At 68.0% G+C, this 55,104-nt stretch carries 63 protein-coding genes and 1 pseudogene (1 of these 64 only partly in view); 23 read left to right on the top strand and 41 right to left on the bottom strand.

Features of this window, described 5'->3' with window-relative positions:
• The 7 genes in view from derK to eltD are tightly spaced (at most 14 nt apart) and all read right to left on the bottom strand, a layout consistent with a single transcriptional unit that may run on beyond the window.
• Positions 1-1,230 carry the 5' portion of a D-erythrulose 4-kinase gene (derK, locus tag MVA01S_RS00850; protein ID WP_003932537.1) on the bottom strand. The gene continues 510 nt to the left of window position 1, outside the view, so 1,230 of the gene's 1,740 nt are visible here — the first part of the coding sequence; the start codon lies at positions 1,228-1,230; the stop codon falls past the left edge of the window.
• The gene (locus MVA01S_RS00845) at positions 1,227-2,357 is read right to left on the bottom strand and encodes an ABC transporter ATP-binding protein (protein ID WP_003932538.1); all 1,131 of its coding nucleotides are present in this window, start codon (positions 2,355-2,357) and stop codon (positions 1,227-1,229) included. The genes derK and MVA01S_RS00845 overlap by 4 nt, the downstream gene beginning before the upstream one ends.
• Positions 2,354-3,469 carry an ABC transporter ATP-binding protein gene (locus MVA01S_RS00840; protein WP_003932539.1) on the bottom strand — a complete coding sequence of 372 codons (1,116 nt, stop codon included), beginning with the start codon at positions 3,467-3,469 and terminating at the stop codon, positions 2,354-2,356. Before MVA01S_RS00840 ends, MVA01S_RS00845 begins: the two co-directional genes overlap by 4 nt.
• On the bottom strand, positions 3,469-4,350 hold the full coding sequence (locus tag MVA01S_RS00835) for a carbohydrate ABC transporter permease (RefSeq protein WP_003932540.1): 882 nt from the start codon (positions 4,348-4,350) through the stop codon (positions 3,469-3,471). The genes MVA01S_RS00840 and MVA01S_RS00835 overlap by 1 nt, the downstream gene beginning before the upstream one ends.
• 3 nt (positions 4,351-4,353) lie before the next feature.
• Complete coding sequence (locus MVA01S_RS00830; protein ID WP_040542599.1) at positions 4,354-5,310, bottom strand: carbohydrate ABC transporter permease; 957 nt, start codon at positions 5,308-5,310, stop codon at positions 4,354-4,356.
• Between the two features lie 14 nt (positions 5,311-5,324).
• A complete protein-coding gene (locus tag MVA01S_RS00825) occupies positions 5,325-6,752 on the bottom strand; it encodes an extracellular solute-binding protein (RefSeq protein WP_051015352.1) in 1,428 nt (475 codons plus the stop codon).
• Between the two features lie 14 nt (positions 6,753-6,766).
• Positions 6,767-7,855 carry an erythritol/L-threitol dehyrogenase gene (eltD, locus tag MVA01S_RS00820; protein ID WP_040542455.1) on the bottom strand — a complete coding sequence of 363 codons (1,089 nt, stop codon included), beginning with the start codon at positions 7,853-7,855 and terminating at the stop codon, positions 6,767-6,769.
• A 115-nt stretch (positions 7,856-7,970) separates the two neighbouring features.
• Between eltD and MVA01S_RS00815 the strand changes: the two genes are divergently transcribed.
• Both MVA01S_RS00815 and MVA01S_RS00810 read left to right on the top strand, forming a co-directional pair.
• On the top strand, positions 7,971-9,005 hold the full coding sequence (locus MVA01S_RS00815; RefSeq protein ID WP_003932544.1) for a sugar-binding transcriptional regulator: 1,035 nt from the start codon (positions 7,971-7,973) through the stop codon (positions 9,003-9,005).
• Positions 9,002-9,793, top strand: coding sequence for an SDR family NAD(P)-dependent oxidoreductase (locus MVA01S_RS00810; protein ID WP_003932545.1), 792 nt, complete (start codon positions 9,002-9,004; stop codon positions 9,791-9,793). Before MVA01S_RS00815 ends, MVA01S_RS00810 begins: the two co-directional genes overlap by 4 nt.
• Before the next feature lie 4 nt (positions 9,794-9,797).
• On the opposite strand, the gene MVA01S_RS00805 is transcribed toward MVA01S_RS00810, so the two are convergent.
• Positions 9,798-11,279, bottom strand: coding sequence for an FGGY-family carbohydrate kinase (locus MVA01S_RS00805; RefSeq protein WP_003932546.1), 1,482 nt, complete (start codon positions 11,277-11,279; stop codon positions 9,798-9,800).
• A 113-nt stretch (positions 11,280-11,392) separates the two neighbouring features.
• On the opposite strand from MVA01S_RS00805, the gene MVA01S_RS00800 reads away from it, so the two are divergent.
• The gene (locus MVA01S_RS00800; protein ID WP_051015349.1) at positions 11,393-12,169 is read left to right on the top strand and encodes an SDR family NAD(P)-dependent oxidoreductase; all 777 of its coding nucleotides are present in this window, start codon (positions 11,393-11,395) and stop codon (positions 12,167-12,169) included.
• Between the two features lie 79 nt (positions 12,170-12,248).
• On the opposite strand, the gene MVA01S_RS00795 is transcribed toward MVA01S_RS00800, so the two are convergent.
• Entirely contained in the window at positions 12,249-12,929 is a 681-nt protein-coding gene (locus MVA01S_RS00795; protein WP_003932548.1) for a VOC family protein, read from the bottom strand.
• Positions 12,930-13,067: 138 nt separating this feature from the next.
• On the opposite strand from MVA01S_RS00795, the gene MVA01S_RS00790 reads away from it, so the two are divergent.
• The gene (locus tag MVA01S_RS00790; RefSeq protein ID WP_003932549.1) at positions 13,068-13,823 is read left to right on the top strand and encodes a cysteine hydrolase family protein; all 756 of its coding nucleotides are present in this window, start codon (positions 13,068-13,070) and stop codon (positions 13,821-13,823) included.
• Here the strand turns inward: MVA01S_RS00790 and MVA01S_RS00785 are convergent.
• The 17 genes from MVA01S_RS00785 to MVA01S_RS00700 all read right to left on the bottom strand — a co-directional run bounded on the left by MVA01S_RS00785 (position 13,786) and on the right by MVA01S_RS00700 (position 30,690).
• Positions 13,786-14,613 (bottom strand): urease accessory protein UreD, encoded by an 828-nt coding sequence (locus MVA01S_RS00785; RefSeq protein WP_003932550.1) that lies wholly within the window; start codon positions 14,611-14,613, stop codon positions 13,786-13,788. The two genes, MVA01S_RS00790 and MVA01S_RS00785, sit on opposite strands and share 38 nt — an antisense overlap.
• Entirely contained in the window at positions 14,610-15,215 is a 606-nt protein-coding gene (gene ureG, locus MVA01S_RS00780) for an urease accessory protein UreG (RefSeq protein ID WP_003932551.1), read from the bottom strand. The genes MVA01S_RS00785 and ureG overlap by 4 nt, the downstream gene beginning before the upstream one ends.
• Entirely contained in the window at positions 15,212-16,918 is a 1,707-nt protein-coding gene (gene ureC, locus MVA01S_RS00775; protein ID WP_003932552.1) for an urease subunit alpha, read from the bottom strand. Before ureC ends, ureG begins: the two co-directional genes overlap by 4 nt.
• Positions 16,915-17,577, bottom strand: coding sequence for an urease subunit beta (gene ureB, locus MVA01S_RS00770; RefSeq protein WP_003932553.1), 663 nt, complete (start codon positions 17,575-17,577; stop codon positions 16,915-16,917). The genes ureC and ureB overlap by 4 nt, the downstream gene beginning before the upstream one ends.
• A gap of 10 nt (positions 17,578-17,587) precedes the next feature.
• Positions 17,588-18,253: an urease accessory protein UreF gene (locus MVA01S_RS00765; protein ID WP_003932554.1), complete on the bottom strand. Its 666-nt coding sequence runs from the start codon at positions 18,251-18,253 to the stop codon at positions 17,588-17,590.
• Positions 18,246-18,692, bottom strand: a complete 447-nt coding sequence (locus MVA01S_RS00760; RefSeq protein WP_003932555.1) for an urease accessory protein UreE — start codon at positions 18,690-18,692, stop codon at positions 18,246-18,248. Before MVA01S_RS00760 ends, MVA01S_RS00765 begins: the two co-directional genes overlap by 8 nt.
• 1 nt (position 18,693) lies before the next feature.
• Positions 18,694-20,100, bottom strand: a complete 1,407-nt coding sequence (locus MVA01S_RS00755) for an amidase (protein WP_003932556.1) — start codon at positions 20,098-20,100, stop codon at positions 18,694-18,696.
• 38 nt (positions 20,101-20,138) lie between these two features.
• On the bottom strand, positions 20,139-20,336 hold the full coding sequence (locus MVA01S_RS00750) for a hypothetical protein (protein WP_003932557.1): 198 nt from the start codon (positions 20,334-20,336) through the stop codon (positions 20,139-20,141).
• Between the two features lie 42 nt (positions 20,337-20,378).
• Positions 20,379-21,734 carry an amidase gene (locus MVA01S_RS00745; RefSeq protein ID WP_003932558.1) on the bottom strand — a complete coding sequence of 452 codons (1,356 nt, stop codon included), beginning with the start codon at positions 21,732-21,734 and terminating at the stop codon, positions 20,379-20,381.
• A 9-nt stretch (positions 21,735-21,743) separates the two neighbouring features.
• A complete protein-coding gene (locus MVA01S_RS00740; protein WP_003932559.1) occupies positions 21,744-22,556 on the bottom strand; it encodes an ATP-binding cassette domain-containing protein in 813 nt (270 codons plus the stop codon).
• On the bottom strand, positions 22,546-23,427 hold the full coding sequence (locus tag MVA01S_RS00735; RefSeq protein ID WP_003932560.1) for an ABC transporter ATP-binding protein: 882 nt from the start codon (positions 23,425-23,427) through the stop codon (positions 22,546-22,548). The genes MVA01S_RS00740 and MVA01S_RS00735 overlap by 11 nt, the downstream gene beginning before the upstream one ends.
• On the bottom strand, positions 23,427-24,368 hold the full coding sequence (locus tag MVA01S_RS00730) for an ABC transporter permease (RefSeq protein ID WP_040542604.1): 942 nt from the start codon (positions 24,366-24,368) through the stop codon (positions 23,427-23,429). Before MVA01S_RS00730 ends, MVA01S_RS00735 begins: the two co-directional genes overlap by 1 nt.
• A gap of 5 nt (positions 24,369-24,373) precedes the next feature.
• Positions 24,374-25,333 (bottom strand): ABC transporter permease, encoded by a 960-nt coding sequence (locus MVA01S_RS00725; protein WP_003932562.1) that lies wholly within the window; start codon positions 25,331-25,333, stop codon positions 24,374-24,376.
• Complete coding sequence (locus MVA01S_RS00720) at positions 25,330-26,922, bottom strand: ABC transporter substrate-binding protein (protein WP_003932563.1); 1,593 nt, start codon at positions 26,920-26,922, stop codon at positions 25,330-25,332. Before MVA01S_RS00720 ends, MVA01S_RS00725 begins: the two co-directional genes overlap by 4 nt.
• 195 nt (positions 26,923-27,117) lie before the next feature.
• Complete coding sequence (locus MVA01S_RS00715) at positions 27,118-27,825, bottom strand: response regulator transcription factor (protein WP_003932564.1); 708 nt, start codon at positions 27,823-27,825, stop codon at positions 27,118-27,120.
• A 143-nt stretch (positions 27,826-27,968) separates the two neighbouring features.
• Positions 27,969-28,559, bottom strand: a complete 591-nt coding sequence (locus tag MVA01S_RS31180) for a hypothetical protein (RefSeq protein ID WP_157895620.1) — start codon at positions 28,557-28,559, stop codon at positions 27,969-27,971.
• Positions 28,560-28,641: 82 nt separating this feature from the next.
• Positions 28,642-30,690, bottom strand: a complete 2,049-nt coding sequence (locus tag MVA01S_RS00700) for a hypothetical protein (protein WP_144033075.1) — start codon at positions 30,688-30,690, stop codon at positions 28,642-28,644.
• Between the two features lie 194 nt (positions 30,691-30,884).
• On the opposite strand from MVA01S_RS00700, the gene MVA01S_RS00695 reads away from it, so the two are divergent.
• Positions 30,885-31,172 carry a DUF732 domain-containing protein gene (locus tag MVA01S_RS00695; RefSeq protein WP_081529152.1) on the top strand — a complete coding sequence of 96 codons (288 nt, stop codon included), beginning with the start codon at positions 30,885-30,887 and terminating at the stop codon, positions 31,170-31,172.
• Positions 31,173-31,208: 36 nt separating this feature from the next.
• Positions 31,209-31,379 (top strand): hypothetical protein, encoded by a 171-nt coding sequence (locus MVA01S_RS31175; protein WP_157895621.1) that lies wholly within the window; start codon positions 31,209-31,211, stop codon positions 31,377-31,379.
• A 67-nt stretch (positions 31,380-31,446) separates the two neighbouring features.
• On the opposite strand, the gene MVA01S_RS00690 is transcribed toward MVA01S_RS31175, so the two are convergent.
• Together MVA01S_RS00690 and MVA01S_RS00685 are read right to left on the bottom strand one after the other, a co-directional pair.
• On the bottom strand, positions 31,447-31,839 hold the full coding sequence (locus MVA01S_RS00690; RefSeq protein ID WP_003932569.1) for an ester cyclase: 393 nt from the start codon (positions 31,837-31,839) through the stop codon (positions 31,447-31,449).
• Complete coding sequence (locus MVA01S_RS00685; protein ID WP_003932570.1) at positions 31,836-32,102, bottom strand: LLM class oxidoreductase; 267 nt, start codon at positions 32,100-32,102, stop codon at positions 31,836-31,838. The genes MVA01S_RS00690 and MVA01S_RS00685 overlap by 4 nt, the downstream gene beginning before the upstream one ends.
• A gap of 23 nt (positions 32,103-32,125) precedes the next feature.
• Between MVA01S_RS00685 and MVA01S_RS00680 the strand changes: the two genes are divergently transcribed.
• The 8 genes from MVA01S_RS00680 to MVA01S_RS00645 all read left to right on the top strand — a co-directional run bounded on the left by MVA01S_RS00680 (position 32,126) and on the right by MVA01S_RS00645 (position 37,881).
• Positions 32,126-32,512: a winged helix-turn-helix transcriptional regulator gene (locus MVA01S_RS00680; protein WP_003932571.1), complete on the top strand. Its 387-nt coding sequence runs from the start codon at positions 32,126-32,128 to the stop codon at positions 32,510-32,512.
• An 89-nt stretch (positions 32,513-32,601) separates the two neighbouring features.
• A complete protein-coding gene (locus MVA01S_RS00675) occupies positions 32,602-33,561 on the top strand; it encodes an ABC transporter substrate-binding protein (RefSeq protein ID WP_003932572.1) in 960 nt (319 codons plus the stop codon).
• Positions 33,558-34,427, top strand: a complete 870-nt coding sequence (locus MVA01S_RS00670; RefSeq protein ID WP_003932573.1) for an ABC transporter permease — start codon at positions 33,558-33,560, stop codon at positions 34,425-34,427. Before MVA01S_RS00675 ends, MVA01S_RS00670 begins: the two co-directional genes overlap by 4 nt.
• Positions 34,424-35,161 (top strand): ABC transporter ATP-binding protein, encoded by a 738-nt coding sequence (locus MVA01S_RS00665; RefSeq protein WP_003932574.1) that lies wholly within the window; start codon positions 34,424-34,426, stop codon positions 35,159-35,161. Before MVA01S_RS00670 ends, MVA01S_RS00665 begins: the two co-directional genes overlap by 4 nt.
• Positions 35,145-36,743 carry an FAD-dependent oxidoreductase gene (locus tag MVA01S_RS00660; protein ID WP_003932575.1) on the top strand — a complete coding sequence of 533 codons (1,599 nt, stop codon included), beginning with the start codon at positions 35,145-35,147 and terminating at the stop codon, positions 36,741-36,743. Before MVA01S_RS00665 ends, MVA01S_RS00660 begins: the two co-directional genes overlap by 17 nt.
• A complete protein-coding gene (locus tag MVA01S_RS00655) occupies positions 36,740-37,147 on the top strand; it encodes a 4Fe-4S dicluster domain-containing protein (RefSeq protein ID WP_003932576.1) in 408 nt (135 codons plus the stop codon). Before MVA01S_RS00660 ends, MVA01S_RS00655 begins: the two co-directional genes overlap by 4 nt.
• Before the next feature lie 54 nt (positions 37,148-37,201).
• Complete coding sequence (locus tag MVA01S_RS00650) at positions 37,202-37,495, top strand: ArsR/SmtB family transcription factor (RefSeq protein WP_003932577.1); 294 nt, start codon at positions 37,202-37,204, stop codon at positions 37,493-37,495.
• Positions 37,492-37,881, top strand: coding sequence for a VOC family protein (locus tag MVA01S_RS00645; protein ID WP_003932578.1), 390 nt, complete (start codon positions 37,492-37,494; stop codon positions 37,879-37,881). Before MVA01S_RS00650 ends, MVA01S_RS00645 begins: the two co-directional genes overlap by 4 nt.
• Positions 37,882-37,897: 16 nt before the next feature.
• Here the strand turns inward: MVA01S_RS00645 and MVA01S_RS00640 are convergent, their stop codons facing one another.
• The gene (locus MVA01S_RS00640; protein WP_003932579.1) at positions 37,898-39,892 is read right to left on the bottom strand and encodes a DUF7064 domain-containing protein; all 1,995 of its coding nucleotides are present in this window, start codon (positions 39,890-39,892) and stop codon (positions 37,898-37,900) included.
• A 67-nt stretch (positions 39,893-39,959) separates the two neighbouring features.
• Positions 39,960-40,424, bottom strand: a complete 465-nt coding sequence (locus tag MVA01S_RS00635; RefSeq protein ID WP_003932580.1) for a hypothetical protein — start codon at positions 40,422-40,424, stop codon at positions 39,960-39,962.
• Between the two features lie 117 nt (positions 40,425-40,541).
• Here MVA01S_RS00635 and MVA01S_RS00630 point away from each other — a divergent pair, with 117 nt between their 5' ends.
• Complete coding sequence (locus tag MVA01S_RS00630; protein WP_060941526.1) at positions 40,542-41,531, top strand: SDR family NAD(P)-dependent oxidoreductase; 990 nt, start codon at positions 40,542-40,544, stop codon at positions 41,529-41,531.
• Positions 41,532-41,555: 24 nt separating this feature from the next.
• Here MVA01S_RS00630 and MVA01S_RS00625 read toward each other — a convergent pair whose 3' ends face one another.
• Entirely contained in the window at positions 41,556-42,392 is an 837-nt protein-coding gene (locus MVA01S_RS00625) for a peptidoglycan recognition protein family protein (RefSeq protein ID WP_003932583.1), read from the bottom strand.
• 151 nt (positions 42,393-42,543) lie between these two features.
• On the opposite strand from MVA01S_RS00625, the gene MVA01S_RS00620 reads away from it, so the two are divergent.
• On the top strand, positions 42,544-43,032 hold the full coding sequence (locus MVA01S_RS00620) for an SRPBCC family protein (protein WP_003932584.1): 489 nt from the start codon (positions 42,544-42,546) through the stop codon (positions 43,030-43,032).
• Between the two features lie 16 nt (positions 43,033-43,048).
• On the opposite strand, the gene MVA01S_RS00615 is transcribed toward MVA01S_RS00620, so the two are convergent.
• Both MVA01S_RS00615 and MVA01S_RS00610 read right to left on the bottom strand, forming a co-directional pair.
• Complete coding sequence (locus MVA01S_RS00615) at positions 43,049-43,384, bottom strand: DUF8129 domain-containing protein (protein WP_003932585.1); 336 nt, start codon at positions 43,382-43,384, stop codon at positions 43,049-43,051.
• Positions 43,385-43,423: 39 nt separating this feature from the next.
• A complete protein-coding gene (locus tag MVA01S_RS00610) occupies positions 43,424-43,687 on the bottom strand; it encodes a hypothetical protein (protein ID WP_237024412.1) in 264 nt (87 codons plus the stop codon).
• 134 nt (positions 43,688-43,821) lie between these two features.
• On the opposite strand from MVA01S_RS00610, the gene MVA01S_RS31170 reads away from it, so the two are divergent.
• Positions 43,822-43,977 carry a hypothetical protein gene (locus MVA01S_RS31170; RefSeq protein WP_157895622.1) on the top strand — a complete coding sequence of 52 codons (156 nt, stop codon included), beginning with the start codon at positions 43,822-43,824 and terminating at the stop codon, positions 43,975-43,977.
• 5 nt (positions 43,978-43,982) lie between these two features.
• Here the strand turns inward: MVA01S_RS31170 and MVA01S_RS00605 are convergent, their stop codons facing one another.
• From MVA01S_RS00605 to MVA01S_RS00595, 3 genes are all read right to left on the bottom strand, one after another.
• Positions 43,983-44,576 carry a hypothetical protein gene (locus MVA01S_RS00605; RefSeq protein ID WP_040542466.1) on the bottom strand — a complete coding sequence of 198 codons (594 nt, stop codon included), beginning with the start codon at positions 44,574-44,576 and terminating at the stop codon, positions 43,983-43,985.
• Between the two features lie 18 nt (positions 44,577-44,594).
• Positions 44,595-45,743, bottom strand: a complete 1,149-nt coding sequence (locus tag MVA01S_RS00600) for a zinc-dependent alcohol dehydrogenase (protein ID WP_003932588.1) — start codon at positions 45,741-45,743, stop codon at positions 44,595-44,597.
• A gap of 94 nt (positions 45,744-45,837) precedes the next feature.
• Positions 45,838-46,749: a manganese catalase gene (locus MVA01S_RS00595; RefSeq protein WP_040542468.1), complete on the bottom strand. Its 912-nt coding sequence runs from the start codon at positions 46,747-46,749 to the stop codon at positions 45,838-45,840.
• Positions 46,750-46,969: 220 nt separating this feature from the next.
• Here MVA01S_RS00595 and MVA01S_RS00590 point away from each other — a divergent pair, with 220 nt between their 5' ends.
• Together MVA01S_RS00590 and MVA01S_RS00585 are read left to right on the top strand one after the other, a co-directional pair.
• Entirely contained in the window at positions 46,970-47,200 is a 231-nt protein-coding gene (locus MVA01S_RS00590) for a hypothetical protein (RefSeq protein WP_144033076.1), read from the top strand.
• Positions 47,201-47,317: 117 nt separating this feature from the next.
• Positions 47,318-47,713: a nuclear transport factor 2 family protein gene (locus MVA01S_RS00585; RefSeq protein ID WP_003932591.1), complete on the top strand. Its 396-nt coding sequence runs from the start codon at positions 47,318-47,320 to the stop codon at positions 47,711-47,713.
• Positions 47,714-47,737: 24 nt separating this feature from the next.
• Here MVA01S_RS00585 and MVA01S_RS00580 read toward each other — a convergent pair.
• Both MVA01S_RS00580 and MVA01S_RS00575 read right to left on the bottom strand, forming a co-directional pair.
• Positions 47,738-48,609: pseudogene (locus tag MVA01S_RS00580) on the bottom strand (IS481 family transposase); the annotation flags it as partial.
• 69 nt (positions 48,610-48,678) lie between these two features.
• Positions 48,679-49,875 (bottom strand): MFS transporter, encoded by a 1,197-nt coding sequence (locus MVA01S_RS00575; protein WP_003932594.1) that lies wholly within the window; start codon positions 49,873-49,875, stop codon positions 48,679-48,681.
• A 103-nt stretch (positions 49,876-49,978) separates the two neighbouring features.
• Between MVA01S_RS00575 and MVA01S_RS00570 the strand changes: the two genes are divergently transcribed.
• The 4 genes from MVA01S_RS00570 to MVA01S_RS00555 all read left to right on the top strand — a co-directional run bounded on the left by MVA01S_RS00570 (position 49,979) and on the right by MVA01S_RS00555 (position 53,481).
• The gene (locus tag MVA01S_RS00570) at positions 49,979-50,437 is read left to right on the top strand and encodes a winged helix-turn-helix transcriptional regulator (protein WP_040542470.1); all 459 of its coding nucleotides are present in this window, start codon (positions 49,979-49,981) and stop codon (positions 50,435-50,437) included.
• 157 nt (positions 50,438-50,594) lie between these two features.
• On the top strand, positions 50,595-51,923 hold the full coding sequence (locus MVA01S_RS00565; RefSeq protein ID WP_003932596.1) for an HNH endonuclease signature motif containing protein: 1,329 nt from the start codon (positions 50,595-50,597) through the stop codon (positions 51,921-51,923).
• A 422-nt stretch (positions 51,924-52,345) separates the two neighbouring features.
• Entirely contained in the window at positions 52,346-52,651 is a 306-nt protein-coding gene (locus tag MVA01S_RS30125; protein ID WP_003932597.1) for a hypothetical protein, read from the top strand.
• Positions 52,652-52,665: 14 nt separating this feature from the next.
• Positions 52,666-53,481: a siderophore-interacting protein gene (locus MVA01S_RS00555; protein WP_003932598.1), complete on the top strand. Its 816-nt coding sequence runs from the start codon at positions 52,666-52,668 to the stop codon at positions 53,479-53,481.
• 74 nt (positions 53,482-53,555) lie between these two features.
• Here MVA01S_RS00555 and MVA01S_RS00550 read toward each other — a convergent pair whose 3' ends face one another.
• The 3 genes from MVA01S_RS00550 to MVA01S_RS00540 all read right to left on the bottom strand — a co-directional run.
• Entirely contained in the window at positions 53,556-54,392 is an 837-nt protein-coding gene (locus MVA01S_RS00550; RefSeq protein ID WP_003932599.1) for an acyl-CoA thioesterase domain-containing protein, read from the bottom strand.
• A gap of 55 nt (positions 54,393-54,447) precedes the next feature.
• Complete coding sequence (locus MVA01S_RS00545; protein ID WP_003932600.1) at positions 54,448-54,969, bottom strand: phosphate-starvation-inducible PsiE family protein; 522 nt, start codon at positions 54,967-54,969, stop codon at positions 54,448-54,450.
• 13 nt (positions 54,970-54,982) lie between these two features.
• Positions 54,983-55,104, bottom strand: a 122-nt coding sequence (locus tag MVA01S_RS00540; RefSeq protein WP_169801738.1) for a tryptophan-rich sensory protein, incomplete at its 5' end; no start/stop codon positions are given.

Here is a 55,104-nt window from a genome sequence, read left to right as displayed (position 1 = left end):
GCCCTTCACCATCCCTCTGCCGTGGTCGCCGTCGCCGGCGACCGCGTCGATCCGCCCCAGCTCCTCCTCGACGTCGGCGAGCATGGCCGCCATCGCCACCAGCACACGGGCGACCAGCCGACCGCCGTTGCGGCCGTCGTCGTCCGCGCGCTCCGCCAGTGCCGCCGCGTCGGCTCCAACAGCCAGCTCGGCGGCGGTGCGCAGTTCGGCAGAGCCCTCACCGACGGCCGGTGCCGCGGCCCCCTTGCGGTAGGCCGGGGTGTCGGCGGGCGAGGTCCAGTACCGCTCGAGTTCGTCGTCGAGCCACATCAGCGTCAGCGAGCAGCCCGCCATGTCGAGGCTGGTGACCAGCTCACCGACCTCCGGTTCGACGATCTCGTAGCCGCGCTCGCGCAGCAGTGCGGCCACGGTGCCCCACACCACGAACAGCTCTTCGTACTTGGTGCGGCCCAGGCCGTTGAGGATCACCGCGATCCGCTTCGACTCCGTCGCCGGCTGGTCGGCGAGCACGCCGTCGACCAGCTTCTGCGCCAGCGCCGACGCCGACGGCATCGGCTCGTCGGCCACCCCGGGTTCCCCGTGGATGCCGAGGCCGACACCCATCATGCCCTCCGGGACAGTGAACAGCGGGTGGTCGGCCCCCGGCATGGTGCATCCGTCGAACGCCACCCCCAGCGTGCGCGTCGCGGCATTCGCCGATTCGGCGACCCGGACCACCCCGGCGAGGTCGAGACCGTCCTCGGCCGCCGCGCTGGCGCACTTGAACACCGTGAAATCGCCTGCGATACCGCGCCTTTTCGCTTCCTCGCCGCGGGGCGCGCTGGCGATGTCGTCCGTGACCGCGAAGTAGTGGGCCTCGATACCCTCGCTGCGCAGCTGTGTCACCGCGAGCCCGAAGTTCATCACGTCACCGGCGTAGTTGCCGGTGGTCAACAGCACACCGGCGTCGCCGTGGGCAGCCCTGGCGACCGAGGCCGCCTCCTCGGCCGAGGGCGAGGTGAAGATGTTGCCGACCACCGCGCCGTCGGCGAAACCGAAGCCGACCGTGCCACAGAACGCGGGATAGTGACCCGAGCCACCGCCGATGACGACCGCGACCTTGCCCGGCCTGGTCCGGTGGGCGCGGACCACACCGCCGGGCACCCCTACGACATAGCGCGCGTTGGCGTCCAGGAAGCCGGTCAGCATGTCCTCGGTGAATCGGGCAGGGTCGTTGTAAAGCTTGGTCATCGCAGCCGTTCTCCGGTGTCGGTGTCGAAAAGGTACACCCGCTCGGCCGGTGCGGTCACCGTCACCTGCTGCTCGGGTTGGTAGTCCTCCTCGGCGGGGGTTTGCACCACCACACCCTCCTCGATACCCGGCACGGTGCTGGTCGCCAAACCGAACTCCAGCAGATGCTCGAAGTATGCCACCGTGGCGGCGACGCCCTGGCCGTCGCCTCCGGCCGACAGTGCGCAGTCCTGTGGCCGGATGCCCACGGTGACCCTGGTCGCGTCCGGCACATCGGTCACCGTGGTGTCCAGGAGCCCTGCCCCGGAACCGATCTCGACGCGCACCCGACCGCCGTGGACCCGGGTTGTGCCCGGGATCACGTTGATCGCCGGCTCTCCGACGAACTCCGCGACGAACAGGTTGGCGGGATCGTCGAAAACCTCATCGGGAGTGCCGAATTGCTGTACCACACCGCCGTCCATGACGGCGAGCCGGTCGGCCAGCGACAGCGCCTCGACCTGGTCGTGGGTGACCACAATGGTGGTGTATCCGAACTCCCGCTGCAGCACCTTCAGTTCGCGGCGCACGCGGTTGCGCGCGGAGGCGTCCAGATGGCTGAGCGGCTCGTCGAGCAGCAGCACCGGAGGATTGCGCACCAGTGCCCGAGCCAGCGCGACCCGCTGCTTCTGACCGCTCGACAGTCCCGCCGGGCGCAGATCGAGCAGGTCTTTCATCTCCAGCCGCTCGCAGATCGAGTCGACCATTTTCTCGGCGCCTTTGACCTTGCGCGCCTTCAGGCCGTACAGCAGGTTGTCGCGGACCGACATCGGCGGGTACAGCGCATAACTCTCGAAGCCGACCCCGATGCCGCGTTTGGCCGCGGGCAGTTGGGAGACTTCACGATCACCGATCTTGATCGATCCGCTGGTCACCGTCTCCAGCCCGGCGATCATGCGCAAGGTGGTCGTCTTGCCGCAGCCCGACGGCCCGAGCAACGCCACCAGTTCGCCCGCCTGGATCGCCAGGTTGATGCCCTTGACCGCCGTCACGCTATCCCGGCTCCGCGACGCATAGGTCTTGACCAGATCCGAGAGGGTCAGGCTCTGGGCTGTCTGCTGCGTGGTCTTGTCGATCGTGACGCTCACTGCACTGCCTCCAGGGTCGAGTCGCCGAGTCGCGCGGTGTCACCGTCGCCCGGCGTGAACACGTGCACATCGGATTCCGCGATGCGCATCGTCACGTTGTCGCCCTCCCCGACGCCGTGCCGGCCCGAGGTGAGGGCGATCAGCTGCGCGCCTCCCACGTCGACGGTCAGCTCGATGTTGCGGCCTAGCCGTTCGGCGAGCACGACACGTCCGCGTAGTGAACCCTCCCGGCTCGTGACATGGATATCGCTGGGGCGCAGCCCTACTCGCACCCGATCCCCCCGTGCGCACTGCACGCCGGCCGGCACCGGAACATCCAGCGAGCCGTCACCGAGCCGGATCCGGCCATCGTCGACGACGCCGTCGAGCAGGTTGATCTCGGGTTGACCGAGCGATCGCGCGACGAAGGTGTCGGCCGGTCGGCGCCAGATCTCGTCCGGCGTGCCGATCTGCATCACCCGGCCCTCCCGCATCACCGCGATACGGTCGCCCAGCGCCAGCGCCTCCTGGTAGTCGTGCGTCACGTAGACGGTCGTGGTGTTCGACATCGCGCCGAGCTGCTTGAGTTCGGCGCGCATCGACGCGCGCAGCTTGGCGTCGAGGTGGCTCAGCGGCTCGTCGAGCAGATAGGCATCGGCCGGCCGGACCAGGACACGACCGAGCGCCACCCGCTGACGCTGCCCGTTGGACAGCTCGCGGGGCAGCCGGTTCTTGAGCGCGTTGATGCCCAGGGTCGTGGTGACCTGGTCGATCCGCTCAGCCTGCTCAGCCGCCGAATATTTGCCGGTACGACCGGATTTGAGCGGCGAGGCGAGGTTCTCGGCCACCGTCTTCTGCGGGTAGAGCGCGTAACTCTCGAAGGCCATCGCTACGTTGCGGTGGTAGGGCTCCACCGCGGTCATGTCGACACCGCCGATGGATACCGTGCCCGAATCGACGTCGACCAGCCCGGCGATGGACTTCAACGTGGTCGTCTTCCCGGCTCCGCTGGGACCCAGGATGACGAAGAACTCGCCGTCGGCGATGTCCAGCGACAGGTCATCGACCGCGGTGACCTTCTTCGAGGTCGCACCGTAGCTCTTGGTGACATTGGCAATCGTTACCGTGGCCATCAGGCCTTCACCGCCCCGAATGACAGGCCCCGCACCAGATACCGCTGGATGGTCAGCGCGAGGATGAGTGGTGGCAACGCCGCGATCAGCGCCGCGGCGGCCGTGAGGTTGTAGTACGCCTGGCCGCCGCCGCCGAGGAACTTGGTGATGGCGACGGTCACCGTGCCGGCATTGCTGTCGGCCAGGATCAGCGGGAAGACGTAGTTGTTCCAGGCGAAGATGAACGCCAGCAGCGCCGCGGCGGCGATGCCGGGCCGCACGATCGGCAGCGCGACCATCAGGAACGCCCGGCGACGGGTGTACCCGTCGAGCAACGCCGCCTGCTCGAGATCCTCCGGCAGATCCTGGAAGTAGGACCGCAGGATCCACACCACCAGCGGCATGGTGACCAGTTGCAGCACCCAGATCATGCCGACCTTGGTGTCGAACAGGCCGATCTGGTTGTAGATCACGAACAACGGCACGATGACCATGAGCTCGGGTGCGAAGCGGAAGGACAGCATGGTGAACATCAGGTCGTTGGAACCCTTGTACTGCCAACGGCCGGCGGCGTAGGCGGCGGGGATACCGATGATCAGCGACACCAGCACCGCGCCGCCGCAGTTGAGCAGGCTGGTCAGCAGCGAGGCCTTGAAATCCACGCTGGTCATCTGGGTGCCCCGATCGGACAGGACCGTGGCGAAGTTCGACCAGGTGGGACTGAACGAGAAAAAGGTGGTGGTCTGCTCCTCGGCGTTCTTCAGGGCCAGCATCAGCATCCAGAAGATCGGAAAGAGCGAGAAGACGAACCAGAAGACCAGCCCGACATCGGCGGCGACGGCGCCGATGGACCACCGCTTCTGGCCCGGTTGAAGCTCAGTGCGGGACATCTTGAGTGCCATGGTCTATGACTCCGCTCCGGCAGCGCGGCGCTGCGCTTTTCCGAGCACGCTCACCAGGTAGCGCGCGGTGATGAACACGATGACCCACAGCAGCAGCATGTAGGTGCTGCCGCGCGAGTAGTCCAGGTTGATGATCGAGTCCTCGAAGGCGCCGATCTGCAGTGTCCGGGTGGCCACGCCGGGTCCGCCGGCGGTCAGCACGTAGATGTGGTCGAAGACCTTCAGGTTGTCCATGAACCGGAAGATCACGGCAACCAGGATGTAGGGCCACAGCATCGGCAGCATCAGCTTGCGGAACATGTAGAACCACGAGGCGCCGTCGACTTCGGACGCCTCGAACGGCTCGCGTGGCAGCGATCGGATACCGGCGAGCACCAGGATGGCGACGAACGGCGTGAAGATCCAGATATCGACCAGGATCACCGAGAACAGCGCGTTGCGCGCCGACAGCCAGTCAAACGTGTTGCCCAGTCCCAGAACATGATTGAGCACGCCGAACTGCGGGTTGAACATCAGTTTCCAGATCACACCGGCGATGACCGGAGCGATCATCAACGGCAGGATGAGCACCTTCTCGAAGATCTTGCCGATGATCGAGGAGCGATTGAGCAGCAAGGCCAGCCCGACGCCCAATACCGTCTCGATGAACGTCGCCGCGACCGCGAAGGTGGCGGTGACCTGGACGCTCTTCCAGAAGACCTGATCGCCGAGCACCGAGGCGAAGTTGTCGAACCAGACGAAATGCGGATCAGGGTTCACCGCAGCGTAGTTCAGGAAGGCGTAGTAGGCGCCGACCGCGAACGGATACAGGATGCCGACCACGATCACCACGGCCGGGACGGACAGCAGGTAGGGACGCAGCCTGCGCCGCCAGGCCGGAACCTCGGGCAGGTCGCCCCGGCGCACTGCGGGCGGCCGGTCCGGCGACGTCGACGGGGCCTTGGAGGTCTGAGTTGTCATGATTTCCACGGCTCCTAGAGATTGACCTTGGACGTGTTGGTCTTGGCGAGGCTGCGCAGGCGCGTCGCAGCGTCATCTCCGCCGTAGATGTCCTGCAGCGCGACCGCCCAGTTCTGGGTGGTGTCGAAGAACTTCTTCTGCGGGGTGAACTGAATCTTCGACTCTCCGATGACGGTCTCGAAGGCTTCGAGGTAGCCGTACTGGTCGGCGGCGACCCGCTTGAAGGTGGTGTCGAACACCGACTGGCGCACCGGATCGGCGTAGCTGCCGCCCTCGACGGCTTTGTTCATCGACTCTTTACCGGTCACCCACTGGATGAACAGCCACGCCGGCAGCTTGTTGCGCGAGTTGGCGCTCATCGCCCAACTCCACGTCCACAGGTTGGTCTTGTAGTTGCCGTCCGGACCGGCCGGGCCGGCGTACCACGCCAGATTGCCGGCCTCTTTGCTCGCACCCGGCTTGTTCTTCGGGTAGGTGGCACTGTCGGCGTCGAACACCATCATCGCCGTTCCGTCACCGAGATCACCTGTGGCATTGGGATAGTCATAGGTCGTCCACGACGTGGGGCCGGCCTTGTGCTGCATCTCGATCCACTTCTTGGTGAAGTCGATCGCCTTGTCGCTGTCCATCTCGGCCACCAGTTCAGAGCCGTTCCAGGTGTAGTCGACCGCGCCCGCGCGGGTGTATTGCGTCATGAAGCCGGGATGGATGGTCGCCCAGGACTTCGACCCTCGGGTGGAGATGCCGTAGCGGTTCGCCGAGCGGTCGGTCAGATCCACCGCCAGCTGGATGAAGTCGTCGAAGTTGTCGGGCAACCTGGTGATGCCCTTCTCGTCGAAGATCCGCTTGTTGTAGGCGACCACGTTGTTCTCGAAACCCCACGGGATGGCCCACTGTCCACCCGTCCCGAGCGGATTGCCGAGCGTGAAGTCCCACCGGGTGGATGTGCGCAGTCCTTCGAAGATGTCCTCGAAGTCGTACTCCGCACTGGTGGCCGAGCTGTTGCGCAGCCACGGGTCGAGATCCTCGATCCAGCCCGGTGGACCGTACTGCCAGATGAAGTACGCGCCGAGCATGAACGCGTCGTGTTTACCCGAACCTCCGGCCAACTCGGTGTTGAGTTTGGTGAAGTAGTCGGCCTCGGGCACCAGGTCGATGTTGACGTTGATGCCGGTGAGCTCGGTGAACTCCTGGAGCAACGGCTGGTACGAGAGCTGATAGGGATGCGGGGTCTGCAGGATGTTGACCGTCGATCCCGCGGCCTTGCGCCAGTCGAAGCCACCGGTGACGGCGCCGGCGCCGTTGGGTGCGCTCTTGCCGCCGCCGACCCCGCAGGAGCTCAGCGCCGGCACGCTGGCCGCGGCCGCTCCCGCGACACCCATCGCCGCAAGCATCTGCCGGCGCGAGAAGTGCCGTCCGCGAGGCATATTCGAGAATGTCATGTGCCGCCCTTCGTTCACGCGGGGATCAGCGAGACCTTGACCGATTCCTTGCCGCTGGCCACCAGGTCCAGCCCCTTCTGGAATTCGGCGAGCGGAAGCTGATGGGTGCAGATCTGATCCATGGGCAGGACGCCGGATTCGATCATCTTGATCGCGGCCGGCCAGCAGTACGGCCCCAGGTGTGCACCGAGGACGTCGAGCTCTTTGTCGTCGCTGATGATGCTCCAGTCCACCGACACGTCACTGCCGAACACGCCGTACTCGACGTAGCGACCGAGCTTGCGTAACAGGTTGAGCCCCTGCGGGACTGCCGAGGGATGCCCGGTCCCCTCCAGGTACACGTCGGCGCCGTAACCGTCGGTGAGCTCTTTGACGATGGCGACGGCGTCCTCCTCGGCGATGTTGATCGTGAGGTCGGCACCGCAGCGCTTGGCGAGTTCCAGCTTCTCCGGTGCCATGTCGAGCGCGATGACGCGCATGGGGTTCTTGGCGCGGGCACCGGCGACCATGCCCAGACCGATCGGCCCGCAGCCGGCCACGACGACGGTGTCCTCGAAGGTGATCTGGGCCCGCTCCACGGCGTGCAGCGAACACGAAAGGGGTTCGGCGAAGGCGGCGTGGTGTGGCGCCACAGCGTCGGAGACTTTGTGCACCAGGGCTTCCGCCGGATACACCATGTAGCTGGCCATCGCCCCCGGCGTACGGCGCTTGAAGCCGTAGAGGTCGTGCGGCTGACACATGTGGTACTGGCCGCGCTTGCAGAATCGGCACTCCCAGCACGGCACGATCTGCTCGGAGACCACCCGGTCACCGACGTCGATCCCCCAGCGCGTCGCCGCCTGCTCGTCGAGTTCGACCACCCTGCCGACGAATTCGTGCCCGGGAATGACCATCGTCTCGGCCCATGCGGGCCGGTTCTCGTCACCCCAGAACTTCGCGGCCCCGTGGTAGCACTTGAGGTCGCTCGCGCAGATCCCGACCGCCTCTACTTTGATCAGCGCTTCGCCGGGACCGCGCCGCGGGACGGCCACCTCCTCGAGCCGATAGTCATGGGGACCGTGGCAGACAACGGCCTGCATTTTCTCGGGAATACCAGCGGACATGCGTATACCTCCATCTGTGTGCGCAGTCACAGTAGCGAGCGATGTGCACATCTGTCCAGAACGAATGTTCAGCAAAATTCTTTTCAGAGCAGATGTTCAATGCCATACTCTCTGCATGCCCCGGTCGGCCCAGCCCACCCCCACCGCTGCCAGCGCCGACAGTGCGGCCGATGCCGAAGGCAGCCATTTCCCGCCGTCGTTGCTCTACACGGCTTCTCGGCTCTACTACGAGGACGACGCCACCCAGGCCGAGGTGGCCGAGCAGTTGGGAACCAGCCGGGCCACGGTAAGCAGGTTGCTGGCCGAGGCCAAGCGCCTGGGCATCGTCCGCATCCAAGTGATCCCGCCCGCCGAGGCGCGGCCCACCGAGCTGGCCGACCGGCTGGCCCGCGCTCTGAACCTGCACACGGTTTACCTGTCCGCACCGCTGCCTGCGCCGGGGCCCGGACGAACGGTCATCGACGTGATGGGCCGCGCGTTGGCACCCGTCACGGGGCGTGCACTCAGCGAGGCGGGTCTGCTGCCAGGTGATGTCCTGCTGGTGTCGTCGGGTCGCACCGTCTACGAGGTGGCCCAACACGAGCTCACCCCGCTGCCCGGCGTGGTGGTGGCCCCGACGGTCGGCGGCAACGACCAGCCATACGAGTGGTACCAGACCAACGAGATCACCCGGCTGGTCGCGAATCGCGTTGGGGGCCGGGCCAACTACCTGTTCGCTCCGGCACTGCCGGGTCCGGGTCTGTATGGGTCGCTGCTCGAAGATCCGAGCATTCAGCGTGTCGTTCACCAGTGGCCGCAGGCCAGGTGTGTGCTCATGGGGGTCGGCGCCCCACCTCTGACCCGCTCGGACGTGCCGCAGTTCGTGCCGGCCGCATCGTCCTCGCTGCGCCCCGCCGTCGGCGACGTGTGCTCACGCTTCTACGACCGCAACGGCGAGCCCGTCGACTTCGACGGCGCGGACCGGCTGATCGCGCTGGAGCTCGACCTCCTTCGGCACATCCCGGTGACGATCGCCGTCGCCATCGGACGGGAGAAGATCGACTCGATCACCGCCGGCGCGCGCGGCGGTTACTTCAACCGGCTGGTGACCGATCCGGCCACCGCGGAGGCACTGCTCAACGAGATCGACTCGACCAAGGAGGGTTCGTGACGACTGCCGTCGCTGCCAGGTATGCCGGCGCGCAACGACTGGATGGCAAGCGCGCGTTGGTAACCGGCGCGAGTAAGGGCATCGGCGCCGACATCGCCCGCGCGTTCGCCTCGGCCGGTGCACACCTGGTGCTCGGCGGTCGCGATCAGGACGAACTCGACCGCGCGGGTCAGGCTCTGCACGACGAGTTCGGCGTCCGAACGTTCCCCGCCGCTGTCGATCTGGCCGATCGGGACGGTCCGGATACGCTCGCCCGGATGGCCGCCGACGCGTTCGGCGGCCTGGACATCCTGGTCAACAACGCCGGCATCTCGCATCCCGAAGCGGTCGTCGACACCCACGCGGATCTCTTCGACGCCACGATCGCTGTCAACTTGCGGGCACCGGCACTGCTCGCGGCGCGGGTGGGAGCGCACATGGTCGAGCAGGGCACCGGTGGCGCGATCGTCACCGTGGCGTCGGCGGCTGCGCTGGCCCCGCTCCCCGACCACTACGCCTACTGCGCATCCAAGGCGGGTCTGGTGATGGCGACCAAGGTCCTGGCGCGCGAGCTGGGCCCGCACGGGATCCGCGCCAACTCGGTGTGCCCCACGGTGGTGCTCACCGAGATGGGGCAGCGGGTGTGGGGCGAACCCGCCAAGGCGGCCCCGATGCTCAACCGGATCCCCCTGGGCCGCTTCGCGGTTCCCCACGAGGTTTCGGACGCGGTGGTGTTCCTGTCGTCGGACGCCGCCAGCATGATCAACGGCGTCGAGATCGCCATCGACGGCGGCTACACGATGGGCTGACCGCTCAGGCCGACTCGGCCTCGGCAAGGCGGTGCATCTGATCGCGGGTGTTCGGATACAACTGCGCCCACGTCCGGTACAGCTCGTCGTACATCGCCTGGTTGCGCGGATCGGGTGTGATCTCCCGGGCGATACTGGCCCAGTCCGTGTCGGGCGGTACCAGGCCGACGCCGACGGCGGCCAGCAGCGCACCGCCGTAGCTCGCCCCGATCGCCTGTTCGGGCACCAATTGTGAGCGCCCGGTCACGTCGCTGACCGCCTGCGCCCAGACCGGACTCTTCAGTCCGCCGCCGACGGCGACGGTGCGGGTGCCCGAATGCGCGTCGTCGAAGCGTTCCAGGATCTGTCGGATCCCGAACGCGATCCCTTCGTAGGCTGCGCGGAACAGATGTCCCCTGCCGTGCCGCAGGGTCAGGCCGGCCAGTAGGCCGCGAGCCTGCGGATCGAACACCGGGGTCCGCTCGCCGGCCAGGTAGGGAAGCATCAGCAGGCCTTCACTGCCCGGCGGCACATTCAGCGCCTCGGCGGTCAGCTCGTCGAAGGAGACCCCACCGGTCAGGGTTTGAAGCCAACTGATCAGGCTTCCTGCCGTGGAGGTGCCTGCGGCCAGCGCCAGGCTGCGCGGCTCCACGCCCGTGGTCGTCCACAGCGTCGGGTCGCTGTGGTACTCGTCGATCACCTGCACCAGGAACATGGTGGAGCCGTACATCAGCATCTGGTCACCTGGCCGGCGGACACCGACCGAATAGGCCTCGGAGTAGGCGTCCACGCTGCCCGCGACCACCGGCAGCCCGGCAGGCAACCCGGTCTCGCGTGCGGCGGCCGCCGACACCGCGCCGACGATCTCGCTGGGCCAGACCAGCCGCGGAAGCGGCAGATGTCCGCAGATGCGTGCGGCCCACTCGTGGTTCCAGTCGAAATCGCGGGTGGCGTAGAGCGGGTCGCACTGGCTGGCGGTGTGGTGGTCCATCACGTACTCGCCGGTCAGCTTGGCGGCGATGTAGGAATTGGAGCCATACCAGCCCGTCGCCGACTCGAACACCTGCGGCTCGTGTCTGCGCACCCATTCGATCTTGGGGCCGACCGCCTGGCTCGACAGCAGGGTTCCCGCCCGATCGAGGATCGCCTGTTCGCCCAGTTCCCGTGTCAGCGCCGTGATCTCGGCGTGGGCCCGGGTGTCGATGCCGTACAGGATGGCCGGCCGCAGCGGACGTAGGTCCGCGTCGCACAGCAGCAGGCAGGGGCCCACACCGCTGACACACATCGCGGCCAGCCTCGCACCGACGGGCACCTGCGCCGCCAGCGCGGCGCTGATGGCGCACACTTCCCGCCACCACACCGCTTCGGCATCCACCTCGGCCCAGCCCGGGCGGGGCAGATCCATCCCGTGCGGGACGGACTTGGACGCGATGACCGTGCCCTTCGTGTCGACCAGGACGCCCTTCGTGCTTCCCGTCCCCATGTCGATTCCGAGCAGCAAGTCCACTACTGCACCCTACGGTGCGACCGTGGCGAGTCCCCGGGAAGTGATGGACCGGTGGCGGAGGTTCCCGGGTTCGGCCTTGGTCGGGCGGATCACCGCTGATCTACACTCACGCCGTGGACGTCAAAGGAACTAGTGCAATTGTCACCGGCGGAGCATCTGGCATCGGCGCCGCGACTTCCCGGCTGCTGGCATCCAAGGGAGCCCGCGTCGTCGTGGCCGATCTGCAGGCAGACCGCGGGCAGGAGCTGGCACACGAGATCGGCGGCGTGTTCGTCAGCGTCGACGTCACCGACACCGCGCAGATCGAGGACGCGGTGAACACCGCGGTCGACCTCGGTCCGTTACGTGTGCTCGTCAACTCCGCGGGGATCGGCTGGGCGCAGCGGACCATCGGCAAGGATGGCGAGTTCGCGTCGGCGCACAACCTCGACGCCTACAAGAAGGTGCTGGCCATCAACCTGGTCGGCACGTTCGACTGCATTCGACTCGCGGCGACGGCGATGAGCCGACTTGATCTCACCGACTCCGGCGAACGCGGTGCCATCGTCAACATGACCAGCGTGGCGGCGTTCGACGGGCAGATCGGTCAAGCTGCCTACTCGTCGTCCAAGGGCGGCGTCGTCGGTCTGACCCTGCCGGTGGCGCGCGACCTCGCGGCTGTCGGAATCCGGGTGAACACCGTGGCCCCGGGCCTGATCGACACGCCGATCTACGGCGAAGGGCCGGACTCGGAGGCCTTCAAGGCGAAGCTCGGCGAATCGGTTCTCTACCCGCGCCGGCTGGGCAAACCCGAGGAGCTCGCGTCCATGGTTGTCGAGCTGCTCACCAACTCGTACATGAACGCCGAAGTGGTCCGGGTCGACGGCGGAATCCGTATGCCACCCAAGTGATCCACTGACCGATGGTGGCAGCTGGGGAACTCGACAGCGTCCTCGCTGATCGCTCCTCCACGGTCTCCGGTGCGGACGGTCAGCCGTCCGCACCGGTGGCTGTCGGCGGCCGGGAGACACAGAAGCGGTTTCCTTCGGGATCGGTCGCCGGAACACACCCGCGCCCACAGATCGGGCAGTCCTGCCCTGCCCCGCTGAGCACACCCCCGGGGTCCCCCTCCAATCGCAGATGCACGCGCCCCTGCGTCGGTGGCGTGTCCCGGTTGCGGACGAACTCCACGGCGGCCCCCGTGCCGGGGCGCAACGTCGCGTATTCGGGATGTGTCCGCACGACGGGGTGTCCCATGACCGTCGACCAGTAGCGGGACACCTCGACCGGGTCGGCCACATCGGTCACCACGGCGGCGATCCGTCCTGCGTCGCGGTACTCGTCACGCGGCTCCAGGATGCAGAATTCGTTTCCCTCCGGGTCGGCCAGCACCACCCACGGCACTCCGCTCTGACCGATGTCGATGGGCCGTCCGCCCAGGTCGCACGCTCGCTGCACCAAGGTCTTCTGGTGCGCTTCGGATACCGAGGCCAGGTCGAGGTGCACCCGGTTCTTACCGTCCTTGCCATCGGACCCACGTACGAAGTCCAGCAGGAGACCGTGCCCCGGTTCGACCTGATCCGCGGGGCGCTCGAGGAGCTCAGACCAGTACCGGCGCAGCCGCGCCGGATCTTGCGCTTCGATTACCACCGCGCGGAGAACGACGGACACCCGACCAACGTATCCGACGTCGCCCCCACTGAACCGGGCAAAGAGATTCGCGCTGATTTTTTGCCTCCCCGTCGCGCTCCCGCCGTGCCACCGTCAGCGGCGGATGTTTGACGATGTCGGCTCGACGAAAGGCGCGAAATGACAGCCACACTCGGGACCAGCTCACGACTGACCCCGCTGGAGCCGGTACAACTCGACGCTGCGAGGTTGAACTATCCGGCCACCAACACCGCATCCATCCCGCCGCTGGCCGAGCACTGGCAGAAGCTCGACTTCCGCGAGATCCTCAGCAGGCCTGCGGCGTTCCTGTCGGTCAGCCAGTCGAACTCGCTGTACAAACCGGGGGGTGTGCAGTACGCCGAAGGTCACGCGCTGCGCGGCAGCCTTGAGGCGACGGTCAAGGCCGTCCGGGCCGCTCGCGAAGCACCGAACTTCCGGTCGTTCAACTGGATCGGCTTCTCCGTGTTCCGCGACAACTACCCGAAAACCGACTTCGACCGGGTGCAGTATGACGGCTGGACCGGCCACATCGACGCCACGCCCGCGCAGATCGCCTGGGACGACGCTCTCGTCGACGAGTTACGCGAGCTCGTGCGTCCCGGAGACAACGAACTCTACGAGAAGGCCCTGCAGACCGCCTTCGTCGGCACCGACCTGCCCGGCACCTTACTTCGGCAACGAGTCGAGGTCGTGGTGATCACCGGCATCCACCTCGACTGGTGCGTGGAAGGCAACGCGCGGGCCGCCCGTGACCACGGACTGTTGCCGATCATCATCGGCGACGCCACCGGTGCCGCCCGCCCCGACCAGGAGCCCGCGGCGTTCCGGCGCATCAACGACTTCTTCGCGCCGGTCATCACCTCGGAGCAGTTCGCGGAGTGGCTGAGCCGGTAGCCGCCGCCGCGCAGGGCACGCGTGCGACCAGGGCGCTGACCGCGGCGAGCGCAGCCCGCAGTACGCCGCCGTGGTCGGCGGCGAGTCGCACCACCCAGCCCGCGTCGTGGGGCAGGTCGCTCACCCCGGCCAGCACCGGTGCGGCGGCGGCTTCGATCTCCGGAGTCAAGGCAGTCATCGTGGTGTCCAGGTCGTCGCCGATCACGTACACCGTCGCGAAAGCCGTGGGAGCGCGCCGGACCCGGGGCATCGCGTCGAGCAGTTGCGCATCGAGCGCGAGCAATCCCCCGTCGTCACCGAAGATCTCGACGGTGGACTCGTAGCTGCCGAACATGTCGTGGCTCAGGTCCGGGTGCAGCACCACGGCGTCGACGAGGACTGCGCGTCCACCGGGCCTCACCCAGACCCGCAGGTGCTGGCGATAGCGCGCGTGCGGGGTGAGGATGCGCGGCGAAGCGTCCAGCAGCAGCCGCCCGGTCCCGTCCACGCAGACCTCGGTCTCCTCCGCGGCCGGCTCGCCGCCCGGGACGCCGGCGACCATCGTCGCGCCCTGGCCGCGCACCACCGCCGACCCGCCGTCGATCACCCCGATGCGCTGGGTGACCACGTCGCCCGGGATCAACGTGCCCGCCGCGTTCTGCACCGTCACCGTTCCCACCGACGGCTGCGCGCTGTCGGGGAACACCCGTCCGATCAGCAGCGGCCACCGGTACCGCCGGCGGGTCAGCGCGGTGCGGCCGCCGACACCGGCGAACTCCAGGTCCAGCGACCTGCGGGCGGTGCCGGTCACACGAACAGCACTTCGCGTTCGAGCACGTCCATCAGCGCGTCCAGCCCGTCGCCGCCGCGCGCGCTGATCGCGACGACGGGGCGGCCCGCCCGCACCTCGTCGGCCTCCTTCAGCATCAGCGGCAGGTCCACACCCACGTGCGGAGCGAGGTCGACCTTGTTGACCACCAACAGATCACAGCGCAGCACGCCCGGCCCCCGTTTGCGCGGGATGTCGTCACCGCCGGCCACGTCGATCACGAACAGCCAGTAGTCGACCAGGTCGCGCGAGAAGGTGGATGCCAGGTTGTCCCCGCCGGATTCCAGCAGGATCATCTCGGTGTCGGGGAACTCCGCCTCCAGTGCGTCGGCGGCGGCGATGTTCAGCGACGGGTCCTCCCGGATCACGGTGTGCGGGCAGCCGCCCGCCTCGACCGCGCGGACCCGCCTCGGATCGATCAGCCCGGACCGGCGCACCCGCTCGGCGTCCTCAGCGGTGACCAGGTCGTTGGTGATCACCGACAGCACCCGTCCGCGGGCGGCGAACCCGGCCAGCAGCGCCTCGACGAGCGCGGTCTTGCCGGACCCGACCGGACCGCCGATACCGATCCTCGCGGCCCTCACCGCAGCAGGTACTTCCGCGAGAACGGCACCGTCACAGCGGGTTCGGCGGTGAGCAGCTCGCCGTCGGCGCGGACGTCGAACGTCCGCGGGTCGACCTCGACGTGCGGCAGCGCGCTGTTGCGCACCATGTCGCTCTTGCGCAGACCCCGCACCGAGGAGATGGGCAGCACGTTCTTGCGCAGCCCGAGCCGCTGCGGCACGCCCGCCTCGACGGCCAGCGACGACATGAACACGAACCCCAGCTCGGCGGCAGCGTCCCCGAGCGCGCCCCAGTTCGCGCGCTGGATCACCGGCTCGGACGACGAGATCGACCCGGCGGCGTCCCCGAGCGCGGCCCACGCCACGAACCCGTTCTTGAGCACCACCTTCGGTTTGACGCCGAAGAACGCCGGATGCCAGATGACCAGATCGGCGACCTTGCCCACCTCGACGGAGCCGATGTGCGCCGCGGCCCCCACCGACAGGGCCGGGTTGATCGTGAGTTTGGCGATGTAGCGCTTGACCCGCTCGTTGTCGGCGGCGGCGGTGGTCTCCTCCGGAAGCCGGCCGACGCGCTGTTTCATCACCGATGCCAGCTGCCAGCAGTTGGCGATGTTCTCGGCGACCCGGCCCATGCCCTGGGTGTCGCTGCCGAAGATCGAGATCGCGCCCATGTCGTGCAGGAAGTCCTCGGCCACCATGGTCTGCGGCCGGATCCTCGCCTCGGCGAACGCGACATCCTCCGGGACGTCCCAATTCATCAGGTGCGCAAGCATCGTCATCGGTACACCCTCGTCGAGCCCGCCGAGGGTGTACGGGTTCGTCGGATTGGTGGTGCCCGGGATGACGTTGTCGTAGCCGACACAGCGGATCAGGTCGGGCGCGTGTCCGCCGCCCGCGCCCTCGACGTGGTACAGGTGGATGGTCCGGTCACCGATGGTGGCCATCGTGGTCTCGGAGAAGCCGAACTCGTTGATCGAGTCGGTGTGCAGATGCACTGCGAAGTCCGCGGAGTCCGCGGCCACCAGCGTCTGGTCGATGATCGCCGGTGACGCCCCGAAATCCTCGTGGATCTTGACCGCACCCGCCCCGGCCGCCACCATCTCGAGCACCGCGGCCGGATCCGACGAGCCGCGTCCGAACGGGACGTAGTTCATCGGCGTGTACTCGCCGGCCTTGAGGAACAGACCGAGATTGCGCGGGCCGCCGGTGGCGACCTCGAACGTCGGCCCGAGCGAGCCCCCGATCAGGGTGGTGGTGCCGGTGGACAACGCGTGCTCGGTCTGTTGCGGGGAGATCAGGTGCGCGTGGGTCTCGATGGCGCCGGCGGTGACGATCATGCCCTCGGCGGGGATCGGCGTGGTCGCCGTACCGACGACCATGCCGTCGGTCACACCGGGCATGGTGTCGGGGTTGCCGGCCTTGCCGATGCCGACGATGCGTCCGTCGCGAATGCCGATGTCCGCCTTGATGATCCCGGTCACCGCGTCGACGATCAACGCGTTCATGATCACGTAGTCCAGCGCACCGTCGGACACCCTGGTCGAGGGCCGGTAGCCTTCGCCGTCGCGCACGCTCTTGCCCGCGCCGCTGAGCAGTTCGTAGCCCGGCACGGTGTGGTCGTGCTCGACCTCGACGAACAGTTCGGAGTCGGCCAGCCGCACGCGGTCGCCGGTGGTGGGCCCGAACACGCGGGCGTAGGCCTGGCGGTCGATCGCGGTCATGACAGTCCACCGACCGCGTGCTCCAGCGCGCCCTCGGCGTCCAGGGGTCCGTCCGCGGCGCCGGAGAACCCGTGGATGACGCGGTCCCCGGCCATCGGGACCAGTTGGATCTCGACGGGTATGCCGGGTTCGAAACGCACCCCGGATCCGGACGGGATGTCGAGCTTGTGACCCCACGCCGCGCGCCGGTCGAACTCCAGCGCCGCATTGGTCTCGAAGAAGTGCGACTGGCTGCGCACCTGGATGTCGCGGTCGCCGCGGTTGACGACGGTGAGTGCGATCCGTGGCGCGCCGGGGAACAGCTGCACCGGTTCCTCGCCGACGATGACCTCGCCGGGCCGGATCGCGTCCTGGCCCTGCGTGATCGGATCGATCAGCGTCACCAGTTTGGTCCCGTCGGGAAATGACGCGTCGACCGCGACGATGCCGACCATATCGGGCACTCCTGGCTCACACTGCGCGGCGTCCAGCAGCCCGCAGGCGTGGTCGATCACCTCGTCGTAGGCCAGGTTCTTGCGGGCGGCCAGCAGCACCTCGTCGACCAGCAGCGCCACCGCCTCGGGGTGGCTGAGCAGCACACCCTCGCGCAGGTTGCGCCGCGCCAGTTCCGCGGCGCTGAACACGGTCAGCCGCTCGAGTTCGGTGGGTGTCAGATTCAATCGTCTCTCCTCAGCTGGCGAACAGGCGCACGCCGTCGCCGCGGCGTTGCGCCGCGATGTCGGCGTAGGCGGTGAACGGGGCGGGGGTGGTGCGCGGCCGCAGGGCCAGCACGTCGAGCAGACGCGGGGTGAGCGTCGTCGCGATCCGCTGAGCCCCGAGATGCCCGATGATCCCGAGACGCAGTGCCGCGCCGGTGATTCCGGACAGCACCTGCCATATGACCACCGTCTCGGCGGTGGCCAGCGTCAGGCCCGCGGCGCGCAGGCACACCGCCTGTACGACCGGCAGATGGCCGGGCGCGGTCCCGGCCAGGACACGGTCACGGTAGTCGGCCACCTCCGCCGCCCCGGCGCCGACGACCGCGCTGAACGTGGCCAGCGTGGCCGCGCCCGCCCGGCGGGAGGCCTCACGCAGCACCGACATGGTCGCCGAAGCCTCGGCGAGCTGGTCGGCCGCGGCCGGGTCTGCGGCCCATGCGCTGCGCAGCAGCACCCGGTCACAGTGGTGCCAGCGGCCGTGCAGCTGCTCGGCGACGAACGCGGCGACGTCGTCCTCGTCGCACACCAGGCCGTCGCGGTGCGACCCCTCCAGCCCCGACGAGAACGCAAAGCTCCCGGAGGGAAACGCACTGTCGGCGAACCTGATCGCCGCGAGCAGCTGCCCCGCGTCAGTCATCGACACGCTCGACGCGGCCGCTGTCCAGCAGATCGGCGATGCGGGCCGTGTAGTCCGACTCCGCCGACTCCAGGTGCACGACCAGCGTGTCGTCGTCGCGGTCGACCTTCCAGTGCAGATGCCCGGCGAGGAACCCCAGCTGTAACGCCGACCCGATGTCGCACGCCCGCAACGTCATCCGAGTCGGTGCGCCGGCACGTACCACGACGGCACGGTCGTCCTCCAGCAGCAGCACGGCGCCGTCGGCGAGCCCGGTGTCGCCGGTCAGCGCGACGGCATAGTCCACGCCCGCGTCGGAGGTCACCCGCAACCGCCTGCGGTCGAGGTCGTAGACGTCGAGGTGCACGTACTCCACGGCGTGCTGGTGGCGCAGCTCCTGCAGCCGGGAGGCGACGACGTCGTCGTGGACCCACCCGACGACGTCGTCGAGCAACCGCACGCTAGGCCGCCTTTGCGGTGACCGGGGCGATCCGGCCGACGACGTCCGAATTCTGTTCCAGCGCATAGCCGACCTGCAGGATCTCCGGCTCGGCGAACGGCTTGCCGAGAATCTGCACGCCGAGCGGGAGACCGCCGGAGGTGAAGGCGGCGGGCACCGACAGCGACGGCAGCCCGGTGACATTGGCCGGCGCCGAGTAGCGCACGTACGCGGCCGTCGCGGCCTCGGCCGTGCCGTCGGGCCACGTGATGAACGGGTCGGACCGCAGCGTCGCCGGGCCCACCAGGGTGGGTGCGAGCAGCACGTCGATGCCGTCGTACATGTCCCGCCACGCGCCCTGGATCAGGGTGCGCAGCCGCAGCGCGTTGACGTAGTCGGTGGCCAGTTCCGCGGCTCCGATCTCCAGCAGCGTGCGCACCTCGTCGGTGAACTTCTCCGGCGAGTGGCGCAGGCGGTCGTGATGGTAGGCGGCGGCCTCGGGCATCATGATCGCCCACTCAGTCGGGATGATGTGTTCGGCCAGCGGGATCTGCACCTCGACCAGTTCTGCGCCCAGCCCCTCCAGGATCGCGGCGGCCGTCGCGGCCGCGGCGGCGGCCTCGGGGTCGATCTGCTCGGTGTAGTAGTTGGTGGGGATGCCGATCTTCTTACCGGCGACCCCGGCGTCGATGCCGTCGGCCATGTCGGGCACGGGCCGATCCACGGTCGCGGGGTCGCGCCGGTCGTAGCCGGACATCGCCGTCATCACGAGCGCGGAGTCGATCACGTTGCGGCTCAGCGGGCCGACGTGGTCCAGCGACCAGGACAGCGAGGCCACCCCGACGCGGGAGGCGCGCCCGTAGGTCGGTTTCAGCCCGACGGTGCCGCACAACGCCGCCGGGATGCGGATCGATCCGCCGGTGTCGCTGCCCAGCGCGACGTGCACCACACCCGCACCGACGGCCGCACCCGAGCCACCGCTGGATCCACCCGGTGTCCGGTCCGGCGCCCACGGATTCCCCGAAGTCGGTGTCGTTGCGCCGTAGGCGAATTCGTGCGTGTGAGTCTTGCCGATCAGGATCATCCCGGCGTCGAAGAGTTTCGCGACGGACACCGAGTCGACCTCGGGCACATAGGTGTCCCGCTGCGCGGAGCTCGAGGTGGTCTTCACCCCGGCGGTGTCGTAGAGGTCCTTGACGCCCAACGGGATGCCGTGCAGCGGCCCACGGTAGTTGCCGTCGGCGATCTCCTTCTCGGCGATCTTGGCCTGCTCCAGAGCTATCTCGGGTGTGGTGGTGACGAACGCGGTCAGCGCGGGCTCGGTCTCCTCGAGCCGCTGCAGCGACGAGCGGGTCACCTCGACCGGCGAGACCTCCTTGGCCTTGATCTTCGCCGCGACCTCGATGAGCGGGAGTTCGTACAGTTCCATCAGGGTGTGCCTTTCTCAGTGCTGGTAGGGCGGACCGGTCAGTGCCAGCCGGCGTGGAACCCGACCGCGGGGACGGTCTCGCCCAGCTCGTCGACCGAGGCGCGGCGGATCAGCGCGAGGGTGGACGCATAGGTCTCGTAATGCTCGGCCAGCCGCTCCGCAGGGACGGTCAGGCCGGCGTACTCGAAGACCGCGGCGATCTCCTCCGCGGATGGTTCGGGTGTGGTGTGGGACATGGCATCTCCTCGGGGTTGCGGTGGTAGGTCACATCGGCAGGGTCACGTCAGAACTGGCACGCGCACACCGCCGGCGAGTGTCTCGAAGCGGCGTCCGGCGCCGAGCACCGTCGCGTCGGCGCCGGGACGGGCCATCAGCTGCAGGCCGATCGGCAGTCCGTCGGCGCCGAAACCCGCGGGCACGGTCAGCGCCGGCATCCCGGTGACGTTGGCGGGGACAGTCAGCGCGTTGATGCCGTCGAGAATCCGTACGGTCGTGCCGCCCAGGTCGACCTCGGTCGAACCGTACGGCGGGGCCGTCATCGCGATGGTGGCCGACACGAGCACGTCCACCTCGGCGAACATCGCCTCCATACCCGCGATGACCGCGGCGCGGGCGCGCAGCGCCTCCAGGTACTCGACGCCGGTGTAGGCCGCGCCGACGGCGAGGGCCTGTCGCACGTCGTCGCCGAACTTGTCCGGGCTCATGCCGGTCTGGGCGGCGTGCCAGGTGGCGGCCTCGACGCCGCAGACGACGTTGACCACGTGCGGGCACAGCTCGACGTCGGTGAACGTCACCCGGCGGATCGTTGCCCCGGCCCGTTCCAGGATGCGCACCGCGTCGTCGAAGGTCGCGGCCACGTCGGGGGCCAGGCGGTCACAGAAGTACGGCTCGGCGACCCCGATGGTCAAACCGTCCATGCCGCGGTCGAATTCGCTGCGGAAGTCCGGCACCGGCCCGGTGCTGCTGTACGGATCGGCCGGGTCGTGGCCGGCGATCACCTCCAGCAGGGCGACGGTGTCCTCGACGGTGCGGCCCAGCGGCCCGGTGTGGTCCAGCGTGGAACTGAGTGCGCTGACCCCGCGCCGGCTCACCGTGCCGAACGTCGGCTTGTGGCCGGTGACCCCGCACAGCGCGGCCGGGATGCGGATCGATCCTCCGGTGTCGGTGCCCAGCCCGGCGGTCGTCACCCCGGCGGCGATGGCAGCCCCGGTGCCCCCGCTGGAGCCGCCGGGGATGCGGTCCGGCGACCACGGGTTCCGCGTCGGCGGGGTGCTGACGCCGTAGGCGTACTCGTGGGTGGTGGTCTTGCCGAGCACGATCGCGCCTGCGGCGCGTATCCGCCGCACCGCCTCGGCGTCCTCGGCGGCCAGATGCTCGGGGGCGCCCGGTGATCCGTTGCCGGTGCGGTAGCCGCCGACGTCGTAGATGTCCTTGACGACGACCGGGAGTCCGGCCAGCGCTCCGGCCGGTCCGGTCTCGCGCTGGTGCTGCGCCACGGCGAGCGCCTCGTCGGCGAAGACCGCGGCGAACGCCTGCACCGCGTCCTCGGTGCGGGCGATCTGGGCGAGCGCTGCGCGTACCGCGTCGACGGGGTCGGGCACCGTGGTGGGTTCGGCGGCGAGTACTTCGGTCATGGTGTCCTTTCAGCCGGCGGCCGCAGTCAGGTCCGGTTCGAGCACGGCGTCGACGAGCTTGCGGGTGATCTCGGTGCCCGGCTCGGTGAGCAGCTGGTCGACCGGGCCGGACTCGACGAGCCTGCCGTGGTCGAGGACGCCGGCGTGTTCGCACATGTGCTCCACGAGCGCGAGGTTGTGGGTGATCAACAACATCGTCAGCTTGCGTTCGCGCTGAAGGTCTTTGAGCAGGTTGAGGATCTGCGCCTGTACGGACACGTCCAGTGCCGCGGTGGGTTCGTCCAGGACGACGAACTCGGGGTCGGTGACCAGCGCGCGGGCGATGCCGAGGCGCTGGCGCTGCCCACCGGAGAACTCGTGGATGTAGCGGTCGTAGTGCGACGGCAGCATGCCGACCCGGTCCAGCAGCTCCAGGGTTTTCTTGCGGGCCTCGGCCGGTGAGTCGACGGCACGGAAGAGGGTCAGCGGGTAGGCGATCTGCGCGCCGACGCTGCGTCGCGGGTTGAACGCCGAACCCGAGTCCTGGAACACCATCTGGATGTGCCGTCGGTAGCGGCGCATGTCCAGGTCCGACAGGCCGACCAGTTCGTTGCCGTCGAAGGTCACCGACCCCGAGGTGGGTGTCTCCAGACGCATGACCATGCGGCCGGTGGTGGTCTTGCCGGACCCCGATTCACCGATCAGGCCGAAGGTTTCGCCCCGGTGGATGTCGAAGCTGACCGAGTCCACCGCGACGAAGTCGCCGCGTCTGCCGTCCTCGCCGCGCACGGAGAACACCTTGGTGAGGTCGGTGACGCGGATCAATGGTTCGTTACGCGACATCGGCGGTCTCCTTCGTGGTGTCGCCGTGGAACTCGAACAGCCGCCGGTCGGCGCGCGGCACCCCGCGTTCGGCGTCGTCGAGGCGCAGCCGCGGCACCGCGCGCATCAGTCCCTTGGTATACGGGTGCTGGGGCCGGTTCAGCACCTGGTCCACGGTGCCGGATTCGAGGACGTCCCCACGGCGCATCACGGTGACGTCGGTGCACACGTGGGCAACGACGCCGAAGTCGTGGGTCACCAACAGGATCGACGTGCCCAGTTCCCGGTTGATCTCGACGAGCAGGTCGAGGATCTGCTTCTGCACGGTCGCGTCCAGCGCGGTGGTGGGCTCGTCGGCCAGGAGCAGCTCGGGCCGGCACGACAGTGCGATCGCGATGACGACGCGCTGACGCTGACCGCCGGAGAGCTCGTGCGGGTAGGACTTCATCCGGCGCTTCGGGTCCGGCAGGGCGACCAGGTCCAGCACCTCGAGCGCTTTCGCTCGAGCGGCGGCCCTGTCGACGCGCTGGTGCAGCCGGATCACCTCCATGAGCTGTGCGCCGATGGTAAATGACGGGTCCAGCGCCGACAGCGCGTTCTGCGAGACGAGGCCGATGTGCGGTCCGCGGATGGCGCGCATCTGTTTGTCGGTCTTGTCCAGCAGGTTCTCGCCGCGGAACAGGATCTCCCCGCTGGTGATGCGGGCCCGGGTGGTGCCCAGTAGACGCAGCACCGCCAGGGAGGTGACCGACTTGCCCGAGCCGGACTCCCCCACCAGCCCGAGGATCCCGCCGTCGCGGACGGTGATGTTCGCGTTCTTGACCGCGTGCACCACACCTGCGTCGGTGTGGAAGTCGACCGACAGGTTCCTGATCTCCAGTGCGTTGTGCATCAGTTGGTCTGCTTTCGCGGGTCGAGGGCGTCACGGATGCCGTCACCGACGAGGTTGAACGCCAGTGAGACGACAAGGATGAGCAGGCCCGGGATGGTGGCGACGTGGTAGATGCCCTCCAGCAGCACGTTTTTCCCGTCGGCGGTCATGATCCCCCAGTCCGGCGTGGGTGGGATGACGCCGACGCCGAGGAAGCTCAGGCCCGACGCCACGACGATCATCAGCCCGCACAGCGTGGTGGCGTAGACGAGCAGTTGGACGACCACGTTCGGCATCAGCTCGCGGAACATCAGCAGCACCGGGTTGGCGCCGTAGGCGCGGGCGGCCTCGATGTAATCCTTGGACGACTCCTGAACGGTGGCGGTGTAGGCGACCCGCGCCATGTACGGGACCAGCGTGATGCCGATCGCGAGCATCACGTTGCCCAGCCCCGCGCCCAGCACCGCCGACAGCGCGATCGCCAGCAGCACCAACGGGAACGCGAACAGCACGTCGAGGATCCGCATCAGCGTCTCGCCGGCGCGGCTGCGCCGGTAGCCGGCGAACAGTCCGATCATCAGTGCCAGCGGGAAGACGACGAGCACCGGGACGACCGCGACGGTCAACGAGTTGCGGCCGCCGTAGAGCAGCCGGGTCCAGATGTCGCGACCCTGCCCGTCCAGGCCGAGCAGGTGGCCGTCGGTGCCGATGCCGGCCAGCCGGTTGACCGGGTCACCAGCCACCGGACTGTAGGGCGTCAGCAGCGGCGCGAAGACCGCGGCCAGCGCCACCAGGACCAGCACGCCCAGCGACACCACCGCCCACTTGTCGCGCCCGAACGCACGTACCGCGAGGCGCCACTGTGGCTGCGGGGCATCGGATTCGGCGCGCATGTCGCCACCCGCGGGGGCACGACGGGCCCCGACCAGGGAGCGGCCCATCCCGACCGCCGCATCGGTCATCGCACTCATGCTGTGGCCTTCCTTCTGGTGCGCGGATCGAGCAGGCCGACCGCCGTGTCGGCGAAGAGGTTGATGATCACGAACGCCAACGCGATGAACAGCACACCGGCCTGCACGACCGGGATGTCGCGCTGGGTGATCGAGGTGTAGAGCTGCTGGCCCAGACCCGGCCAGCCGAACACGACCTCCACGAACACCACCCCGCCCAGCAGGTAGCCGACCTGCAGGCCGATCACGTTGACCACCGGGGGCAGCGCGTTGCGCAGCGCGTGGCGCCACAGCACCGACGTCGTCGACAGCCCGGAGGCGCGCAGGGTGCGGATGTAGTCCTGGGCCAGGATGTCGACCATCACGCTGCGCGTCATCCGCGCGATCACCGCCAGCGGCACCAACGCCGCCGCGATGGCGGGCAGCACAAGGTGGGCCATCAGGTCGGTCAGCCCGCCGGGAAAACGCGGGTTGTACATCCCGGAGGTGGGAAGCCAGCCCAGCGTGATCGAAAAGACGCCGATCAGCAGCAGGCCGAACCAGTAGACCGGGACGCTCGCGCCGGCCAGCGAGATGACCATGGAGGCGCGGTCGAAGATGCTGTACTGCTTGTGCGCGGCGATGACGCCGAGCGGCACGGCCACCACGATGCACAGCACCAGCGCGGCGCCGGTCAGGATGAGGGTGTTGACGAATCTCGGCACCATGATGTCGGTGACGGGCGCATTGACCGTCAGCGACCGGCCCAGGTCGCCCTGCAGCAGGCCACCGAGGTACTCGAAGAACTGGACGGGCAGCGCCCGGTCCAGGCCCAGCTCGGTGCGCAGCGCGGCGACGGTCTCCGCGGTCGCCCCGGTGCCCAGGATCGTCACCGCGGGGTCACCGGGCACCATCTGCAGCAGCAGGAACACGATCAGGCTGACCCCGAACAGCACCAGAGCCGTTGACAGCAGCCGACTTCCGACAACACGGGTCATTGTTCGAGCCTCACTTCCGTCAGGTCGTACCACTCCTCGCTGGCCGACACGAAGCCGGAGACGTACGGGGCGAGCACATAGGGCGCCTTGTCGTTCACGATCGGGACGAGGGCGGCGTCGTCACTGACGATGTTGTTGGCCTCCCGCCACCACTTCTCGGCCTCCGCCGGATCCAGCGCGGTGATCGCGTTGTTCATCGCCTCATCCAGCTCGGGGTTGGAGTAGTAGCCGACGTTGGGACCGTTGGGCGCCTGCAGCTCCGAGGACGTGACGATGTAGAGCCAGTACGGGCTGGTCATCCCCCAGGACATCTGGGCCATCCCGACGCCCTCCTGCGCTCCGCGTGCCCACACACCCAGATACGAGATCCATTCCTGGGTCTGGATGTCGAGGTCGACGCCGATCTCGGCCAGGTTCTGCTGCAGGTACTCGGCCATCTGCGCGGGCATGATCTGCCCCGAGCCGTCGGTGGAGGTGATCAGCGTGGTTTTGAAGCCGTTCCCCAGGCCGACCGACGCGAGCAGCTCACGCGCCTTGTCGAGGTTGCGCTCGTAGACGTCTCGGCGCTCGACATATCCGCCGGCCGAGATGGCCTGGACGCCATAGGCCGGGGTGACCGATCCGCGCAGCAGGTCACGCGCCATGCCGTCGCGGTTGACCGCGAGGTTGATCGCCTGACGCACCTCGGGGATCGAGGTGTAGCGGTCCTTCATGTTGAACGACAGGTACCAGGTGTGCGGCGGAATACCCTCGGAGAGTTGATATCCCTCGCTGACGAGGTTGTCGATGCTGTCGGGGTTGGGCACCGCGATCATGTCGACGTCCCCGGAGCGCAGCGCGGCGGTGCGTGCCGACGGATCGGGCAGTGGCCGGAACACGACGCCGTCGATCTTGGGCACGTTGCCCCAGTAGTCGTCGTTGCGGACGAGGTCGATGCGTTCTCCGCGGATGCGTTCCTTGAACTTGAACGGTCCGGTACCCACGGGATGGTCGGCGATGTCGTCGCCGTAGGTCTGCAGCGCGGTCGGGCTGATGATGGCGGCGGAACCGTTGCCGCCCTGGGTGAGCATCCGCAGGAACTCCGAGAACGGCTGCTTCAGATGGATTCTCAGCGTGTACTCGTCGAGCACGTCCACGGATTCGACGAACTTCCAGACGAATCCGGTCTGGCCGCCGGCCCGTGCCGAGTACATCGGGGACTCCTTGTCCCACATGCGGCGGACGTTGTACTCCACGGCCTTCGCGTCCAACGGGGTGCCGTCGTGGAAGCGCACCCCCTGCCGGATGTGGAACGTGTAGTCCAGCCCGTCGTCGGAGACGTCCCACGATTCGGCGAGTCCCGGTTTCAGCGGCGGAATGGTCGCCTCGGCGGACGGGATGGTCAGATCCTGGTCGACCAGTGGTTCGAAGATCTGCCGGTTGATCCGCCAGGTCACCCATCCGCCCGCGACCTGCGGGTCGAGGACGTCGGCCTCGGACTCGATCGCGATGACGAAGATGTTGCCTGTCTGTACGGGTTCCCGTCCGCAGCCGACACCGGCGGCGATCGTGAGCAGGGCGATGGCGCACACCGAGGCGAGCCGCTTCACCGCGTGCCACCTGACGGTCGGTAGGTCATCTGTGGGGCCTCCGGGTGTCGGAAGAGACGCACGCCGCTGTGGTGGACACTGCACCCCGGCGGGCAGTGACTGGCGGCGACTTCGAAAATCAGAGTAGGCGCGAGCCGAGCGGCCCGGTATCCGTCATCTGACGTATTTCACTGGAGCCGAACGGTTTCCGGGATGTTACGGAGCGCCGAGCTCGAGTTCGGTGGCGTGCACGGCGGCGGCGACGCGATTGGCCACGCCGAGTTTGCGTAACACCTTCTCGACGTGGGTGCTGACGGTGCGCGGCGAGAGGTAGAGCCGTTCGCTGATCTCAGCGTTGGACAGGCCGCCGCGCAGCAGAGCCAGGATGTCCTGCTCGCGTGGGGTCAGGTGCGCCCTGGCCTCGGCGCGTATCCGCGTCACGTACTTGGTGAACAGCGGCCGGGCTGTCTCGATCATGCAGCGGCTGCGTGCCGAGAACTGCGGCCGCTCCATGTTGGCCTGGCACATGCCGACGATGTCGCCGGCGCCGTCGTGCAGCACCATCAGGAAACCGTTGGTGAAGCCCTCCGGGCGCAGAATCTCCGCGCCGCTGTAGGAGTCGGCGAATTCGGGCACGTCGAACCAGTCGGTGATCCGCGAGTGGTCGGAGAACTGCGTCTGGAACTCGGGCATCGACTGGATGTCCGAGCTCAGATACGTTGCCACGGAATCCGAATAGCCGACCGACTTCACCAGTGCGAAACCGGCACTCTGCGGAGGCTTGTAGGCGACGAGGAAGGTGTCGCAGCCTGTCTCGATGCGCAGGAAGTCGATGGCGCCGCGGACACGCACCTCGGTGTCGGTGGAGGCCATCGCCGTGGCGATCGCGGTGAAGTCAGGAGTGTCGATATCCGTGCACGTCACCGGCGCTTCTCCGTCCCCGAGATCTGCGATGTCGGGAGACAGTGGACTACACGCGGGCGACGTCGATGTTCGCTGACTGTTTCCGCGCCGTTACAGCCGTCGTGAGATCGGCCACACGACGGCGTTCAGGTCGCGATCCCGCGCTACCACTTCCCGTCCGTGACCGCGTCCGATCCGCCGACGCCCAGCGCAACCACGTTCGCAGGGTCGACCGGCACGAACGGATCTTCCACCACACCAAGCATATTGCCGACACTGGTGACGTTCGCCAGGTTCTCCGGCGGTTCGAGATCGCCGGCGTCGGCGTCGGCGTCGTAGTAGTCGAACCAGGGAGCCGGCACCGACAGGCACGGTGCGCCGCGGGACCCGGTGTAGCGTCGAAGGCATCCTCGTCGAGGAGGTGGGAAAGTGCCTGCGATCACCGGACCGCCGCGGCGACCGACAGGGTTGCTCGTATGTATGTCGGCCGCGTTGGCGATGACCCTCGGCTGCAGTACGACTTCCGACCGGCTCATCGTTTCCGACCAACCCGAGACCACACTGCCTGTTCCACCCCTGCCCCCGGTCCCGTTCCCGTTACCCAGCGATGTTCCGCCGGTGGTGTTGCCGAATGCGGTCCCGCCGGTGCAGCTGCCGAGCGCGATCCCGCCCGTGCAACTGCCGAGCGCCATCCCCCCGGTCCAGCTGCCGAGCGCCATCCCCCCGGTCCAGCTGCCGAGCGCGATCCCGCCCATCCCGTTTCCGTAACCGGGAGTTGCGAGATGGGCCTCTGTGGGCGGTGGCGAAGCGGTGAGTGAGCCGTTGAACCGTGAACCGTCAGTGCCCGACCTGGGATACCCCCACCCGGCGCACCGCCGGCGTGGCATTCGCGGTCTCGAAGAAGCGGTCGATGCCGGCGCGCAGACGCTCGTGGCGCCAGTACTCGCCGTGCCCGAGCGTCTCGTCCTCCCGACGTTCGGTGACGTCGACGTTGTCGGTCTCCCGCCGCATGCGTACCGGCGACCCGATCGGATCGGTCTTGCGCCAGTAGTTGCGCCACCACGTGCCCTTGTACGTCATGCCCCACGTCTTGGTGAAGAACTCGGCGTCGAAGTACCGCGGGAAGAACGTCCGGTACAGCGTGGAAAGCGGCGAGCCACAGGTGAACAACGCGATCCGGTCCGAGCGGCTGTTGTTCGACGTGTGATGCATGCGGGCTTTGAGCGCGTCCCGGTCGCTCTGGCCCTCGGTGGGTTGCTCGGTCCAGTGCCCGCCGTGCACGAACCAGGCACACACCACCGACCCCTGACTGTGTCCGACCAGGGCGAGCGGGGTGTTCGGGTACTCCAGCGCGAGATCGTTGATCGTCTGCCGGATACCGGCCAGCAGCGCACGCCGGTACGAGGCCCCGGCCAGCGGATGCAGATCCGGCGCCCAGAACCCGGCGATGTCGGCGATCGATCCGAAGGCGCTCCGCAGCCTCGCCGCGAATCTCTCCGGCCTGCGGATCACGACCATGACGATCGCCGCGGCGCCGGCGACCTGGAGCACGATCAGGAAGTCGGCGACCAGCCATGGATCGGCATTGGCCAGTGCCCGGTACATCAACACCCACAGGCCCGCGGTGGCGACGAGGCCCACCGCCACCGGCGGCGCCAGACGCTTCGGCAGTGCGCCCACCAGTTCGTGTGTGCCGCTGGGCCGTTTGTAACAGCCGGTCAGCCGCGTTTCCTCCGCCCGTGCGATGGCCTTGCGTTGCTTGGCCAGTTCGGCGCAGAAGACCATGGCGAACACCGCGAGCATGCCCAGGAAGAACACCGGGATCAGGTCGATGCTCAGCGCTTTGGGCACGCGCGCGATGACTTTCGCGCTGAGATCGTCGTATCGCGGAAGCAGCACGTGCCGTATCGCGTCCTCGGCCGAAACGTGCACGGGCGGGCCGGTCTTCGGCGGTATGAAGATGAACACGCTGTCGAAGAACTTGCGCAGCATCGAGCCGGCCGCGTGCAGCAGCGTGATCGCGAGAACCAGCAGCAGTGCCGCCCCCGCCAGTGCGGCACCGTCGGTCTTCTTCCACAGCGCCAGTGCACACAGACACAACGCCACCACCAACACCACTCCCGTGGTGACCGCGACGATCAGGCTCATAGGGTCGACGGCCACACCCGGATCACCTGCGGGGGTGAGCAATCGGCGGACCCAGTCGTGTAGCTGGGAGGCCGGCTTCGAATGCAGATAGAAGATCATGCCCACCAGCACCGCGATGCTGGTCAGCGAGATCAGTCTGCCCGCCCTGTCGACGAGGGCCCGCCCGGCGATCATCCGGTAGACCACGAAAGCGATCAGGATCCCCGGCCCGACACCCTGCAGCAGCACCCCGGTCAGTCGGTCGTCGCCCCGGGCCAACGACCTCCAGGCAGTCTCGAAGATGACGCTGATCCAGGCCGCCATCGACACCGTCAGGCACAGGCTCGCCAGCGCGATCCCGGCGCGCATCAGGTGACGGGACCGGTCGGGCAGCTCCATATAGCCGGCGACGTTCAACAGGGTGAACGGAAACGCCAGGTACCAACCGAGATGACGGGTGATCTGGCGGTTGGCCCGGCTCCAGTTCACCAGGCGCAGTGGGTGACCCGGTACCGGTGGCACCTCACCGATCCACACCCGGCTGTCCACCAGCTCTTTGTACTTCGGCCGCCCGAGCGCGCTGAACGTGGAGTGGTCACCGATGCCGTGCACCCGCACCTCGATGCCCCCGGCACGGCGCGGCCCACCCGTGGCGTCGCCGTTCGCGGTGCCGAAGTCCGTGGGCGGCAGCGCGCGCAGCACTGTCGGATCCGGCTTCTTCTCCGTCTGGACGGACTGTGTGCTTTCCGTAGTCGTCATGGTGCAGCCCCCGCGTCGGTCGTTCGTCTGGGTCCGATCCTCGGCCGCCGCCCGAGACCGCGACACCGTAGTGGCCTACCTGCACTCGGGGTGACACAGGTAGCCGACTACGCGTGCGGCGTACTCGGCGCGAGACCACCCTTACTGATGTCCCCACCGGACACCGCCGCCCGACCACGAAAGCAGGGTGTGACATGAGCAGAACGACGAGGACTGCACGCAGACTCATCGGCGTGTGCCTGGCTCTCGGGATGGTCTGCCTCGGTGGCGCTGCCACGGCAGCGGCCGACGACGCCGACTACCTGTACGACCTGAGCAACGCCGGCATCGGCGGACCGCCGGACCAGCTCCTGCAGGTCGGGCGCGGCACGTGCGGCCGGCCGAGGGACGCGTCGATCGCCGAGATCAGCCAGTCCACCGCACTGGCCGAGGGGGACGCGGCGTTCCTGTACGACTCCGCGGCGAGATTCTTGTGTCAATAGACGGCAGCGCAACACGATTCACCGAAAGGACGACCGATGGCCAGAGACGCCGCAGGTAATTGGATCGGTTACGGGCCCGGTGACATCAGCCCCGAGGTGATCCGGATCGAGCATCGGATGCTGGCCGCGTTCCCGACGCACAGCAAGGCGGAAACACTCGGCCTTGGATGTGAAGCTCATCGGGTACCTCCACCGATCGCCTTCTGACCTCGGTGACGTTAAGCGCGTCGGCATCCGCACACACGCGTAGTCGACTACCCGAATCCCCCGGTGCTCAGCGGCCGAGCTGTGCCCCGATGGCTTCGGTGTCGACCAGCGACCACACCTCGGCGATCCTCGAGTCGCGGAACCGGTAGAACACATGCTCGGTGAAAGAGATCTGCGCGCCGGTCGGTTCGAAGCCGCGAAACGGCCGCGTCGGGGTGCAGTCGAAGGCCAGTAGAGCGGCCAGCACATCATCGTGCTCGACGACGATGTCGGCGCGGAATCTCAGATCCGGTATCGCCGCGGTGTCCGATTCCAGCATCGCCCGGTACCCGTCGAGTCCCAGTGGCCGCTTGTTGTGGATCGCGTCGTCGCACACGAACTCCCCGAGGTCGTCCCATCGCCTCTCGTTGAGGCACCCCAGGTACCCGCGGTAGATCTCGGTCAGTGGCAGTCGGTTCACGGCGTCTCCTTCGAATTCGTCTGTGCAGCGGCGTTCGTCAATGATCCGGCGATGTCCCACACCTGGGGCAGTGTGGCCGGGTCGAGGGGGTTGAGGACGACGTCGGTGGCCCCCGCGTCGTAGTAGCGCTGCAGATGGCGTCGGATGACTCCGGCGTCGCCGACAGCGGCCAGGTCGGCGACCGAGTAGACGCCTTCGCGTTCGATCACCCTGGCGTAGGACGGGATCGTCTCGTAGAACGCGAGTGCCCTGGCGGCATCCATCTCTCCCTTTTTGACGAGGTTTCATGACCGATACCGCGGAAGCCTTCGACGGAGGCCTCCTGATCTCCACCGCACATCGCGAACTGCTCGACCAGGTGCTCGACAAGTGGTCGCTGAGCGTGCTCAATCTGCTCTGCGAGCAGCCACGCCGGTTCAACGACCTGCGTCGGGCCATCCCCGCGGTCACCCAGAAGTCGCTGACGGCGACCCTGCGCAAGTTGGAGCGCAACGGTGTGGTCGAACGCAGACTGGTCAGCACCCGTCCGGTGGCCGTGGAGTACCGGATCACGCCGCTGGGCAGGACGCTTCGCCAGCCGATCCTCACTCTGCTCGAGTGGGCCGAGACCCACCTGCCCGAAATCCGACGTGCCCGTGCCGCCTACGACACCGGCGCTTTCCGGTCAGACTGAGCCAAACTGTCGCTTCCCCCGGGCCCTTCGACATCTACTGGGGTCGATCCGCGTTCCTGACGCGATAACCCCTTCCCGGAGGCCCATTTATGTACCGCCACCTCGCGCGCACCGCCCTGACACTTGCCGTCCTGAGCTCGGCCGTGGCCTGTGGCAGTGGCGATGACGGTGCAGACGGCTACACGCTGCGCATCGGCGCGACCTCGCCGACCGGCACTCCGGCGGGCTCGCTGGGTTGGGGCGACAAGCAGGGCATCCTTGCCGAGCAACTCAAGGACGCCGGCGTCGACAAGATCGAGTACGCCTTCTTCCAGTCCGGCAGCGATGTGGCCTCGGCGTTGTTCGCCGGTGCCGTCGACGTCGCCGCCATCGGCGACAACCCGGCGCTGCGCGCCCGCGGCAAGGACCCGAAAGTCGTTCTGTTGACCCTCGACTCGATCAACGGCGATGCGTGGCTGGTCGGCGCCAAGGGAGGTCCGACCGACATCGAAGGGCTGGTCGGCAAATCGGTGACCGCGCCACAGGGCACCATCCGCGACCGGGCCGCCAAGCAGCTCATCGACGCGGCGGGCCTGAACGGCAAGATCCAGGTGCGCGACGTACCGACGCCCGAATCGATCGCCGGCCTGAGCTCGGGCCAGATCGACGCCACCGTCGTCACCGGCGCCAGCGCCATCGAGCTGGAGAGCAAGGGTTTCCCGATCATCGACAGCCTGTCCCGGCACGGTCTGGGCAGCACCGGCACGAACATCGCGCTGTCCACCTTCACCGAAGAGCACCCCGAGTTCGCCGACGCCTGGCGCCAGGCCGTCACCGCGGTCAACAAGGACATCCGGGAGAACTTCGACCAGTACGCCGAGTGGGTGGCGCAGACCGACGGCACCGACGTCGCGTTCGTCAAGGAGTCGACCCGGCCCGACGAGTTCAACACCGACCCGTTCCCGGCGCAGGGCGTGGACCAGCTTCAGGCCGCCTACGACTTCCTCGAGGCCGACGGCTCCCTGGAAGGCCAGTACTCGGTACGCGAGTGGGCCGGAGCGCAGTCGTGACCGTTGTCGCCGCACCCGTTCGTCCGGGAAAGCCCGCACCGCAACTGATCGACGTCGTCGCCGGTCACCGCCGCCGGCGCGGCATCTGGGCACGAATCCCCCGCCCGGTGCGCCGGATGGTCAGCCCGGTGCTGATCCTGGCCGCGTGGACCGTCGGCTCGGGCACCGGACTGCTCAATACAGATCTGTTCCCGCCGCCGTCGGATGTGGCCGTCACCGCGTGGCGCCTGCTGACCGATGGCCAGCTCGCCCTGCACATCGGCACCTCGACCACCCGGGTGCTGATCGGCACGGTGCTGGGAATCACGCTCGGGGTGCTGCTCGCGGTGTTCGCCGGGCTGACCCGCACCGGCGAGGACCTGCTCGACTGGAGCATGCAGATCCTCAAAGCGGTCCCGAACTTCGCGCTCACCCCGCTGCTCATCATCTGGATGGGCATCGGTGAGGGACCGAAGATCGTCCTCATCACCCTCGGTGTCGCGATCGCGATCTACATCAACACCTATTCCGGGATCCGCGGCGTGGACCAACAGCTGGTGGAGATGGCCCAGACCCTCGAGGCTCGCCGCACGACGCTGATCACCCAGGTCATCCTGCCCGGCGCAATGCCGAATTTCCTTGTCGGCCTTCGCCTCGGACTGTCCAGCGCCTGGCTCAGCCTGATCTTCGCCGAGATGATCAACACCACCGAGGGCATCGGCTTCCTGATGTCGCGCGCACAGACCAATCTGCAGTTCGACGTGTCCCTGCTGGTGATCGTCATCTACGCGGTGCTCGGCCTGGCCTCTTACGCGCTGGTGCGACTGCTGGAGCGGTTGCTGCTGTCCTGGCGCAACGGCTTCGCCGGTTTCGAGGCCACGGCATGAGCACTTCGGTGGTCACCGTGCGCGACCTGCGGCGGGCGTTCGGCGCCCAGCAGGTCCTCGACGGTCTCGATCTGGACATCGCCGACGGCGAGTTCGTCGCGATGCTGGGCCGCTCCGGCTCGGGCAAGAGCACGCTGTTGCGCATCCTCGCCGGGCTCGACGGCCAGGCCGACGGGTCGGTGATCGTGCCGCGGTCGAGGGCCGTGGTCTTCCAGAATCCGCGTCTGCTGCCCTGGCGACGCGCGCTGGCCAACGTCACCTTCGCGCTGCCCGACGCAGGCCCCGACGCGCCGGGCAGGACCGCGCGCGGGCAGGCCGCGCTCGATGAGGTGGGGCTGTCCGACAAGGCGCGGTCCTGGCCACTGTCGCTGTCCGGCGGTGAGGCCCAACGCGTTTCGCTTGCTCGCGCGCTGGTGCGGGAACCCGACCTGCTGCTGCTCGACGAACCCTTCGGCGCGCTGGACGCCCTGACCCGGCTCAAGATGTACCGTCTGCTGCACGATCTGTGGGCCCGCAGGCACATGGCCGTGCTGCACGTCACCCACGACGTCGACGAGGCGATCCTGCTCGCCGACCGGGTGGTCGTGCTCTCCGACGGCAAGGTTTCGCTGGACCGCCGGGTGGACCTGCCGTTCCCGCGCAGCCGCGGCGACGACGGCTTCGACGAGCTTCGCCGCGCGCTGCTGGCCGAACTGGGCGTGCAGGAGGAGGTCGGGCATGACCGCAGCCGGTGACGTCGACATCCATGTCACCGACGTCCTGGTGATCGGCGGCGGCCCGGCGGCCACCTGGGCCGCGATCACCGCCGCCGAAGCGGGCAGCCGAGTCACCCTGGTGGACAAGGGCTACTGCGGAACCAGCGGAGCGACCGCCGCCGGCGGCAACAACCTGTGGCTGATCCCACCCGGTCCGCGCCGCGACGAGTCCATGCGGGAACGCGAGGCCGCCGCCGGAGGTCTGACCGATGCCGACTGGATGTCGCGGGTGCTGTCCGCGTCATGGGACCGCATCGAGCAACTCGCCGAGTGGGGCTACCCGTTCCCGGTCGGTGACGACGGCCGGCAACTCCGGGTCAGCCTGCAGGGCCCGGAGTACATGCGCCGGATGCGCCGCAAGGCCCACCGCAGCGGCGTGCAGATCCTCGATCACCATCCCGCCACCGCGCTCACCACCGACACCGACGGAATCGTCAACGGAGCCCGTGGAATTGCCCGCCAGGACGGCGGACGGCAGTGGCGCGTCACCGCCGGCGCGGTGGTGCTCGCGACGGGCGGGACCGCGTTCCTGTCCGGGTCGTTCGGCACCAACGTCGGCACCGGCGACGGATACCTGATGGCCGCCGAGGTCGGTGCCCAGCTGTCGGGCATGGAGTTCTGCACCGCCTACGCGCTGGCACCCGAGTGGGGCACCCACACCAAGGGACGCATGCTGCAGTGGGCCAGCTTCTACGACGAGCACGGCCGGCCCTTCCCCACCGAACGCGGACTGGCCGGACGCAAGGATGCGCAGCGGGCGCTGGCCCGCGGGCAGCGCGTCTTCGCCAGGCTGGACCGGGCGCCCGAGCACATCCGTCAGACGATGCGCGACGCGCAGCCCAACTACTTCCTGCCGTTGGACAAGGCGGGCATCGATCCGTTCGTCACGGCCTACCCGCTCCGCATGGTCTACGAGGGCTCGGTGCGCGGCACCGGCGGCCTCCGGCTCACCGGACCGGACTGTGCCACCACCGTTCCGGGTCTGTTCGCCGCGGGCGATACGGCCACCCGGGAGTTGATCACCGGGGCGATCAGCGGCGGGGGCAGTCACAACGGTTCGTGGGCGATCGCGTCGGGAACCTTCGCCGGGCGCGGCGCCGCGGAGTTCAGCCGTCGCCGCACCGGAGCCGAGATCGCCGAGGCCGAACCGGTCGGTCTGCGGCCCGGACCGGTCGACGCGCCCACCGTCGACGAGGTGGTGCGCGCCGCACAGGCCCACGTGCTGCCGCCGATGCGCAGTCACCTCAAAGCGCAGGACAGGTTGACCGAGTCCGCCGACGCGCTCGCGCAGGTGTGGCGGGACATCGCCGGCGGGCTGGCGCCGGTGCCGGCCCGCGAGGCGTACAAGACCAGGCAGGCCGTCGCATTGGTCGCGACGGCGCGGTGGATCACCGCGGCGTCGCTCGCGCGCACCGAGACCCGCGGCCTGCACCGCCGCGAGGACCTGCCCGACACCGATCATCGATTCGCGCACCGCATACTGGTCGGCGGGCTCGACGACGTCTGGACCGCGCCGGATCCGGTTCTGCCGCAACTCGACTCGGCGGAGGCGGTGGCATGATCGAGATCGTCGACGCCGCCGCCTGCATCGCGTGCGACGTGTGTGTCAAGGTCTGCCCTACCGACGTATTCGACCGCGGTGTTGACGGCATCCCGGTGATCGCCCGGCAATCGGACTGCCAGACCTGCTTCATGTGCGAGGCGTACTGCCCCGTCGATGCGCTCTACGTCTCCCCCGTCTCGGGCCCCGTCGGGCCGGAAAGCCCGCACGCCGACGCCGCGACGGTCACCCGCGCCGGCCTGTTCGGCGGGTACCGGGAGATGGTCGGCTGGGGCCGCGGACGGACCTCGGGCGCCCTCCGGGACCGCAATCCGCTGCTCAAAGCGGTTCCGCCGCTGCCGGAGTCGCGACTGCCCGCCCCATCGACCGTCGCCGACACCCCGTGGAACCACACCGACGGCTGACCACCGCGCCCCGACCCGTTGACAGGCAAGCCCTTACTTGCCTATTGTCGAGCTGTGGGTGACGTCTTCAAGGCCTTGGCCGACCCCACGCGGCGCACCATCCTCGACGAGCTGACCGAACGGGACGGCCAGACACTCTTCGAGATCTGCGCACGTCTGGCGACCAAGCACGGCATCAGCGCGTCCCGCCAGTCGACGTCCCAGCACCTGGATGTGCTGGAGTCGGCGGGCCTGGTCGCGACCCGTCGCGACGGCCGCTACAAGTTCCACCACATCAACGTCGCACCGTTGCGCGACATCGCCGAGCGGTGGGTGAAGCGCACCGACTCCGAGGAGGGGACGCCATGAGAATCAGCTATGCGAGCATTTTCGTCGACGATCAGGACAAGGCACTGCGGTTCTACACCGAGGTGCTGGGCTTCGAGAAGAAACACGATGTTCCGGTGGGCGGGCCGAGATGGATCACCGTCGTTGCCCCGGAGGATCCCGACGGCGCCGAACTGGTCCTCGAACCCGACGCTCACCCTGCTGTGAAGCCGTTCAAGGACGCGCTCGTCGCCGACGGAATCCCGTACACCGCGTTCGTCGTCGACGACGTCCGGGCGGAATACGCACGGCTGCGCGAGCGCGGCGTCCGGTTCACGCAGGAGCCCGTCGACATGGGACCCGTGACGACCGCGGTGCTCGACGACACCTGCGGCAACCTGGTGCAGATCCAGAGCACCACGGGTTAGCGCAACGCCGGAAACCTCAGCCCTGGCTGCGGTTCCACTCGATCCAGCCGGTCCCGGTGCGGCCGTCGGCAGTCGTGACCGTCCCCCACGCGCGGGGGAACTGGCTGAGCCGGCCGTCCGAGGACGTCAGCAGCACCGGAGCGTGACCGCGCACGTCGATGGCGGCGGTGATGCCCGCCGGCTCGTAATCGACCTCAGCCGAGACCGGTAACCCGTTGTCGGCGAACGTTGTTCGCGCCGTGACCGCGGTGAGCTCGACGAGCCCGTCGCCGTCCCGCTGGGCGTAGCCGATCCCGATCGGTGGAGTGCCGGGGATGAGGAGCTGCACCCCGTGCAGGTGCGTGCCGTCGTCGAGGTGCAGCGCAGTCCACACCCAGTCCATGCTCCACCAGTCCCGCGCCGCCCACGAGTGGTCGCGTTGACCCGGGACCGCGGTGAACTCATGGGTGCGCCCGTCGGCGACCACGGTTCCCGTTACGGTGCAGGGGATTTCGTAGCGCGGTGAGATCCGGTACTGATACGGCTGCCCGACGGTCGTCCAGGTGAGGTCGATCGACACGTCGACGGGCCGGCCCGCCTCGCCGCGCAGGATCGCGGCGGGGTCGTCGTGGGCCTCGCCCCGCCCCCGCAGCGCCACCCGGTAGGTGCGCAGCGGCGCCGGCACGTCGATGTCCAACTCGATGCCGTCGGCGCGGACACGGGTGTGGTCCTCGGGAAGTGGGGCGTCGAAATCTAGCAGCGCGATGGTCGGGGCGCCCGGCGCACTGAGCAGACCGTTGACCCAGGCGTGGTTCTCGTTCGGGATCAGGCCCAACCGGATCCATCCTCCGATCTGCTGGTCGGCGTCCACGAAGTCGAAGTACCAGCTCTCGCTCCACAGCGCGTCTTCGTTCGGGGAATGGCGGCCTTCGTCGTCGGCGTTGGGCTGCAACGGTTCCGGGATGGTCGGTGCGGGCAGCAGCGCCAGCGCGTCGGTGTCCAGGACATGCTGACAGTTGCGCGCGATCATCGCCATGAACATCTCGTCGCCGCGCGCAGTTCGTTCGACGAGCATCGGCGACACGATGGCCATCAGCACGCCGAAGAAGCTCTGCCGGCGCACCCCCTCGCGCACCTCGTCGAGCGTGACCCCCGACGCGCCGAGAGCGGCGTGGTAGTCGGCCAGCAGCGCGTCGTAGTGCTCGCGCCGCTGCTCGACGGGCAGCGCGCACCCGAGGAAGTAGGCCGCGTCGGTGAACGCCGGCCCCCAGGTCACGGTCTGCCAGTCCACCACGGTCAGCGGCCGGTCCGCCCCGTCCTGGCCGAAGAGCTGATTGTCCAGCCGGAAGTCGCCGTGGACGAGGCCGCGCGGCCGGTCCGGCTCCGCCTCGGCGGCCATATAAGCGTCGAACGACGCGACGAACCTGTCGCACACGTCCCGATGTTCCGGCGCCAGTTGGTCCTGGTACCGGTCGAGATAGCCCGCGTACAGCGCGCTGATCAGCCCCTGGTTGACCGGCGACTCGCGGTTGAGCCAATCCGCGCCCTCCAACGCCTCGCTGCCCAGCACCCGGCCGTGGACGAGGGCGATCTGGGTGAGCGCCAGCTTCGCCTGTTCGATTGAGGCGCCGCGGATCTCGTCGCCGACCTGGGCCGGCGCGGCGTCTCCGAGGAGAAGGTCGAACGCACCGGTCTGGGGATCGTAGGCGCCGTGATAGCACGGCGCGACGGGTCCACCCAGGCTCGGCGCGATGTCGGTGTAGAACCGGACCTCGCGTTCGTAGAGACCCATCGCCTGGCCGGTCTGGCGGCTGCTGGCGTCGGCCGCGGCCACCTTGAGCACCACCGAGGCCGGGCCCGAGCCCTCGGCGTCGTAGGTCAGGTTGACGCGGTAGCACTCACTCATCTGGCCGGTGCCGATGCGGTCGAGGGTGAACCCGGCGACGGTGCCCTGTCCGAGCACGGTGGTCAGCCACTCGGCGGTCAGGTCGGTGGGACGTTCGATCAACTGCGGACGCAACGAGGAGTGCACGCGGCCAACCTATAGCAGTGTCCGGCCCCGGAAGGCCGCATCCTCGGAATTACTTGACGGACGTCAACTACGACTGGTCGGTGGCGCTGCGCCGGCGCGGCGTGTCCAGCCAGCGGGCGATCCGCGGCTCCCAGACCGTGATCAGCGTGGCGACGAAGAACCACATCACCGCGAGCACGACGGTCGTGTGCCAGGCGTCGTCGGAGAACCCGTCGTCGGTCTCGCTGTGGAAATACGGCGTCACCACGAAGTGCTGGATCGCGGGTGCGGTCGCGATGCAGAACGCCAGACCGGTGGTGGCGCCGAACGCCCCTCGCAGCAGCAGTGAGCGCGGCGTCCGCGCCGCGGGTGCGGCGATGTGGTGTGCCAGCAGGATGCACAGCAACATCACCCCGACGACGACGGCGAGCAGGTCCCACTCGCCGGGACCCAGAATGAACGCCACCGCGCCCGCGACCGTTGCCAGCGCCAATGCGCCGGGATCCACCCGCGGGCGATCGAATCCGGTCGGCATCTGCGGTTGCCCCTCCATGGGATAACAGTAAAGCCCGACCGGGCACGCTGACCCCCTGAGCCACGCCGACGCGCGTCCGTACTGTGGACAACGCCGGAAGGTAGCGTCGGCCACGGCGGCGAGCGGAGGGGACACATGAAAGTTCTGGTTACCGGTGGCACGGGGTTCGTCGGGGCGTGGACGGCGAAGGCCGCCCAGGACGCCGGACACGACGTGCGGTTCCTGGTCAGGAATCCTGACCGGTTGATCACCAGCGCCGACAAGATCGGCGTCGACACCAGCGACCATGTGGTCGGCGACATCGCCGACGCCGCCGCCACCGCGGCCGCTCTGGACGGCTGCGATGCGGTGATCCACTGCGCGGCAATGGTTTCGACTGACCCCAGCCGGGCCGACGAGATGCTGCACACCAATCTCGAAGGCGCCTGCAACGTGCTCGGCGGCGCGGTGCACGCCGGCATCGACCCGATCGTCCACGTATCGAGCTTCACCGCTCTGTTCCGCCCGGACCTCAAGGTGCTGCACGCCGACCTGCCGGTGGTCGGTGGCAGCGACGGCTACGGCCGGTCCAAGGCGGCGGTGGAAGCCTATGCCCGCGGACTGCAGGACGGCGGCGCGCCGGTCAACATCACCTACCCCGGCATGGTGCTCGGCCCGCCGGCCGGCGACCAGTTCGGTGAGGCCGCCGAAGGTGTCGAGGCGTCGGTGAAGATGCACGGAGTGCCCGGCCGCAGCGCGGCCTGGATCGTCATCGACGTCCGCGATCTCGCCGACCTGCATGTGGCTCTGCTCGAGCCGGGCCGCGGCCCCCGCCGCTACATGGCAGGCGGACAACGGGTTCCGGTCGACACGCTGGCCTCGATGATCGGCGCCGCAGCCGGCCAGACCCTGATCGTCTACCCCGTCCCCGACGTTGCGCTGCGCAGTGCGGGACGGTTGCTCGACGTGGTGGGGCCGTTCCTGCCGTTCGAGACGCCGATCAATTCGGCCGCGATGCAGTACTACACCCAGATGCCCGAATCCGATGACGAGCCCAGCCGGCACGATCTCGGCATCACCCAGCGCGACCCGGCCGAGACGATCGCCGACACCGTCGAAGGCCTGCGGCAGGTCGGCCGGCTGTAAGCCACCCCGCCGGGCACGGTGTTCTCACGCGTGGATCAGGCGCAGTCTCAGCGCGGCGGCGGTGGCCGGCCCGACGATGCCGTCAACGATCAGTCCCGTTGTCCGGCGCTGGAATTCGCGCACCGCGGCCTCGGTCTCGGCTCCGTAGACGCCGTCGATGCGCAGTCCTCCGGCATACGCGGCGTAGGCGTGCTTGAGCCTGCGCTGTAGTTCAGCGACCTGCGGGCCCCGGGATCCGCGGAGCAGCAGCGTGCCGGGTCGACCCCAGTCGGCATTCTCGATCGGGTCGGAGCTGTCCATCCGGGCGGCGATGTCGCGGCGCAGCTCACCCATGTCGATCGCGCCCGGATCCCATTTGCCCTGGGCCCGCCCGGCGTACTCCTTGTGCCCGATCGTGCAGCTCGGCGGCTGACCGAGATGCCGGTGGATCGCGGCGCAGCAGCCGACCATGGCGAAGTACTGGGCGTCGGGCCAGTGCCGCCGGTGCGGAGCGGTCGGGCTGGTCCCGGAGTTGGCGCACTCGATGCCGATGGTGTACCAGTTCCCGGCGTTGACGGGCAGCCACGGGTAGTCACCGGCCCCGGCGTGCCACGCCACCCCGGCCGCGACGACGGTCACCGTGCCGTCCCGGGCGATGTGTAGCTGCGACAGCGGGCCCGCCAGCTCGGGGAACCCGTAGGCGATCGAGGCCGCGGTGGCGGCATCCGACCCGGTGTGATGCACCATCACCCCGCGGATGTCGGCGAAGTCCCCGTGACCGCGCCGACGCCAGCCGGGGAACTCGACGACCTCCAACCCCGCTGCACGCAGTACATCAGCCAGCCAGACCGGGTTGCCGCGCCGGCCGACAGGTTTCGGCATGCGCAGACACCTCCGGGACATCGGAACGTTGGGGCCGGTCCCCCATCGAAGCACGCCGGTCGGACAGCCGGGCGGGCCCGGACCGGGTCAGCCCGGGGAAAGACTTCGTCACCTGGGGTTTGTCCAGCGCACGGGCGGGTAGCCGACGCGGGTGTCGACGCATACCGATGAGCCCTCCGAGATCACGAACTCGCCGATAGTCCGGCGCGAGACATCGGCCTCTCGGCAACAGGTCTGGAACATCATCGCCGACGGCTGGACCTACTCCCAGTGGGTTGTCGGCAACAGCCGGATGCGCGCGGTCGATCCAAAGTGGCCGCAGCCCGGCAGCACGATCCACCACTCGATCGGAGTCTGGCCGGCGGTGATCAACGACAGCACGGTCGTCGAATCGTGCACTCCGGAGCACGAACTGGTGCTGATCGCCAACGGCCGGCCGTTCGGCAAGGCGCGGATCACGCTCCGGCTGCAGGACCTCGAGGGCGGCGGGTGCGTGATCGAGATGGCCGAGGTGCCGGTGTCACCGCCGCTGAGCTGGATCCCGGAGAAGGCGGCGCTGGCCATGGTCTTCCCGCGCAACCGGGAGACCACCTGGCGGCTGGCCGCGATGGCCGAGCGCCGCGCCTCCGACGACAGCTAGCCCACCTGAGCCCAGCTCACGGCAGACCCCGGTTCGGCGTCTGGTTCGCGACGCCGTGCCGCAACGGGGCGTGCGCCGAAGCGGCGGTAGCCTCGCTGACCGGTGAGCCACCGGGGGTCGACTGCACGCCGGGTGCCCGACGTGGATCACCGGACGACGGCGACGCGCCGTCCTGCAGCTCGCGCAGCCGTGCTTCCAGTATCTCCAGCACGGGCACCCGCGCCGCGTGCCCGGCCTCGTGGGTGAGCACGGCCTCAAGCTCGGCCTCGGTCAGCGAGCGGATCCGATGCTGCAGATCGCCGATGGTCAGCTGGTCGTAGTCGGGCAGGGGCAGGTCTGCGGACTTCGTCATTCGTGCGCCTTTCACGTCACTACGGTCACTTCACTACGGTCACTTCAATATGGGGAACAGCGAGTCGCCGTCCTCCGGGGTGCCGTCGATCTGACCGGGGACGGCGACAGGATCGATGTCATCAGGGGTCACGTCGGGGACCTCCTCGGCGAGCCGCTGGTCGAGCGTCTCGCCTTGCCGCTCCTCCTCGGAGGACATGCCGAACTTGTCGGCCGCGACCCAGTCTTCGGGTGGATCCACCACCTCGTCGCCGTCCGCATTGCGCACTTCGTCAGAGTCGGTTGCCTCCATGGGGCTGAGCATGTCCTCAGCTCCACCGAGGTCGTTGGCCGTGGTGCCGCCCGTGTCGTCGGTGCTCACGCGCTCGTCTCCTTCTGTCCGGGTGTCGACAGAGTCCATAGCCACCGGCACCGGGACTAAACCGGGACCACAGGGGTATGCGGCACATCACGGAGGTGACCATGATGAAATCCGGCAACGGCCCCGAAGACACGGATCAAGATCCCGACGCCGATCCCGAGATGAAAACCTCGGGGACGGCGCAACCCGACCAGGCCGAGGGCGAGGACGACCCCGGCGAGACCGGTAACTGATCCGGTCAGCGGCGGCGCCGGCGCACCAGCCGCGTGACGACGGCGCCGAGCACCAGCCACGGCCCGACGATGATCACCGGGTCCATCCACATGTGCTTGACGTCGGTGCGACCGCGGCCGAGTCGTGACCGCCTGCCGTTGCGGGTCAGCTCGGCCCGCAGGCCGGTCTCGGCGATCATCCTGTCGGGCTTGAGCGTCAGCAGTCCGGTCACGCGGTGTTCGAGCACATCGACCCGGTCGGCGTACAGCAGGATCAGCCAGTGCGCCGCCCGGCCCTCACTGAAGCGGTAGGCCACCCGCCGGAGCGCGCCGGACAGACCCCGGAGCGGCTGGGCCGTCCCGAAAACCGGTGTGAGAAAGCGGTGCTCGATCGACCGTTCCCGCTGCCCGTGCTCCGGCTGACGGTCCGGAAAACCCCAGTGCGCACCGGAATCCAGGTCATGTCGGAGCTTCGGCACCTGGGGTCGGTCCTTGGGATCCAGGTCGGCACCCCACCCGGGGATGCTGGCACGTAGCAACGCGCTGTCGGGTGTCGGCGGGTGCGCCGCGGTGTACACCGGCACGTTATTGGCAGGGGTGGCGTTCGCAGGGGTGGCCATGAGGTCTCCTGTCGGCTCTCAGTCGGGATTGACGACGACGATCGGTTTGATGCAGTTGTCCAGCTTGGCGGAGAACATGTGGTAGCCCTCGGCGATATGCTCCAGCGGAATATGGTGGGTGACAATGTCACTGGGGTTGAGGTAGCCCTGCTGGATATGCGACAGCAGGCGCGGCCACTGTCGTTTCACCGGACACTGGTTGGCGTTGATGGTCAGCCCCTTGTTCATGGCATCGCCGAACTTGACAGCGCTGAACATCGGACCGTAGGCGCCCACCACCGAGACCGTGCCGCCCTTGCGCACCGAATCGATGGCCCAGTTGAGCGCGGTCGGCGAGCCACCCTGCAACTTGAGCTTGGCCGAGGTCACGTGCATCAGCAGATTACCGTCGGCCTCGGCACCGACGGCGTCGATGACCACATCGGCACCGAGGAATCCGGTCGCCTTCTTCATCTCCACCACGATGTCGTCGTAGTGGGTGAAATTGAACGTCTCCGCATGCGCGAACTCCGCGGCCTTCTCGAGCCGAAAGTCGAGGTGGTCCACCACGATGACGCGCCCGGCACCCATGAGCCAAGCCGATTTCGCCGCGAACAGGCCCACCGGACCGGCACCGAACACGACGACGGTGTCCCCCTCCACGATGTCGCCGAGCTGCGCACCGAAGTAGCCGGTCGGCAGCGCGTCGGTGAGCATCACCGCGTCGTCGTCGTCGAGCCAGTCAGGGATCTTCACGGGACCGACGTCGGCGAACGGCACCCGCACGAACTCCGCCTGTCCTCCGTCGTAGCCTCCGCACGTGTGGGAGTAGCCGTAGATACCACCGACTGCGGTGGCGTTCGGGTTCACGTTGTGGCAGTTGGAGTACAGACCCCTGGCACAGAAGTAGCACGATCCGCAGAAGATGTTGAACGGCACCATGACCCGGTCACCGACGCTGAGGTTCTCCACCGACGAACCCACCTGGTGCACGACCCCGATGAACTCGCGGCCGAAGGTGTGGCCGACCCGGGTGTCCGGCATCAGGCCGTGGTAGAGGTGCAGGTCCGACCCGCAGATTGCCGCGCGTTTGACCTGCACCACAGCGTCGTTCGGATGTTCTATCTTCGGAATGTCCTTGTCCTCGACCCGAATTCGGTACGGGCCGCGGTAGGTCATCGCCTTCATGGGACACTTGCCTTTCTCGCCGTGTGGTCAACGAAGCCGCAGGGCGGGGCGCCGCCTGTTCGGAGGCAGCGTCCCGCATCCTGCGGAGGTCGGGTCAGGTCTTGTCGGGGTCGACCGCGTCCTTGAGCTTGCCCATCAGCCCCTTCTCGGTGCCGAAGGCCGGCGGCCGGGGTTCACCCATGGCCCCGTCATAGGTGCAGTAGAGCTTCGGGTCCGGCGGCGGCCCGGACTGCAGGCCGCCGAGCGGCTGCGGGTCAGCCAGGAACCGGCCGGTGTGGCGGCCGTCGGGCAGCGGGCCGTTGGCCCATCTGCCCTTGTCCGCGTCGGCGCCGTCGGACAGGTGCCACAGCGTGCTGGCGTGCTCTTCGAATTCCTCGTCGAACAGATCGTTCGGGGCCACGACACCCTCCAGTCCGTCGGCCTGCAGTTCCTCGATCGCCGCGAGCCACATGTTCTGGTGATAGGTGTCCCGAGCCAGATTGAACTTGAGCATCGCCTTGACGCCGGGGTCATCGGTCATGTGCCACAACCGTGCGGTCTGCACCCGCCCCTGCGCCTCGGCGGCGACATTGGCGTAGAAGTCGGCCAGCAGGTTGCCGGACGCGACGATGTACTTGCCGTTCCAGGGTGATCCCTGGCTGTCCGACAGCGTGGGCGCACCACCGGTGATGATGGCCTGCTGTGGGTCCATTCCGCCCATCACGGCGGCAATCACCGGATCGCCCAGCGCGTTCTGCGTGGTATCGGTTGCGGGCGCACCCTCAAGCAAACGAGCGCACATCGTGGCGATCATCTCGACGTGGCCCATCTCCTCGGTCGCCACGTCCATGATCAGGTCTTTGTACTTACCCTTCATGCGACAGTTCCAGCCCTGCATCAAATACTGCATGGTGACCGTCATCTCACCGAACGCTCCGCCCAGCAACTCCTGGAGTTTGCGCGCGTAGACAGGATCCGGCTTCTCGGGCTTCACATCGAACTGCATGTAATCGGTATGACGAAACATCAACTCTCCAGTCGGCTAAGGGATTCACAGGACAGCCGGTCGGCCCCGCGGCATCTGCTCAGCCGCGGTACGTCGGCAATACCCGGCACAGACGGGATAAACCTCGATGTGTCGATCCAAGAAAAAGAGTTTGGTGGGCGGGGGCGCGGGTGTCGGCGCGGAACCAATGCCTTTCGCCCATGACTGCGTCGGCGCCGTGCCGAAGGCGGACGGGTGCGGCATGAGCATGCTGACCACCGACGGCAGACGCATCACGTCCGTCGCCACGGACGTGACCGGTGAGCACCTCGACGCGCTGCACGACCGCTACCGCGACAATCCGTGCGCCGAAGCGTGGCGCCACGCCGCCGTGGTCCGGGCAGCGTCGTCGACGCCCACCCGTTGGCCGCTGTGGATGACACGTCGAGGCACTCGCCGTCTGCGCCCATCGGGCCGCGGCGCGTATCCATGAGTTCCAGATGAATCGAAACCGCTGCAGCCCAGCACCTCTCGACGCAGCCAGCTGAGATCTGGCGCGCAGAGCCACACTGCCGCGACGTGTATCCGCGGCGCGCGCTACCGTCATCAGATGCAAGCATTCCGGCAGGCCGTCGAGGCCCGCGATGAATCCGCCATCGAAGCGCTGCTGTCCGACGACGTGGTGTTCACCAGCCCTGTGGCGTTCAAGCCGTACCCCGGTAAGCCGATCACCGCGGCGATCCTGCGCGGGGTGATGCGCGTATTCGAGGACTTCCGCTATGTGCGCGAGATCTCCGACAGCAACGGACGCGACCACGCCCTGGTGTTCGAGGCGACCGTCGCAGGCAAGGCGATCACCGGCTGCGACTTCCTACATGTCAACGACGACGGCCTGATCGACGATTTCATGGTGATGGTGCGTCCGCTGTCGGGGGCGACCGCGCTCGCCGACGCGATGGGCGCGCAGTTCGAACGCATTCAACGCGAGGCGATCGAACGTAGCTGAGCGATAACCGATCCCAGGGGATGACTAGCTGTATGAGGCCATGACGTTGCTGACGGTCGCCGGCAGTCGTGACGCTGGAGGCGCTCCGTCGGTGGCGCTGTGCGGCCGGTGATAGTTGTAGTGGATGTTCCAGACCCGGAGCGCTTCGCGGCGTTGATCTTCTGAAGTCCAGGTGCGGGCATAGAGGAACTCCTCGGTAGATGATCCTGTTGTAACGCTCCACCTTTCCGTTGTGGCGCGGGGTGTAGGGCGTGATTCGCTGGTGGCGGGACCCGCTAGGGCGTGGGCGAACGCTTCGGCGCGGTAGCACGCGCCATTGTCAGTGACGACTCGCTCGATTCGCGTGATCCCGTGTGCGGCGAACCAGACAGGGGCTCGATGCATGAACGCGATCGCGGTGTCGGCCTTCTCGTCCGATAGCGCTTCGGTGTAGGCGAGTCTGGAGTAGCCGTCGATCGCGGAATGCAGGTAGACACAGCCGCCTCGCTTGGTCTTCCTCTTCGATTGCTCTGCAGCCTTAGCCTGTTCGCTCCCGCGTCCGTGGGCGCGCCATCCTCCGCCGTCGGGGATGCGTCCGACCTTCTTCACGTCGAGGTGGACCATATGCCCGGGGCGGCGAGCGATGATCTTTCGGGGTTCGCGGTTCGCCTCGCCGTTCGGGTCGATGAACTTGCGACGGTTCAACCCGAGCGCCAGTAGCTGGCGTGACACGGTGCGGCGGCTGATCGTGACGCCCTCGGCCCGCAGTTCGAACGCGATGCGAGCCGACGAGTATTTGCGGACGCGGCGGAGACTCTCGATCCTTGCCACGATCACCGGGGAGGTTGCGGCTGGCTGTGCGTGCGGCGCGGAGGATCATCGGCGAGGCCAACCGCTCCGAATTGGCGGTAGTGGGTCTGGTCTTGCACCGCTCGATCAAGGGCCGGCGTCCCTCAATCGACAGTGGCGCGTTCGGAGGACCATCCTCAGCCTGCTTTCGGTGTCAGGCCTGTATGACCTGATCCGTGGCCGTCGGCGTCGTGTCGCGTCCTCGTGACCGTGCGCCGGCTGAGTGCCCAGATGAGTAGTCCGCAGAGGGCGAAGCTTGCGCCGAGAACGGCGGATCCTGTCCACCCTGATGTGAAATAGATCCTGGTGGTGGCGGTCGCACCGAGGGCGGAGCCGAGCGAGTAGAAGATCATGTAGCCGCCGATGGCGCTGCTGGTCTGTTCCGAGTAGGCGGCGGTAAGAAGAGACTGGTTGCTGACGTGCGCGGCCTGGACCGCGAAGTCCAGGACGATGACACCGACGACCACTAGCCAGAGTGACGAGGTGGCCTGCCCGGATGCGATCCAGGACAGCGCCAGCAATGCGAGCGCAGTACCGGTCACGGGGTTAGTTCGGCCAGAGTCCGCCCATCGTCCTGCCCGTGCAGCTCCCATTGCGCCAGCGAGCCCGGCGATTCCGAACAGGCCGATCTGCGCCGTGCTCAGCTGCCACGGTTCGGCAGCCAGTGGTAACGCGAGCCCGCTCCAGAGCGTGCCGAAGGAAGCGAAGAGGAAGAACGCGATCATCCCGCGCGAGATGAACAGCGGATCGCGAAAGAGGTGCCCGAGTGAGGTCAGCACGTCGCCGTAGGTCCTGCGATTCGACCGGTGGTCTGCTGGCAGCTGCTTCAGTACCGCGATCGAGAGCACGACGAGAAGCAGCGTGAGCGTGATGTAGATGCTTCGCCACCCCCACAGGTCGGCGAGAACCCCGGCCAGGACTCGGGCCCCGAGGATTCCGATGATGACCCCGGAGGTGACGATTCCGAGCGTGTGACCACGCTCCGCTGGCGTCGATAGATCAGCGGCGAATGCGACGGTCGTCTGTACGACGACGGCGAACAGGCCCGTCGCGGCGAGACCAATGAGCAGAAGCCACAGTCCAGGAGCGAACGCAGCCACCAGCATGCCGACTGCGGCAAGGAGGAGTTGGCCCCCGATGAGCTTGCGCCGGTCCAGCATGTCTCCCAACGGGACCAGGACAGCCAAGCCGACCAGGTAACCGATCTGTCCAGCTGCCACGATCCACCCGAGGTCAGACTCGGGCATTCCCAGGTCTCGCCCGATCTGCTCGAGCACGGGCTGGGCGACGTAAATCGTCGCGACGGCGACCGAGCAGACCGTCGCGAGCAGCATTCTTCGGCCCTGTGTGAGTCCCACACCATCTCCAATCAGTAGCAATATGCAACTATTGGAGCATGTCACAATGGTTTCGATCTGCAACTCATCGGGAGGCGTGATGAACTCAGTCGTGAACGTTGACGACGTGACCTGGACGGACCCAACGTGCCCAGTCGCGCGGACGCTCGACCTCGTCGGAGACCGATGGAGCCTGCTGATCATTCGCGATGCGATGGACAACGCGAGGTCGTTCACCGACTTCCACCAACGCACCGGGGTTGCGCGCAACATCCTCACCGACCGGCTTCGCCGCCTCGTCGATCACGGCATCCTCGAGCGAGAGACGGCGATCTCCGGACGCCGCCAGGTCTACGTCCTTACCGATGCAGGCCGCGACCTCTTCACGATTATCGTGGCAATGCGTCAGTGGGGTGAGCGACACGCGTTCGCCGACGATGAGGCGCATTCCGCTCTAGTTGACGAGAGCGGCAACCCATTAGGCCAACTGCGCCCGACCGACGCTCACGGTCATCGTGTCGACGTCGACTCAACCCAAGTCATACGTAACAACGAGTAGACACGCTCTTGGAGTGACCGTGTGGGCCGGACGTCAACAACCTGTCGTCCCGCAACAACTAAGCCTGCACCCGAATCGCAGAGGATGCGAAATGACGCCGCACTGAGCGGTTTTCGCGACGCCGTTTTTTGTCGGTGGGTGGTGCGAGGATAGGTTCATGTCCTCGAGGGTTGCCGCTGACACCGACGATGTGGTGGGTCAGTCGGAGCGCCTTGACGGGTTTTTCGCCGAGTGGGCCGAGCTGGCCGGGCAGCGCAACGCCATTGACGGGCGGATCGCTGAGATCGCTGCCGAGATCGACCGTGCCCGGTTGTGGGGGTTTACCGGGATGAAGTCGATGGAGGGGCTGATCGCCTGGAAGCTGGGCACCTCGATACGGAACGCCGAGACGATCGTGGCGGTCGCGCGCCGACTGGCGGAGCTTCCGCGCTGTGCCCGGGATCTACGGGAGGGCCGGCTGTCGCTGGATCAGGTCGGGGCGATCGCCGAGCGTGCGGGTGCGGGTTCGGATGCCCACTACGCGCAGTTCGCCGAGAACGCCACGGTCAGCCAGTTGCGCACCGCGCTCAAACAGGAACCACGCCCCAAGCCCGAACCCGAACCCGAGGTCGAGCCCGAGGTCGAGGTCGAGCCCGAGGTCGAGGTCGAGGTCGAGCCCGAAACTGAGTCGGTGCCGCGGCCGTCGATCTCCAAGAGTGTGGAGGGTGAGTTCGTCTGCTGGCGTATCACTTTGCCGGAGTTGGAGGCGGCGAAGTTCGAGGCGGCGCTGCAGTCACACCAGGACGGGCTGATCGCGCAGTGGCAACGCGACCACAGCCCCGACCCTGATGTGCCCGGAGGGTCGGGTGTTGCGCGGCCGCCGCTGCCTGGTGGTGGTGAGGCGTTCATGGCGTTGGTCGATGCCGGTTGGGATGTCGACGCGGCGCGCCGCCCGCACGGGCAACACACCACGGTGGTGGTGCACGTGGATGTCAAGGACAAGGTCGCCGCGCTGCATCTGGGGCCGTTGCTGACCGACGAGCAGCGGCGTTATCTGTCCTGTGATGCCACCTGTGAGGTGTGGTTCGAGCGTGACGGGCAACCGCTGGGTGTCGGGCGTTCGACGCGTACGGTCAGCCGGCGGCTGCGGCGGGCGCTGGAGTACCGCGACACCACGTGTGTGGTGCCCGGATGCGGGGCCAGCCGGGGTTTGCATGCCCATCACCTCCGCCATTGGGAAGACGGCGGCGCGACCGAGCTGGACAACCTGGTGCTGCTGTGTCCGTTCCATCACCGGCTACACCACCGCGGGGTCATCACCCTCATCGGACCGGCCGAGCGACTGCGGGTCACCGATCGGAGCGGCCGACCGCTGGAACCGGGCTCGCTGGCCCGACCCCCGACCACACCTCCACCCGAGGTCGCGCCCTACCGCGGACCATCCGGGGAACGCGTCCAGTGGAAGTGGTATCACCCCTACCAACCCCCACCACCAACCAGAAACTGAGCCAACCGAGGGTGGGTCGTCGGCATTCCGGGCAGAAGCCCTTGCCGTCTCAAGACTTCCGTCGGAAACAGGCTGGCCGACACCGGTTCGAACGCCTCGTGCTGCACCTGGAGTTTGAAGTCGTTGACGCCGACTTCGGCAGCCCACCGGGATTGGTCCCGGTCTGCACCATCCGCGGCGCCGCCATCAGTCACCTGCATGGCGACCATGTCCGTGACAGTCATGCGCAACGACCCCGAAAACCGTTCTGCTGAAGGAACATCAGCTACATCCCGGTCATCCGATCGGCTGTCCCGTACCTCGCCCACGGAGGTGATCAAGACTCCGCGGCGGCTGGTCACCGCGGCATAGGCATTTCTTCGCAAGGATCTCCGTGTTGAAGCAGTCCCTGAACAGCAGGTCCGCGCGGTACGATCCCACGCGTGTGGACCGCGCGGGTGATGGCGTCGACCGGAATGATCCTGGCGACAGTGGGACTGACAGCGTTCGCCGAGCCGGCTGTGGCCGGCGCCGACGTCTGCGGATCGGTCGGTGGACGTCATGTCTCGGTGAATGCGTGCGGCAATGTCGCCGATGCGGTCGCTCCCTGGGTACCGCCTCCGGCCGCATACGCGCCGCTGCCCGAGGATTACCAGGCCGCACCACCCCCGCCGCCTCCGCCCCCACCCCCGAATGTGACGGTGTGCGCGAACGTCGGCCGGCGGATCTCCGTGAACGGTTGCATTTAAGTTACCTTCCCTAGGTGTCGTTCTCGCATGCGTCCGTCGTCGAGACCATCCGACTGACCGATCGCATGCAGCGCATCGTGCTGGACGTCGACGATCCCGCCGCGCTGCACATCAGCACCGAAGCTGACTCCGCCGTCGGTGTCTACTTCCCCACCGGCGCCGCGGACGCCGCGCCGCAGGGGCGAAATTACTCGGTGCGCTACCACAACGGTCCGCGCCTCACCATCGACGTCGTGCTGCACGCGCACGGGCCCGGCACCGAGTGGGCGTCGAGCGCCCGACCCGGCGACCGCGTCGGCCTCGACCACGCGCGATCCTGGTATCGGCCCGAACCCGAAACCACCTGGCAGCTCCTGGTCACCGACCTGTCCGGGTTGCCGGCGACCGCCCGGATCCTGGAAGAACTCTCCGGGGACGGACCCGCGATCCTGGTCGCCGAGGTCGCCGACCCCGTCGACCTCGACTACCTGCCCCACCATCCCCGACTCACTGCGATACCCCTCATCGGTACCGGAAACGGCTGCGGTCCAAGCGCACTGGCGCGCACTGTCCGCGAGATCCGCCTTCCTGAGGGGCGCGGATACTGCTGGTTCGCCGGTGAGGCGGCCGAGTCGCGCGCGGTGCGCAAGTACCTGCGCGGACTGGGCTGGAGCATCGACCAGTACGACATCACCGGCTACTGGCGCTCCGATTCCGAAGCGTGGGACCGCCGGTTCGCCGAAGTCCAGGTCGACGTGTTTCAGGTCTACGAACGCGCGCTGACCGACGGTAAGGGCGACAAGGTCGCCTTCGAGGAGTTCGACGACGCCTGCGAGCGGATCGGCCTGTAGCCCCCCTGGGACCACCGAGGCCCCGGCACTCCCGGCACCCGAGACGGTGGTGTCGCGCGGCTGCGGGGTGACCTCTACTCGTAATTGATGTCGCCCGGACTGAAACTCTTTGTGGAGAAATCGATCTGGGCGGCCGGGTTCGCGACGGCGGTGGTCAGACCGGCTCCGAAGGCGCCCTGACTGTCGAACAGCGTGGCCGTACCGACCGCCACGCCCGCAGCCGCGTGATGCGAGTCGGCCTCGATGCCGATCCAGTCGTCGACCGGCAGCCGCGACAGCGCCACCGTCAGGTCACCGTTGATGTACCCCACGCCCGCCGTGCCCAGATTGGTCACCAGGCTGGTCGCTTCGGCCACCATCGCCGCCCGGACGAACGGCGAACTGGCCTCACCGGCGACCACCCGGATTCCGTCGTTGAAAAAGCGCTTCCGCGAGGCGTTCTGGTGCTCGGCCGGGGAACGGGTCCAGCCGACGTCGTCGCTACCGACGAAGGGCTGCAGCGCGCCGTCGGGTTCGGGGAACTCAGGCGCCGCCGAGGCCGGATGCCACAGCCGGCCCGGGGGCGGCGCGGACGGCCGGTACTGGATCAGCGTGGCCCGGGCCACCGCACGCCCGTCCTGCATCACGTCGCACTCGGCGCTGCGGACCCGGCGCCCGTCGCGTACCACTCTGATGTCCAGCGTGGTGAACGCATTGCGGGCGGCGCGAAACAGGTCGACGGTCAGCCGCGTCGGGTGGAATTCGGCTGAACCGCACTCCTTCTCGAGGCCGCGCGCGATCAGCCCGACGACCGCCGGACCGTTGAGGTGGTCTTCACCCCAGTGGCTCTGCGCATACCGCGTGGGAGTGAACCCGGCGCCGGTGACCAGGAAGTGTGCCGCCTCGTCGGCGACCTCGGGTGTCTGCTGCACGTTCTCAGTAGAACCCGTGACGGCCGGCCGGACAGCACCGGGGTGTCCGGCGCGTTCACTGCCGAGCCGCCTCCGACTCCTCCTTGACCGCCCGCGCGCCATCGTCCTCGCCGCCGGGGCGGCGGGTGCGCATGATCACCGCGGCCAGCGCCAGCACCAGCACGACGCCGCCGAGCACCCCGATCTCGACGACCGCGCGCGAGAAGTTCGGCCCGTTGTCGAGCAGAGTCGCCGCCTCCACCGAGAGCACCACGATCTCCTTGATGCCCGCGAGCATGCCGACGATGAGGAACGGTTCCGCGACGATCTCGTGCGAGCGCAGTGAGGTGCGCACCGCGTAGAGCAACTCGACGAAGATGAAGATCAGCAGCAGTCCGTCGAGGATCTCCAGCATCACGGTGTTCGCCGGGGTGCTGCGCAGCCGCAGCATCGTGTTGAACTGGCTGACCAGCAGCGCGCCGGAGCCGATCACCAGCATCACCGCGATGGCCCAGTAGATGGTGTCCTCGAGCGCGCTGAGGACGCGGTCTGCGAGGCGCTGACGTTCCTCGGTCTGCTGCTCTACGCGCCTCGCCACCGACGTGCGCCCGTCAGCGGTTCAGCTGCCAGATGCGGGTGGACAGCGCCGTGGCGAACGCGCACCACAGCGGGTACGGCGCCAGCGCCGCGCCGGCAGGCGCGTTCACCGCGCCGGCCCGGCGGGCGAGGTCTG

The sequence above is a fragment of the Mycolicibacterium vaccae NBRC 14118 = CIP 105934 genome (assembly GCF_001552715.1).
Classification (GTDB): domain Bacteria; phylum Actinomycetota; class Actinomycetes; order Mycobacteriales; family Mycobacteriaceae; genus Mycobacterium; species Mycobacterium vaccae.
The sequence above is the reverse complement of the archived record's forward strand: the minus strand, read 5'-3'. Positions and strand labels throughout refer to the sequence as shown.

Bases quoted from the DNA above. Each gene is read 5' to 3' on its own strand.
- MVA01S_RS00840 (WP_003932539.1), bottom strand. From the start codon at position 3,469: ATGGCCACGGTAACGATTGCCAATGTCACCAAGAGCTACGGTGCGACC.
- MVA01S_RS00835 (WP_003932540.1), bottom strand. From the start codon at position 4,350: ATGGCACTCAAGATGTCCCGCACTGAGCTTCAACCGGGCCAGAAGCGG.
- MVA01S_RS00830 (WP_040542599.1), bottom strand. From the start codon at position 5,310: ATGACAACTCAGACCTCCAAGGCCCCGTCGACGTCGCCGGACCGGCCG.
- MVA01S_RS00825 (WP_051015352.1), bottom strand. From the start codon at position 6,752: ATGACATTCTCGAATATGCCTCGCGGACGGCACTTCTCGCGCCGGCAG.
- eltD (WP_040542455.1), bottom strand. From the start codon at position 7,855: ATGTCCGCTGGTATTCCCGAGAAAATGCAGGCCGTTGTCTGCCACGGT.
- MVA01S_RS00815 (WP_003932544.1), top strand. From the start codon at position 7,971: ATGCCCCGGTCGGCCCAGCCCACCCCCACCGCTGCCAGCGCCGACAGT.
- MVA01S_RS00790 (WP_003932549.1), top strand. From the start codon at position 13,068: ATGACAGCCACACTCGGGACCAGCTCACGACTGACCCCGCTGGAGCCG.
- ureC (WP_003932552.1), bottom strand. From the start codon at position 16,918: ATGACCGCGATCGACCGCCAGGCCTACGCCCGCGTGTTCGGGCCCACC.
- MVA01S_RS00765 (WP_003932554.1), bottom strand. From the start codon at position 18,253: ATGACTGACGCGGGGCAGCTGCTCGCGGCGATCAGGTTCGCCGACAGT.
- MVA01S_RS00755 (WP_003932556.1), bottom strand. From the start codon at position 20,100: ATGGAACTGTACGAACTCCCGCTCATCGAGGTCGCGGCGAAGATCAAG.
- MVA01S_RS00750 (WP_003932557.1), bottom strand. From the start codon at position 20,336: ATGTCCCACACCACACCCGAACCATCCGCGGAGGAGATCGCCGCGGTC.
- MVA01S_RS00745 (WP_003932558.1), bottom strand. From the start codon at position 21,734: ATGACCGAAGTACTCGCCGCCGAACCCACCACGGTGCCCGACCCCGTC.
- MVA01S_RS00740 (WP_003932559.1), bottom strand. From the start codon at position 22,556: ATGTCGCGTAACGAACCATTGATCCGCGTCACCGACCTCACCAAGGTG.
- MVA01S_RS00735 (WP_003932560.1), bottom strand. From the start codon at position 23,427: ATGCACAACGCACTGGAGATCAGGAACCTGTCGGTCGACTTCCACACC.
- MVA01S_RS00730 (WP_040542604.1), bottom strand. From the start codon at position 24,368: ATGACCGATGCGGCGGTCGGGATGGGCCGCTCCCTGGTCGGGGCCCGT.
- MVA01S_RS00725 (WP_003932562.1), bottom strand. From the start codon at position 25,333: ATGACCCGTGTTGTCGGAAGTCGGCTGCTGTCAACGGCTCTGGTGCTG.
- MVA01S_RS31180 (WP_157895620.1), bottom strand. From the start codon at position 28,559: ATGGGCGGGATCGCGCTCGGCAGCTGGACCGGGGGGATGGCGCTCGGC.
- MVA01S_RS00700 (WP_144033075.1), bottom strand. From the start codon at position 30,690: ATGACGACTACGGAAAGCACACAGTCCGTCCAGACGGAGAAGAAGCCG.
- MVA01S_RS00695 (WP_081529152.1), top strand. From the start codon at position 30,885: ATGAGCAGAACGACGAGGACTGCACGCAGACTCATCGGCGTGTGCCTG.
- MVA01S_RS31175 (WP_157895621.1), top strand. From the start codon at position 31,209: ATGGCCAGAGACGCCGCAGGTAATTGGATCGGTTACGGGCCCGGTGAC.
- MVA01S_RS00685 (WP_003932570.1), bottom strand. From the start codon at position 32,102: ATGGATGCCGCCAGGGCACTCGCGTTCTACGAGACGATCCCGTCCTAC.
- MVA01S_RS00680 (WP_003932571.1), top strand. From the start codon at position 32,126: ATGACCGATACCGCGGAAGCCTTCGACGGAGGCCTCCTGATCTCCACC.
- MVA01S_RS00675 (WP_003932572.1), top strand. From the start codon at position 32,602: ATGTACCGCCACCTCGCGCGCACCGCCCTGACACTTGCCGTCCTGAGC.
- MVA01S_RS00665 (WP_003932574.1), top strand. From the start codon at position 34,424: ATGAGCACTTCGGTGGTCACCGTGCGCGACCTGCGGCGGGCGTTCGGC.
- MVA01S_RS00660 (WP_003932575.1), top strand. From the start codon at position 35,145: ATGACCGCAGCCGGTGACGTCGACATCCATGTCACCGACGTCCTGGTG.
- MVA01S_RS00655 (WP_003932576.1), top strand. From the start codon at position 36,740: ATGATCGAGATCGTCGACGCCGCCGCCTGCATCGCGTGCGACGTGTGT.
- MVA01S_RS00645 (WP_003932578.1), top strand. From the start codon at position 37,492: ATGAGAATCAGCTATGCGAGCATTTTCGTCGACGATCAGGACAAGGCA.
- MVA01S_RS00635 (WP_003932580.1), bottom strand. From the start codon at position 40,424: ATGGAGGGGCAACCGCAGATGCCGACCGGATTCGATCGCCCGCGGGTG.
- MVA01S_RS00630 (WP_060941526.1), top strand. From the start codon at position 40,542: ATGAAAGTTCTGGTTACCGGTGGCACGGGGTTCGTCGGGGCGTGGACG.
- MVA01S_RS00625 (WP_003932583.1), bottom strand. From the start codon at position 42,392: ATGCCGAAACCTGTCGGCCGGCGCGGCAACCCGGTCTGGCTGGCTGAT.
- MVA01S_RS00615 (WP_003932585.1), bottom strand. From the start codon at position 43,384: ATGACGAAGTCCGCAGACCTGCCCCTGCCCGACTACGACCAGCTGACC.
- MVA01S_RS00610 (WP_237024412.1), bottom strand. From the start codon at position 43,687: ATGCTCAGCCCCATGGAGGCAACCGACTCTGACGAAGTGCGCAATGCG.
- MVA01S_RS31170 (WP_157895622.1), top strand. From the start codon at position 43,822: ATGCGGCACATCACGGAGGTGACCATGATGAAATCCGGCAACGGCCCC.
- MVA01S_RS00605 (WP_040542466.1), bottom strand. From the start codon at position 44,576: ATGGCCACCCCTGCGAACGCCACCCCTGCCAATAACGTGCCGGTGTAC.
- MVA01S_RS00600 (WP_003932588.1), bottom strand. From the start codon at position 45,743: ATGAAGGCGATGACCTACCGCGGCCCGTACCGAATTCGGGTCGAGGAC.
- MVA01S_RS00595 (WP_040542468.1), bottom strand. From the start codon at position 46,749: ATGTTTCGTCATACCGATTACATGCAGTTCGATGTGAAGCCCGAGAAG.
- MVA01S_RS00590 (WP_144033076.1), top strand. From the start codon at position 46,970: ATGAGCATGCTGACCACCGACGGCAGACGCATCACGTCCGTCGCCACG.
- MVA01S_RS00585 (WP_003932591.1), top strand. From the start codon at position 47,318: ATGCAAGCATTCCGGCAGGCCGTCGAGGCCCGCGATGAATCCGCCATC.
- MVA01S_RS00575 (WP_003932594.1), bottom strand. From the start codon at position 49,875: ATGCTGCTCGCGACGGTCTGCTCGGTCGCCGTCGCGACGATTTACGTC.
- MVA01S_RS00570 (WP_040542470.1), top strand. From the start codon at position 49,979: ATGAACTCAGTCGTGAACGTTGACGACGTGACCTGGACGGACCCAACG.
- MVA01S_RS00565 (WP_003932596.1), top strand. From the start codon at position 50,595: ATGTCCTCGAGGGTTGCCGCTGACACCGACGATGTGGTGGGTCAGTCG.